The sequence below is a fragment of the Loktanella atrilutea genome (assembly GCF_900128995.1).
Taxonomy (GTDB): Bacteria; Pseudomonadota; Alphaproteobacteria; order Rhodobacterales; family Rhodobacteraceae; genus Loktanella; species Loktanella atrilutea.
The window spans coordinates 113,954-169,023 of record NZ_FQUE01000007.1 but is presented as its reverse complement, the minus strand read 5'-3'; the positions used below and the strand labels follow the sequence as shown (position 1 = coordinate 169,023).

Here is a 55,070-nt window from a genome sequence, read left to right as displayed (position 1 = left end):
GATGATCTTGTGTCGGCCCACGTCCTCCACGCGCTTGATGCTGGCGGGAATGCCCTCCTCGCCGGAGGTCAGGCGGACGAACTCCGGTCGGACCCCAAGCTGCGTGTGCCCGGCTGTGATGAAATGGCCGTCGAGGGGGATGACCGTGTCGCCTACGCGCGCGCTACTGCCGTCAACCTCGGCATCGAAGAGGTTCATGCCGGGCGAGCCAATGAAATAGCCGACAAAGGTATGCGCGGGACGCTCGAACAGTTCCTGCGGGGTGCCGATCTGGACGACGCGGCCGTCGTACATCACCACGACCTTGTCAGCGAAGGTCAACGCCTCGGTCTGGTCGTGGGTCACGTAGATCATCGTGTGACCGAAATCCTGATGCAGCTTCTTCAGCTGCGTCCGCAGCTCCCACTTCATGTGTGGATCGATCACCGTCAGGGGTTCGTCGAACAACAGCGCGTTTACATCCTCCCGCACCATCCCACGGCCGAGGGAAATCTTCTGCTTGGCGTCCGCCGTCAGCCCGCGCGCCTTGTGATCGAGCTGCGCCTCCATGTCGATCATGGCGGCGACCTTCTGCACCCGGCGCTTGATCTCGGCTGCATCCATACCGCGGTTCTTCAGCGGAAAGGCCAGATTCTCGCGTACGCTCATGGTGTCGTAGACCACCGGGAACTGGAACACCTGCGCGATATTGCGCTCTGCCGTCGGCGAGGTCGTCACGTCGCGCCCGTCAAACAGCACGCGGCCCTGACTGGGGATCAGCAGGCCGGAGATGATGTTCAGCAACGTCGACTTGCCGCAGCCCGAGGCGCCCAGCAGGGCATAGGCCTCTCCGTCGACCCAATCATGGTTCAGTTCCTTCAGGGCAAATTCTTCCTCGGACTGCGGGTTGGGCAGGTAGGAATGCGCGAGGTTGTCGAGGGTGATCTTGGCCACGTTACGACGCCTCCGCATAGGGAGCGGTCGCGACAAGGTCTCCGGATTCGCCGAAGAGGTAGACCCGCGAGGGATCGAGATAGACGGGAAGCGCCTGCCCCGGCCTCAGGTCGCGGATGCCGTGGATCAGGCCCACCCAGCGGGCGTCGCCATGCTGCAGGTGGACGAAGGTCTCGGATCCCGTGATTTCCATCACGCTCAGCACTGTGTCGAAGCGGATGCGGCCGTCGCCGGCGTCCAGCGTCAGGTGATTGGGGCGAAAGCCGAGCATGTAGTGGCCGTCCGCCACATCGCGCCCGAGGGCAGGCATGGTCTCAGCCATGCCGAAATGCATCTGGTCACCGCGCTTTTCCACGCGCAGGAAGTTCATCGGCGGGTCGGAGAAGACGCGTGCCGTCGTAGCGTCAGTGGGGTTGCGATAGACTAGCGAAGTGGTGCCGAACTGCGTCACGCGGCCTTCCCACAGTGTTGCGCAGTTGCCACCCAGCAGCAGCGCCTCTTCCGGCTCGGTCGTAGCGTAGACGAAGATCGACCCGCTTTCGGCAAAGATGCGCGGAATTTCGGCGCGCAACTCCTCGCGCAGCTTGTAATCGAGGTTCGCCAGCGGCTCGTCCAGCAGCACAAGTCCCGCGTTCTTGACCAGCGCCCGGGCCAGCGCGCAACGCTGCTGCTGACCGCCCGAGAGTTCCAGCGGCTTTCGCTGCAACATCGGCGTCAGCTTCATCATCTCGGCCGTCTCGCGCACGCGGCGGTCGATCTCGGCCTTGTCCAAGCCCATCAGCTTCATGGGGGACGCGATGTTGTCATAGACGGTCATCGCCGGGTAATTGATGAACTGCTGGTAGACCATGGCGATCCGCCGGTCCTGCACCCTCATGCCGGTCACGTCCTCGCCGTTCCAGCGGATACGCCCTTGCGTCGGCACATCCAGCCCAGCCATCAGCCGCATCAGCGTCGTCTTGCCGGACGACGTCGGCCCCAGCAGGACGTTCATCGTGCCTTTATCCAGCGTCAGGTCGGTCGGATGAATATAGGTCTGCGCGCCCACGACGTAGCCGACGCCGTCGAGTTCCAGTGTCATGCGATGTCCTTTAATTGCGGGCGGCGGGCGACCATGTAGGCATCGAGCGCCGCGCTGTCGGCGCCGTGCAGGCCCAGCTTACTGCGCCGCCACAACACATCCTCGGCGGTGCACGCGAATTCGTGCGTCATCAGCCAGTCGACCTCTGCCGCCGTCAACGTCGCGCCAAAGTCCTGCCCCAGATCGGCAGCAGTCCCGGCATCGCCAAGGATCAGCGCCGCATCTGTGCCATAGGCCCGGATCAGACGGCGGGCCCAGCGGTCAGTCAGAAAGGGAAAAGCGCGCACAAGATCGCTGATCAACTGGTCGACATCGCCTACGGAAAAGTCGCCACCAGGCATCGGGGCACCGGCCGTCCACGGTCCTTGCGACACATCCAGTCTCTGGCCGATCTTTTCCAACGCGCTTTCTGCCAGTCTCCGATAGGTCGTGATCTTGCCGCCGAAAATATTGAGCGCCGGCGCACCGGCGCTGTCATCCAGTTTCAGCGTGTAGTCGCGGGTTGCGGCAGTGGCGGAACTTGCACCATCGTCATACAGCGGGCGCACGCCTGAATAGGTCCAGACGATGTCGTCCGGGCCGATCTTGTCCTTCAGGTAGGCATTCACGAAATCAATCATGTAGGCCTGTTCTTCCGGGGTGCACACCGGTTTTTCCGACGCGTCGTGATGTTCCTGATCCGTGGTGCCGATCAGGGTGAAATCCGTCTCGTAGGGAATCGCGAACATGATGCGCCCGTCGGTGCCCTGAAAGAAGTAGCATTTGTCGTGATCGAACAGTCGCCGGGTGACGATGTGACTGCCACGGACGAGGCGCACGTCGTCATGGCTGTTCGACCCCATCTGCTGACGCAGGATCTGCCCGACCCACGGTCCGCCGGCATTGACGACCATGCGTGCCCGCACCTGCCGCGATGCACTGGTACCGGCATCCTCCAACGTTACGGTCCAGATACCGTCATCCGTTCTGGCGGAAACCGCCTTCGTACGGGTCAGAACGGTCGCCCCCCGGTCGGCGGCGTCGCGGGCGTTCAGGGCCACAAGGCGCGAATCCTCGACCCAGCAATCGCTGTATTCATAGGCTTTCGTGAAACTGTCGATCAGCGGGGCTCCCTCCGGACCGTGGGTCAGGTCCAGCGTCCGGGTGCCGGGCAGGATCTTGCGCCCGCCGAGGGTATCATACATCAGCAGCCCCAGCCGGATCAGCCAAGACGGACGTCGTCCGCGCGTCCATGGCATGACCGTCGACATCAGCTTCGATGTCGGCGTGTCGTTCTCGAACCGCATGTCTTCAGAATAGGGCAGCACGAAACGCATCGGCCAGCTGATGTGCGGCATCGCCCGCAGCAATGTCTCGCGTTCGATCAGTGCCTCGCGCACGAGGCGGAACTCGAAATATTCCAGATAGCGCAGACCACCGTGAAAGAGCTTGGTGGAAGCGGAGGATGTGGCAGAGGCGAGGTCGGACATCTCGACCAGCGTCACCGACAGGCCACGACCGGCAGCATCGCGCGCGATGCCGCAGCCGTTAATGCCACCGCCGATGACCAACAGGTCACGGATATCCGTGTCATCGCTCACACTGGATCCTCCCAAATCCTTACCGGATCATCGCAACCCCGCGCATAAAAGAAAACCCCCATTTTCGGTTCTCTTCGCTTTTCGGGGAATAGATAAGCGAGGCAATACGGAACGGCGTCGCGCAGAGGGTTATCGCCACTTTTCGCGCATATGCGAACAGGCGCGAACAAATGCCATATCAATCTTCCCGCAAATCCTGCCATATTAGAGCCACACCAACCGGAACACGTTCATGTCGCAAACCATCAGACACCCGGAAATTCTCGACATCGCCCGACGTGACGGCAAGGTCACGGTCGAGCATCTGGCAGAGCGGCTGGGCGTCACGCTGCAAACAATCCGCAGGGACCTGAGTGAGCTTGCCGATGCGGGCAAACTGGAACGGGTACATGGCGGGGCGGTCCTGCCCTCGGGCACCGTGAACATCGCCTACGAGGAACGCCGCCGTCTGAATGCCGAAGGCAAGACCGCGATGGCCAAGGCCTGCGCCGCCTGCATTCCCGAGGATTGTGCAATCTTCCTAAATATCGGGACCAGCACAGAGGCCGTGGCGACGGAACTGCTGCACCACCGCAACCTGCTGGTTGTCACCAACAACATGAACGTTGCCAATATCCTGACGCGCAACCCGGACTGCGAGGTGATCGTCACGGGCGGCGCACTGCGGCAATCTGACGGCGGGCTGACCGGCGACATTACCACTGCCGCGATCCGCCAGTTCAAGTTCGATATCGGTGTCATCGGTTGTTCGGCCATCGACGCAGATGGTGACATCCTTGATTTCGACCTGCGCGAAGTCGGCGTCAGTCAGACGATCCTGAACCAGTCGCGTCGCAAAATGCTGATGGCCGACCATACGAAGTTCAAACGCAAGGCCCCGGCACGCATCGGATCCCTGTCGGACATCGACGTCTTTTTCACGGATGCTGCTGTTTCTGAAGGACTGCATGACCTGTGCGCAGGTTGGCGGACCGACATCCGCGTCAGCCGTCCTGCCGACGATGCGGACTGATCCATGCCGGACGAGTCCCGGCGCCTACTGCCCCGCAACGATGCCACGGTCCATAAGGTCGCCGATCTGACCTGCTGACAATCCCAGATGATCTGCCAGAACCTGTTCCGTATCCTGCCCAAGCCTGGGCGCCGCCCGTGCCGGTCGACCTGCGTCGCCGCCGAACCGTGCAAGCCCTTTGGCCGTGGGGTAGGTCGACCCGCCCGGATGTAAGACGGGATCGAACAGAGGATTTTCGGCGATGCAGCGCGGATCATTCTCCACCGCGTCCTTCAGCGTCCTGTAACGCTCCCAGCAGACACTGTTGCGGTCCAAAGCCTTCGTCAACGGGGCTAAATCCCGCGCGGCGATCGCCGGAGAGATCAGGTCGTAAAGACGATCCGCATGGGCATAGCGCACCCCCTCGTCGATGGCGAAGGACAGGCCAAGCGCGGCCTCCACCTTGGCCACGGCGCGGTCCAGATCGAGCGCCGCGACCAGTCCGCTCCATTGCTTGGGCGTGATCGCCACGATCATCACAGCATGCCCGTCCCGTGTCCGGAAATCCCGCCCGAACGCACCGAAAAGCGCATTCCCGCTCCGGGGGCGGTCGGCCCCCAGCGACACTTCGGCCACTTGGCCCAGGTTCGACAGCGATCCCATCGCCACATCGGAGAGGGCCAGCCTGATCTCTCCACCCTGCCCGGTCGTTGCCCGCCTGCGCACCGCCGCCAGCACCGCGAAAGCGCCGTAGGCGCCGGTCATCAGATCCCAGGCAGGTAATACGCTGTTGACCGGTTGATCCGGAGGAATGTCCGTCGGCCCGGTCATGTAGGGCACGCCAACGGCAGCATTGACGGTGTAGTCGACGCCGTTTCGCCCATCGCCCCAGCCTTGCACCCGCAAGGTGATCAGATCGGCCCGTTGTGTCGCAAGGGCATTGTGAGCCAGAAAACCCGTTTCGGGATAATTCGTGACGAAGATTCCGCTGCCCGGCCCCTGCGCCGTGATGATCGACCGGGCAAGCTCGCGTCCTTCTGGCGACCGCAGGTCAATGGCGATCGACAGCTTGCCCTTGTTCAGCCCTTGCCAGTAAAGGCTTTCGCCCGTGTCCGTGCGCGGCATACGATTGTAGTCCGGCCCGCCGCCGATCATGTCGAAACGGATGACCGTCGCGCCAATTTGCGCCAGATGCAGTGCGCAGGACGGACCGGCGATGAACGACGCCCCCTCGACAACCGTCAGATCCCCAAGCGCGTTGTCCATTCCTCACCCCGATCTGACAGATCCTGCACGCACTTCCGATCCACTCATCGCCCCCGCCGGCAGGCCCAACCAGCCGGTCAACGTTAACGCCAGCCTTGCCCTCCGAATCCTGTCGATCGACGGCACTTCGACCTCAGGCAGGACTACCGTAGCCGTCACTTGCACCTTCAGGCAAGCAAAGCCGAGGGGTCGGGGCGCGAGGGCAAGGGTCCCTCTTTTCAACGCAGGACCGACCCGCTAGAGACGTGGCACTTCGGTCCGGGCGGTCTACCGTCTGGTGAAAAGGGAACGTGGTTCGGCTATCAGGCCAAATCCACGACTGCCCCCGCAACTGTAGGCGGAGAGCGAAGCCGGAATGTGCCACTGTCACGCACCCGCGTGATGGGAAGGACCGGCCCAGCGATGACCCGCAAGTCAGGAGACCTGCCGAGGTGTTCACCCTGTCCGGGCGCGTGGGGCGTCGGGGCTGCGGAGCTTCCGCTTGTGGTGTCGTCACCGTCTGCGGGGGCCAATCCCCCTCTGGCTTAACGCAATTACGTCCCCGAAGGGACGACCCGAGGGATCATCCCATGCTTCGCACCGTTCTAATGGCTTCCGTCTGCCTGACGACCACCCTTTCACAGGCCCGCGCGCAGGACGCCTTCGTCCTTGACGAGATCATCGTCACCGGTGGCCTGTCCCCCATTGCCGCAGGCTCGCTGCCACGCGCGTCCAGCATCGTGACCGGCGACGAGATCGCGGCACGTGGTATCGCTACCGTCCAGGATGCCCTGCGCACTCTTCCGGGCGTGGCGGTCACCGGCTCCGGCCCGACCTACACGCAGGTCCGCATCCGCGGCGCAGAGGCCAGTCACACGCTGGTCTTGATCGACGGTATCGCCGCGGCCGGCGGCGACTGGGAATACATCCTCAGCGGGCTGGAGACCGCGAATATCGAGAAGATCGAGGTGCTGCGCGGCCCGCAGTCCGTCTACTACGGTTCCGACGCGTCTGCCGGGGTCATCAATATCATCACCCGCAAGGGTCAGGTCGGCACCACCCTCAATGGCTCGATTGAGGGTGGTGAAGCGACGACGGTGACCGCGTTTCTCGCGCACCGGACAGATCGCGGAGGGCTCTCGCTGTCCCTGTCGCACGTGCAGGACGACGGTTTCGACCAGTCCGGCGATGGCGGAGAGCGTGACGCCATGACCCGCACGACAGCCATCCTGTCGGGCGATTTTCTGGCCATGGATGCGCTGAAGCTCGGTTTTACCCTTCGCCGGTCGGAACAGGAGTATGATACCGATGCAGTGGATTACGCCGCGCCCGACGCCGCGGGCTCCATCGTCGACGACACCACTCTGTCCAGCACGCGGGACGAAACCACCGGCGGCCTCTTTGCCGAACTCGATACCATGGGCGGACGGCTGACTCACCGGGTGTCCTATGAGCGCACGGACAATACCGCCGCCTATGAAGGGGGTGCCGCGGTCCGCACGGAACGCGATGCGCTGAAATACCGGCTCAGTTACGGCCTCGACGGGCTTGCGGTAACCGAGACGCAGCACCTGTTGAACCTGCTTGTCGAAGATACGAACGACAGCAGCCGGTCGAACCCCCTCTACGCCCGCAAAGCGACATCCGTGGCGCTGGAATACCGCGGCAGCCTCGACAACGGCCTTGATCTGCAGGCGGGCTTGCGTTTCGATAACAACGACACGTTCAAGGATGCGACGACGTGGAACGTCGGGCTGTCCTATCCGGTCGGACAGAACGGCGCGCGGTTGCATGGCTCCGCCGGGGTGGGCATCGTGAATCCGTCCTATTTCGAGCTTTACGCCACCGACTTCGGCTATACCGGCAATCCGTCCCTGACGCCCGAGCGGAACATCGGTTTCGATTTCGGGGTCACCTTGCCGGTCCTCAATGGCCGCGGCACGCTCGATATCACCTATTTCAAAGAGGTGCTGACCGACGAGATCACCGATGTCACGACCGGACCCGGCACCTTCGGCTTCATCAATCAGTCCGGCGACAGCAGTCGGCAGGGGGTCGAGGTAACAGGCAGCCTGCGGGCGACAGACACACTCGCGCTGCGGATGACCTATACCTACCTCGACGCGACGAACCAGGACGGCAGCGTCGAACAACGCCGTCCCCGAAATACGCTGACGCTTGGCGGGACATGGGACACCTTTGACGGTCGGGGCAGCCTGTCGGCGGATATTCGGCACGTCTCGGGCAATGTCGACGCCCAGTTCTTCGGCGCCTACCAGATGGCAGAGCTACCGGCCTTCACGACCGTCGATGTCGCGGCGCAGTATGACCTGACCGATCGCGTCGCCCTTACGGGGCGGGTCGCCAATCTCTTCGACGATCCGGCGGTCGAGGTCTGGGGATATGCTACCCGCGGGCGTGCTGCCTATGTCGGCCTCGATGCACGCTTCTAGTCTCTGGATACCGTGGCTGGTGGCAGCGCTGACCGCTGCACCGGCACTGGCCGATGCGCCACGGCGCGTCGTATCCATGAACCTCTGCACGGATCAGCTTGCAATGCTGGTGGCGGGCGAGGGCCAGCTGATTTCCGTCTCTGCCCTCTCCGCCGATCCGCGCGGGTCCGCCATGGCGGATGTCGCGGCCCGATACCCGCTCAACCACGGGCGTGCAGAGGAGATCTATCTGATGCAGCCCGACCTCGTGATCGCCGGCACCTTCACCCGGCGCGCGACTGTCGACATGCTGGACCGGCTTGGCATCCCTGTCCTCCTGCTCGAACCCGCCTACACGCTGGACGACATTGCCGCCCTCCTGATTCAGACGGGCAAGGCATTGGGACAGGAGGCAAAGGCGGAATCGCTGGTGGCGGACTTTCAAACGCGACTTGGGCTTCTCAACTCAAAAGACGCGGCAAACCCGCGAGCGGCCCTCTATTCCGCCAACGGCTACACGTCCGGCGACCGTACCCTTGCAGGGGAAATCCTGAGCGCTGCCGGTCTGGACAACGTCGCGGCAGAGGCAGGACTTGCCGATGGGGGCTTTCTGCCGCTGGAGGTTCTGGTCATGGCAGCACCGGACACAGTTATAACTGGCGTACCGTACGCGGGCGAATCCCGGGCGGAAGCGGTTACCGATCACCCGGTCATCGCCGCCCTGCGCGACGGTCGGCCCGGGGCCCGGATGATGGACCGCGACTGGGTCTGCGGCACGCCCTTCGTGCTGCAGGCAATCAACGCGATGGCAGATCTGCGCCACACCCTGCAGGACGGGCAGCGATGACCCGGCTGACCCTGATTCTTTCAGGTCTTTTGGTGGCGCTGTTCGTCACGGCCCTGCTTATCGGGCCCGCGCATATCTCCCCCGGTCCCAGCCTGCGGGCGTTGATTATGGGCGGCGAAGGACCAATGACACTCGTGATGCGCGAGATTCGCCTGCCCCGCGCGCTGCTCGGTCTCTTGATCGGCGGCGCGCTTGGATTGGCGGGGGCGGCAATGCAGGGCTACCTGCGCAACCCGCTCGCGGACCCCGGCCTGATCGGTGTCTCGGGCTCGGCCGCCCTCGGCGCGGTGCTGGCGATTCAGACCGGGTTCGCCACGACATGGTCCTTGGGATTGCCGATGGCGGCGCTGAGTGGAGCGGTGCTTGGTGTATGCGCCGTGCTGCTGCTCGCTGGTCCGAGAGGATCGTCACTCAGCCTGATCCTTGCGGGGATCGCCATATCGGCGCTCGCGGGGGCATTGACCGCGCTGGTTCTGAACCTGTCGCCAAACCCCTTTGCCGCGAACGAGATCGTGTTCTGGATGATGGGATCACTGTCCGACCGGTCGATGACGCACGTCTGGATTGCGCTGCCCTTTATCCTGCTGGGATCCGCATTGCTGGCGAGCCTGTCGCGCGGGCTGGACGCCCTGACGCTGGGCGAGGACGCGGCAGAGGCGATGGGGATCGGCCTGCGACGGATGCGTCTGACTTTGATCTTCGGCACCGCCGCCGTCGTCGGCGCATCGACAGCCGTCGCGGGCGCCATCGGCTTCGTCGGGCTGGTCGTGCCGCACCTGCTGCGCCCCTTCGTCGGTGCGCGGCCCGGGCGACTGCTGTTGGCCTCGACACTCGGTGGGGCGGCGATGTTGCTGGCGGCGGATATCGTGGTGCGTGCGATCCTGCCGGACCGCGACCTCAAGCTGGGCGTCGTGACCGCCCTGATCGGCGCACCGCTGTTCCTGCACCTGATCTATCGCACGCGGCAGGACGCGACATGACACTGCTGACCTTGCGTGAACTAGGCGTAACGCGTCGCGGCCGCACCGTTCTTCAAGGCATCAACCTAAGAGTCGGGACCGGTGAAATCGTGGGGCTGATTGGCCCCAACGGCGCCGGCAAGACGACTCTGATGCGCGCCGCACTCGGCCTGATCCCGCCCACGGGACACAGCTCTCTGGCACAACTCGCGCCGCGCGCGCGCGGGCGCGCTGTCGCCTGGCTGCCGCAGGCGAGAGAGATCGCCTGGCAGGTCGATGTGGCTACCCTGATCCTGCTGGGGCGCACGCCACATCTTGCCACCGGCCAGAAGCCCAATGCGACCGACCGCGCCGCCGTTGACCGCGCCATCGCCCGTATGGATCTCTCGGCCTTCAGGGACCGCACGGCCACCAGGCTGTCCGGCGGCGAACAGGCACGGGTATTGATCGCGCGGGCACTGGCGCAGGATGCGCCGCTGCTGATGGCCGACGAGCCGATCGCGGGCCTCGACCTTGCTCATCAGATCGGCACCATGAAACGTTTTGCCGACCTTGCGGCGGAGGGGCGGTCCGTCATCGTGTCCCTGCACGATCTGGGGCTTGCCGCGCGCCACTGCACCCGCCTCGTGGTGATCGACAAGGGCCGGATGGTCGCAGACGGAACACCTCTCGAGACGCTGACCCAAACCCTCGTCCGGGATGTCTTCGGGGTCGACGCGCTGGTGCAGGCCACCCCCGACGGCATCCTCTTCCAGCCACGCGACATCGTCGGCTGACGGCTTCGCAGAGTGGCTGCAACGCTTGCCAGACCGCAAGCGGTATGGTTGGGTTCGGCAACCCTCCAGACAGGACCACGCCCCATGAAACTGCTGATGTCGCCCGCTTCTCCCTTTGCCCGCAAATGCCGCGTCGTGCTGCGCGAGGCGGATTTGCTGGACACCGTCGAAGAGGTCAATGTCTCGACCTCTCCGACCGCGACGGATGCGGCGGTCGCCGCCGCCAACCCGTTGGGAAAGATTCCCGCGCTTCTGCGCGACCACGGGCCGGCGATCTATGATAGCCGCGTGATCACGCGCTTTCTGAACGATCACGCCGGCACCGCCTTCTATCCGCAGACCCGCCTGTGGGAAGTGCTGACCTTGGAGGCCACGGCCGACGGTATCATGGAAGCCGCGCTTGCCATGACCTACGAGGCACGGATGCGCCCCGCCGCGCAGCAATCGTCGGACTGGGTCGAAGCACAGTGGGCCAAGGCCCATCGCGCCATCGGCGCAATCGACGCGCGCTGGATGTCCCACCTTTCAGGGCCGTTGGACATGGGACAGATCGCCGTCGCCTGCGCACTAGCCTATATCGACCTGCGCCATGATGCGCGCGGCTGGCGGGACGGCCACGCAGATCTGGCCGCATGGCACAGGACCTTCATGGCGCGGGACGCGATGCTTGCCACCGTCGTCCCGGCCTGATCGTCAGAAGCTGAAGCTGACGCCAACGTTCAGAGCGTTGGTGATGATATCCGTTTCTAGCGTGCCCCCGCCGTCGAGGTCGGCGGTATTCTGGGAATAGGTGAACTTGTATTCACCGAACACCGAGAAGCGCTCACTGATCGGATAGGTCGCACCGGCGAGCACGGTCGCAGCGGGCCCGGTCACCTGATAGCCGAATGTGCTGGTCGTGCCGTTCGACACTTCGACGTGCGGGATCGCAACGCCAAGGCCGGCCCCGACGTAGGGACGGATGCCATACATCGGCTGGAACCGCCGGTAGGCATTGGCGGTCAGGGTGTTCAGCCCGTCCGTGAACTCCAGCGTGGTAAAGTCGCTGCCGCGCGAATCGGCAGTGGAATAGACTTTGGTATGCGTGAAATCGAGGCCGTAACCAAAGCTGTCGGATGCCCAGTAGGTCGCACGCAGGCCGTAATAGGGGGGTGGATCGAAGGACCGACCCTTCCACTGCACGCGCGTCTTGGCGGGATAGGCTGGATCGCCGCTGATGAAGAGGTCCGAATGTGGCGCACTCTGCGCGCCGCCGTAAAAACTCAGTTCGACCTCGGCGCTGGCAGCGGCAGGCATGACAGCGGCAAGCGACAGGGCGACGAGTGAGGCACGCAGCACGGCATGTCCTTTCAGAATGTGTTCACCCAATGCATCTAAACCGCGAAGGGCGGCGTCTCAAGACCCGGCATCCGCGGACCGAACAGATTGACGTGATCGACGCCGTGGCCAAACCTGCAGGTGTCGCCCGAAAACTGCGTCATTCAAGCCTCATATCGGGCCCCTGCGCCGGAATGTCCGCTGGACTGACCGGGGCGTGCGGGCTACACAACGCCGGATCGGACGGCACCGCGTGCCCTCCCTCCACCTATTCGCAGGGCCCCTGACAGGCGCCCCCCTCAATCGGGAGACATCCTTTTGTCACATGCAGACGAACATCAGGGCACACGCCGCGATTTCCTTTACTATGCGACCGCCGGTGCCGCCGTCGTCGTCGGCGGTGCCGCTGTCTGGCCGCTGGTCAACCAGATGAACCCTTCTGCCGACGTGCAGGCTCTGGCATCGATCCGCGTCGACATCAGCGGCGTTGCCGAAGGCACGCAGCTGACCGTGCTGTGGCAGGGCAAGCCGGTCTTCATCCGCTACCGCACCCCGGCAGAGGTCGAGGCAGCCCAGGCCGTCGAGTTGTCCCAACTGGTCGACACCAACGCAGAGAATGCCAACCTGCCCGACGGGTCGGAAGCGACCGACGCGAACCGCGCGCTGGCCACCTCCACCGGATCGGACGAGGAAGGCGGAGAGGCCTGGCTGGTCATGATGGGCGTCTGCACCCATCTCGGCTGCGTGCCGCTGGGTGAACAGGGCGACTTCGGTGGCTGGTTCTGCCCGTGCCACGGGTCGCACTACGATACCGCCGGCCGCATCCGCAAAGGTCCGGCGCCGCGCAACCTGCCCGTGCCCGTCGCGTCCTTCGTCGACGCCACCACCATTCAACTCGGTTAAGAGGAACGACACCCATGTCTGGTATTCCCCACGACCACTACGAACCGAACTCTGGCGGTGAAAAGTGGCTTTACAAGCGGTTGCCGATCGTCGGCCTTGTCCATGACGCGCTGTTCATTCCAACGCCGAAGAACCTGAACTGGATGTGGATCTGGGGCATCGTCCTGACCTTCACGCTGGTCCTGCAGATCGCCACCGGCATCGTGCTCGTGATGCACTATACTCCACACGTCGATATGGCCTTCTCCTCGGTCGAGCATATCATGCGCGACGTCAACGGTGGCCACATGATCCGCTACTTCCATTCCAACGGTGCGTCGCTCTTCTTCGTCGCCGTTTACCTGCACATCTTCCGCAGCCTCTACTATGGATCATACAAGGCCCCGCGTGAGGTGACGTGGATCATCGGCATGCTGATGTATCTGCTGATGATGGGCACCGCCTTCATGGGTTACGTGCTGCCCTGGGGCCAGATGTCGTTCCACGGTACGGCCGTCATCACCGGCCTGTTCGGCGCGATTCCCTTCATCGGTGAATCGATCCAGACCTGGCTGCTGGGGGCCTCCGCCGTCGGCCAGCCTGCGCTGAACCGCTTCTTCTCGCTGCACTACCTGATGCCCTTCATCCTGCTGGGCCTGACGATGGTGCACATCTGGGCTTTCCACACGACCGGCAACAACAACCCCACCGGGGTCGAGGTGCGCCGCACGTCGAAAGAGGATGCAGAGAAGGATACCCTGCCGTTCTGGCCATACTTCGTGATCAAGGACCTCTTCGCTCTGGCCGTGATTTTGGCCGTGTTCATGGCGATCGTCGGCTTCATGCCGAACTACCTCGGTCACCCGGACAACTACGTCCCCGCGAACCCGCTGGCCACACCAAGCCACATCGTGCCGGAATGGTACTTCCTGCCGTTCTACGCGATCCTGCGCGCCTTCACCGGCGACGTCTGGGTGGTGCAGCTGGTGAACTGGATCAGCTTCGGGATCATCGACGCCAAGTTCTTCGGCGTGCTTGCGATGTTCGGTGCGATCGCGGTCATGGCGCTGGCGCCCTGGCTCGACACCTCCTCCGTTCGGTCGGGCCGCTTCCGGCCGACCTTCAAGTGGTGGTTCTCGCTGCTGGCGGTCGACTTCGTGGTACTGATGTGGGCCGGTGCGCAGCCTGCGGAATTCCCCTACGACTGGATTTCGCTGATCGCCGCGACCTATTGGTTTGCCTACTTCCTGATCATCCTGCCGCTGCTGGGTGTCATGGAAAAGCCATTGGCGCAGCCTGCCACCATCGAAGACGACTTCAAATCGCACTACGCTCCGACCGGCGGCACGACGACCGTCGTCAACCCGGCAGAGTGAGAAAGGACCACGTGACCATGTTTCGCACATTCACCCTGACGGCCCTGACGGCGCTTGCGCTGTCCACCGGTGTCGCCACCGCCGAGACGGAAGTCGAGATCCACGATTTCGACTTCCCGTTCGAGGGTCCTTTCGGCAGCTACGACACCATGCAGCTGCAGCGCGGCCTGAAAATCTATACCGAGGTCTGCGCTGCCTGTCACGGCATGACCCGCGTCGCATTCCGGACGCTGTCTGACGAAACCGGCCCGGCGATCCCCGAAGACCAGATGCGCGCCTATGCAGCGAACTTCGAGGTCTTCGACCAGTCGCTGGCCGACGGTGCCGGCGACTACCGCGCGGCGACCCCAGCGGACTACTATCCCGCTTCGTCGCTGGCCAACGCACCTGATCTATCCCTGATGGCAAAGGCCCGCGCAGGCTTTCATGGTCCCTACGGCACCGGTATCAGCCAGTTTGTGAACGGCATGGGCGGCCCGGAATACATCGCGTCCCTGCTGGAGGGCTATCGTGACGAGCCGGAATGCGCTGCTGCGATGGAAACGCCGATGGAAGGCTATTACAACATTGCCTTCGCCAACGGCGGTTTCCCCGATGCCTGCAAGGACGAGCATGGACACCACACAGTGCCCGGCAGCTGGATTGCCATGCCGCAGCCCCTCTATGGCGAGGACGTGACCTTCGACGACGAAAGCGCCAACAGTCTTGAGGACGAGGTGCAGGACGTCGCTGCCTTCCTGATGTGGACGGCAGAGCCCAAACTGGTGGCGCGCAAGCAGGCGGGCTTGACCGGCGTGATCTTCCTCAGCGTGCTGTCCGTACTGCTTTACCTGACGAACAAGCGCATCTGGGCGCCGCACAAGAACAAGATCAAGCACTAGGCCCTGTCCTAGGTTACCTGAAAGGCCCGCCCTCATCGGCGGGCCTTTTGCATGTCAGCCGCCCAGATAGTCGCGCAGTGCCTGCGGCGGGTCTTCGAAGATGACCGCGGTATCGCGCGGCGGGTGTGCGACCCCGTCGGCCACGAGCACGACCTGATCTGCAAAGTCGCGGGCGTCCTGCGGATCGTGTGTCACGACGATCACCGTGCGGCCCTGCCCCACCAGCCGGTCACGCACCAGCGTCAGCATCTCGTGCCGCAGCGACGGGCCAAGGGCGGCAAACGCCTCGTCCAGCAGGACGACCGGACGGTCCGCGAGCAGCGCGCGCGCCAGCGCGGCCCTGCCCTGTTGGCCACCGGACAGGGCGCGCGGCTTGCGATCACCCATCCCCTCCAGCCCGACAGCGGCAAGCGCAACGGCAACCTGTTCCTGCTGGGCGACGGTCAGCCGCAACCGCGGAGCAAGGGCCAGTCCGACGTTCTGCGCGATCGTCAGGTGGGGGAACAAGTTGTTATCCTGAAACAGCATGGTGACCGGGCGGTCGCCCGGCTGGCGCACGGTGATGTCGTCCCCGTCCCACCGGATGCGCCCGGCGCGGGGCGTCAGAAATCCCGCAACCGCCGCCAAAAGGGTCGATTTGCCGCCGCCCGACGGCCCAATGACCGCCGTCAGCCCCGGCGGAATTCGCAGATCGGCGGTCAGGCGAAAGTCGCCCTGCGCAAGGGTCACACCGTCAAGCGTCAACATGCATACGCCCTCCCCTGTCGCAGACCCAGAAGGCACCAAGCGCCAGCGCCAGCAACAGCAAGGCAGCCCCGGCCGCCGCGTCCATGCGATAGGCGCCCATCAAGCGATACATCGCAAGCGGCAGCGTTTCCTGTGCGTCGGTCGCGAACAGGGCAATGACTCCGAGGTCGCCAATCGACAGCGCCGCCGTCAGCCCTGCCGCAAATCCCAGCGGTCTTCGAAGGCGCGGCATGATGACGATGCGGAGCAAGTCCACACTTCGCAGGCCCAGCGTCTCCGCCAGCCTGCCGTAATTCGCGCGGATGTCCTTCACCGCGGGCGCAAGGACCCGCAGGACAAACGGCAGCGCCATAACGGCATTCACGCACAGCGTCACCGGCAGGGCGAGCGTCGCCGGGTTCGCGAAAGGGAAAAGCAAGAGGAACAGACCTGTCCCCATGACCAGCGCACTCGCGGCGAGCGGCAGCACCCCGACGATTGAAGTGACGAACCCACCACGCAGCGCCAGCGCAAGGCCCAGCAAGAGGCTCAACGCCGTTGATCCTGCCGCCACGGCCACCGATCGCCCGGCGGCGGCCCAGATGCCCGGCCCCAGATCGCCCAGCCCCGGCACGCCACGCCAGATGACCATTGCCAGCGGCAGGGCAAGGAACACTGTCACCGCCGCCAACCACAGCCAATCCCAAAGGCTTTGGTCCCAGCGGGCGACAACACGGTCCAGACCGCCGCCGAAGCCGTCCACCGGCGTCACCCGCCACGCAACCGCGGCCGCAGTAGCGCAGAGGGCGAACTGGATGCAGGACAGCAGAGCGGCCCGGCCAAGGTCGAAGTCGAAGCGGACTGCCTGCCATATCGCAAGCTCGACCGTCGTAGCGCGTGGGCCACCGCCCAGTGTCAGAGCCACGGCAAAGCTGGTCAGGCAAATCAGGAAGATCACGAGGGTCGCCCCCGGCAGGGCGCGCGCCAACATGGGCGCTTCAAGCAGGCGCCAGACGGAAGCGTTCAACTGCGCCGCAAGCTGAAACCGCTCTGCCGGGATCTGGACCCAACCCTGCAGGATCAGGCGCACCGCCAGTGGCAGGTTGAAGAAGACATGTGCCAAGACGACACCGCCTGCGCCATAGATCGAAACCGGCGCCAGTCCGGCTGCCTCGAGGCCAGCGTTCAACAGCCCGCCCCGCCCAAAGACGGCAAGCAGTCCAAGGACGGCGACGATGACCGGCAGGATGAAGGGCGCGCCCAGCAGCATCACCAGCACCCCCCGCCCCCGGAAACGCCGCCGCGCCAGCGCGCGCGCCACCGGCACCGCCAGCGCCACGCTGACTAGCGCGGACACCGCGGCCTGCCCGAGGGTGAAGCGGATCGCGGCCCAGTCCCCGGCGGACAGGCCGTGGCCGACCTCTGCTCGCAGGGCGACAGCCGCCAGCGTGCCCAGCGTCAGCAGCAGAACGAGTGTCGTCGCCAGCCATGCCGGCAGGCCGCGCATCACTGCGACAGGGCGTTGCGCCACGTATCCACCAGCTCGTCACGCACGTCGGCCGCATCCTGCGACGACAGCAGCAACCCCTTCGGCGGAACCGTCAAGGTATCGAAACCGGCAGGCAGCGCCACCTGCGTGGCGGGATACATCCAGTTGGTTTCGGGAATGACCTGCTGAAACGCCGGCTCCGCAATGAAGGCCATGAACTGACGGGCCAGTTCCGGCTGGTCGGTGCCCGCGACCATGGCCGCGACCTCGACCTGCAGGTAGTTGCCGTCGTCGAACGCCCAGGATGTCTTGGAGTCGTCGTCCTCGGCGATCAAGTGATAGGCGGGTGAGGTCGTGTAGGACAGGACTGCATCTGCCTCTCCCGCAAGAAAGAGGTTGTAGGCTTCGGTCCATCCGGGCGTGACGGTGACGATATTATCCGCGAGGTCGGCCCAGATCCGGCTCGCATCATCGCCGTAGAGTGCATGGACCCACATCAGAAGCCCTAGCCCGGGAGTCGAGGAGCGTGGATCCTCGATCACGATCTTCAGATCGCTGTCGGCCAGTTCCTTGAACGAATGGACGGCCGCAGTGTCCTTGTCCGCCACGAAGGCAAGGTAGCCCCAGTCGAAGGGCAGAAAGGTGTCGTCGCTCCAATCTACCGGCAGCGTCAGCTCGGCAGTCACGCCATGCGGTGTGAAAAGGCCCGTGTCGCTGGCGGCGGCGGTCAGATTGGTATCAAGGCCCAGCACCACGTCCGCATCCGTGCGCGGCCCTTCCAGTTGTAGTCGCGCCAGCAGCGCTGCGCCGTCGCCGGCACCGGTAAACACCAGATCGCAGCTACATTCAGCTTCGAACGCTTTCTCGATCGCGGGTCCCGGGCCCCATTCGCTGGTAAAGCTGTCGTAGGTCAGCACGTTCAGCACTGGCGTCTGAGCCTGCGCCGACGCGGCACAAGTGATGGCGCCGACGCTTGCAAGGCACAGACGAAAAATCGTGGTCTTCATGTCTTCCTCCAAAACGACGGGCGGATTGGGGGACAGCATGAGTGCCGGACCTTCCCTCCGCCGGTCTTAACCGGTTCAGGTTCAACGGGTCCGCTTGCGCATCTCAGCCAGTGAAGGCCCCCCGAGGTGTACCACAGCTAGCGCGCGACAGCGCAAAAGAAAAGGGCCGCAGACGCCTGCGGCCCTTTTCGACTCGGTCAGCCTTTTCAGGCGATGGCATGATCCGGCAGATGCGCGTCACCTTCACCTGTGACACCCGCATTGGGATTGTCGAAGGTCGCAATGTCTATCTTGCCCTCACCCTTGGCAACAATGGTGGTCACGATCGCGTCGCCGGTAATGTTCACCGCCGTGCGGATCATGTCCATCAGGCGGTCGACGCCGAGGATGATCGCAATCCCCTCGATCGGCAGGCCGACCTGCGTCAGCACCATGGTCAGCATGACAAGGCCCACACCCGGCACACCCGCGGTGCCGATGGAGGCGAGCACCGCCATGCCGATCACCGTGAGGTAGCCCATCAGGCCAAGGTCGATGCCGTAGACATTGGCGAGGAACACCGTCGCCACGCCCTGCATGATCGCGGTGCCGTCCATGTTGATCGTGGCGCCGAAGGGGATGCAGAACGACGCGACGCTCTCGTCCACGCCCACGCGCTCCGTCGTGCACTGGTAGGTGACCGGAATGGTCGCGTTGGACGAGGCGGTCGAGAATGCGAATATCTGTGCCGGACGCATCTTCTTCATGAAGGTGATCGGGTTGAGGCCGGTCAACAGCTTGAGCATACCGGGCAAGGTCAGGAACAAGTGGATGAAGAGAGCCCCCACCAGCGTCAGCACGTAGGCGATCACCGGGATGAAGAGGCCGAGACCCTGCTCGGCAAAAGTCTTCGCGATCAAAGCGAAAACGCCGTAGGGCGCCGCCCGCATGACAAGGTCGACGATCTTCATCATCACCTCGTTCATGTAGTCGCAGGCCTCGATGAAGGGCTTCGACCGGTCGCCCAGCATCAGCACCGCTATACCAAGGATCACAGTGTAGAAGATGACCTGAAGCATCTCTCCCGCCGCAAAGGCGGCGATGGGGTTGGTGGGCACGATCGCGGCGAAGACGTTCCAGACGCTCGGTGCCTCGGCGGCAGAAATCCCGCTGGCGTCGATGCCCGTCATGTCGAAGCCCTTGCCCGGGCCGATCAGGGTGGCCAGCACCAGCGCAACGGTGATGGCAAGCGCCGTGGTGAAGATGTAGAGGCCGAAGGACTTCGTGCCCACACGCCCCAGCACGCGCACGTCGCCGATGCCCGCGACTCCACCGATCAGTGAGAAGAACACCAGCGGCACGACCAGCATCTTGAGCGCGTTGACGAACATCTTCCCGATCATGCCAAAGAAACCGGCCACGACGTAGTCGTTGATGAACGGCATGTTCACTTGGTTGAACACGACGCCGACAAGGATCCCAAGCCCCATTGCCAGCATGATCTTCATGGTCAGCGACATCTTTCCGTCACTGCCGGGTCCGGTGGTCGTTGCATCCGCCATTGGACGTCTCCCCATGTTTCAGGCCATTAACCTGACATTAAGGCTCGCACAGAAAGCGTCGTTTGGCGACGAAAACATGTTACAGAATTGTAACGTGCGGATTTTCAACGGCTTGCGGACGCAACCGGCGAGCGAATCGCCCGAATTGAACACGGGCTGCACATGGTTTAAGCCCCGGACAACAACAGCGAGGCGCGTCATGTCGGTCAATTCCTTCGGTCATCTGTTCCGCTTCACCACCTGGGGCGAAAGCCACGGGCCGGCTCTGGGCGCCACCATCGACGGTTGTCCGCCGGGCATCCTGCTGGACCCTGCGATGATCCAGCAATGGCTGGACAAGCGCCGGCCTGGCCAGAACCGCAACACCACCCAGCGCAACGAGCCCGACGCTGTCGAAATCTTGTCCGGCGTCTACGACGGTCGCACGACCGGCACGCCGATCCAGCTGATGATCCGCAACACCGACCAGCGGTCGAAGGATTACGGCGATATCCTGAACACCTTCCGGCCCGGTCATGCGGACATCACCTATCACCAGAAATACGGGCTGCGCGATCCGCGCGGTGGCGGCCGGTCCTCGGCACGTGAAACGGCGGCCCGCGTCGCGGCAGGCGGTGTCGCGCGCGAGGTGATCGCAAGCCTGGTGCAGGACCTGCGGATCACCGGCTACATGGTCCAGATGGGCGAGAAGAAGATCGACCGCGACCGCTTCGACTGGAACGAAATCGACCGCAACGATTTCTGGTGTCCTGATGCAGAGGCAGCGAAAGACTTCGAGGCTTATCTCGACTGGTTGCGCAAGGACGACCACAACTCCGTCGGCGCCGTGATCGAGGTGGTGGCGCGCGGCGTGCCCGCGGGCATCGGCGCGCCGGTCTATGCAAAGCTGGACACGGACCTTGCTGCCGCGATGATGAGCATCAATGCCGTGAAGGGCGTCGAAATTGGCGAAGGCATGGCGGCAGCGGCCCTAACAGGCCGCGACAACGCTGACGAAATCTTCATGGGGAACGACGGAGCGCCCATCTATTCGAGCAATCATGCAGGTGGCATCCTCGGTGGCATCAGCACCGGTCAGGATGTCGTGGTGCGCTTCGCGGTCAAGCCGACGTCGTCGATCCTCAGCCCGCGCAAGTCGATCACGATGGATGGACAGCCGACCGAAGTCATCACCAAGGGGCGTCACGACCCCTGCGTCGGTATCCGCGCCGTACCCGTGGGCGAGGCAATGATGGCCTGCGTCATTCTCGATCACATCCTGCTGGACCGGGGCCAGACCGGTGGTGTCAGGGGCCGGATCGGCTGACCCGGCCCCTGTCTTAATGTTTTGATAATGCGACCGTTCGCCTTCCCCGCGGGGAAGGTTGCCCGTCAGATCCAGTAGGGGGCCAGGCCGTAATAGTCGTGTAGCCGAGTCTCGTAGTCGCGGTTGCGGTCCCAGTCATTGGCTCGTTCCGGCGCACCCGTCAGACGATCCTTCGTCAGGTCGGTAACATAGCCGCCCAGTTCGGTGTCATAGCGCAGGGATTTCCACGGCAACGGCTGATGGTCCTCGCCCATGCCCAGAAAGCCGCCGAAATTCATGACGGCATAGGCAACATTCCCGGACTGCTTGTCGATCATCAGGTGGTCGATATGGCCGATCTGTTGACGATCCGCGCCGTAAACTTCCGTGCCGTTCACGCGGCTCGAATCGATGAGGTTGTGTTCGCTTTGCATGACGTTTCCTCCTCGTGATGCGATACGGACAAACACCCTGTGGACCGGGTGGGTTGCATTCCAGACGCTGCGATCAGGAAAACATTGCGCCAGTTTCAGCCGACACGTGCCGGTCAGCCCGACCAATCGGTCGTATGCGCCTTGAGATAACTCAGGAAGGTCTGGACCTTCACGCTGCGATGCAGGTCGACGTGCGTGACCAGCCACAGTTGCGCCGACCATTCGTCGCGAGACGGCATCACGCGCTGCACCTGCGGATGCAACGGCAGTTCGAGTTCCGACATGAAACCGATACCGGCACCCTTGAGGATCGCATCCGTCATGACCCGCATGTCGGTTGCTCGCAGCACCATGCGCTCCGGCCCCACCTTGTCATGCAACCAGCGGAAGAAAGGCGCCCGGTGCGGCTCCTCCACATGGCTGACGAAGACGTGGTTCTTCAGATCGTCTTCGTCTGCCGGCATCCCGTAATGGGTGATATAATCGTCCGATGCGACCAGCGCCATGCGCTGCGTAACCAGCGACTGCACCACGTTGTCCGGCTCTGACGGTTGCTTGCCCGCCCGGATCGCCACATGGGCCTCGCCGTATTCCAGTCGCAGGACACGGTCTCCGGTCAGGAATTGCAGACGGATTTCTGGGTATTCGCGCTGAAATCCGACCAGCACCGGCATCAGGATCGGCCCCAACGCGGCGAGGGATGTAACGACCAGCGTGCCGCGCACGCCCTCGCCCAGCCCCTTGATCCGACCTGCCAGTTGCGTGAACTGTTCGTCCGTGGCCTGCGCGACGCGCAGCAGGTCGGTGCCCGCCTCGGTCGCCGTGTAGCCCCGTGCATGGCGCTGAAACAGCTTCACACCCAGCCGCCCTTCCAGCGCGTCGATGTGGCGTATCACTGTTGCATGGTGAACGCCCAGTGTCTCGGCCGCACCGCTGACGGTGCCAGCGCGCGCCACCTGAAATGCGGTGCGGATTTCATCCCAACTGTCCATGGCGCCATCCTGTGCGTTAGGGAACATTCGCGCAATGATTTCGCCAATTGCGTTCGGATTTACAATGTCTAAACGCCGCGACACAGCGGCGCGCTTGACCGCCGCGTTCGGCGTGCCGACATAGGGATCATGCCATCCTTACCGCAACGCCTCGCCACGCTGAATGCCCGTCTGGTGCAAAAGCCGCTCCTTGCGCTGATCGGCAATCCGGTCATCCTTCGGCACCTGTTCACCCTGAATGCCGTTCTCGGCATCCGCACGCCCAAGGGACTGACGCTGGATACCCTGCGGCTGGGGCAGCGCACCTGCACCCTGTGCGACATGGGACAGCCGCACACCCACGGCACGCTGCTCTACATTCACGGCGGCGCATTTACGCTTGGCAACCTCCGCGGCTATCGTCATCTGGTCGCACGGCTGGGTCAGGCTGCCGGCATGCGCGCCGTGTTCCTGAACTACCGCCTGGCGCCGGAGCATCCTTTTCCCGCCGGCCTCGATGATGCCGAGGCCGCCTGGCGGGCCCTCGCCGCCGATCCGAACAGCGGGCCGATGACACTTGCAGGCGACAGTGCGGGCGGCAACATCGCGCTGGCCCTGCTGGGACGGATCATCGCGAAAGGGCTGCCGATGCCCGCTGCCGTCGCCGCGCTTTGCCCGGTCACGGACCTGCGGCTGCAGAACCCATCACTGACCAGCAACCGGCGGCACGATCCGCTGGTGTCGACCCGCTGGGGTGCCCGGGGCATTGCGGCCTACCTGAATGGTGCCGACCCCGCGCAGCCGGATGCCTCGCCGATCCTTGGTGATTTCCGTGGCGCGCCGCCGGTGCTGATCCATACGGACACGACAGAGGTCCTCTACGATGACGCACGACTGATGGCAGAGCGTCTGACCGCGCAAGGCGTGGATGTGACACTGACCGAAAGCACAGGCCTGCCCCACGTCTGGCACATGAACGTCGGCCGCACGCCAGAGGCGGACGCGAGCGTCGCCGACGTTGGCGCGTTTCTGGCGGAACACGCTGCGCGGGCGACATCCGGCACGCACCCCACCTCGGCCAGCCCCCGTGCTTGACTCGCACCGCCGCAGCTTCTAAACGCCACTTAACACCCGGAAGCAAAGCCTTCCGGTCCCCCGTTGGCCGGGGGATCGCCCCTCGTCAGCGCGTTGCGCCCACGGGGGCGTTACTGCATTGACCGTCCGGTGCTATATGATGCCCTGGATGTAACGAGATACGGGGCACGCGCCGATGTTCGAGAACCTATCAGACCGCCTGTCAGGCGTCTTCGACAAGCTGACAAAGCAGGGCGCGCTGTCCGAGGACGACGTCAAGACCGCCCTGCGAGAGGTCCGCGTCGCCCTGTTGGAGGCCGACGTCTCGCTACCCGTCGCACGCGACTTCGTCGCCGCGGTGCAGGCCAAGGCGACCGGACAGGCCGTGACGAAATCGATCACCCCCGGCCAGCAGGTCGTGAAGATCGTCCATGACGAACTCGAACACGTCCTGACCGGCGACACCGACCCCGGTGCCCTGAAGATCGACAACCCGCCCGCGCCGATCCTGATGGTCGGCCTGCAGGGCTCTGGCAAGACGACGACGACCGCGAAACTGGCCAAGCGGCTGAAGGAGCGCGAGGGCAAGCGCGTTCTCATGGCTTCCCTCGACACCAATCGCCCCGCGGCGATGGAACAACTCGCGATCCTTGGCACCCAGATCGGCGTCGACACCCTGCCCATCGTCAAGGGTGAAACGCCCGTTCAGATCGCCAAGCGCGCCAAGACCGCCGCGTCCTTGGGCGGCTACGACGTCTACATGCTCGACACCGCCGGCCGCCTGCACATCGATGCAGAGCTCATCGCCCAGGCCGCCGCCGTCCGCGACGTCGCCAACCCGCGCGAAACGCTGCTGGTGGTCGACGGTCTGACCGGTCAGGACGCCGTCAACGTCGCGCAGGAATTCGACGACAAGATCGGCGTGACCGGCGTCGTGCTGACCCGAATGGACGGTGACGGTCGCGGCGGTGCTGCCCTGTCGATGCGTGCGATCACCGGCAAACCGATTCGCTTCGTCGGTCTGGGCGAGAAGATGGACGCGATCGAGACCTTCGAGCCGAGCCGCATCGCGGGCCGCATCCTCGGCATGGGCGACATCGTGGCGCTGGTCGAAAAGGCGCAGGCGACGATCGAGGCCGAACAGGCCGAAAAGATGATGCGGCGGTTCCAGAAGGGCCGCTTCAACATGAACGACCTGAAGATGCAGCTGGACCAGATGCTCAAGATGGGCGGGATGGAGGGCATGATGGGCATGTTGCCCGGCATGGGCAAGATGAAGGGGCAGATGGACGCTGCCGGTATCGACGACAGCATCCTGCGTCGCCAGATTGCGCTCATCAACTCCATGACCAAGGCCGAACGCGCCAACCCCGACCTGCTGGCCGCCAGCCGCAAGAAGCGGATCGCCAAGGGTGCGGGCCTCGAGGTGTCGGAGCTGAACAAGCTGGTGAAACAGCACCGTCAGATGGCCGACATGATGAAGAAGATGGGCAAGGGTGGGATGCTCAAGAACGCGATGAAGCAGATGATGGGCAAGGGCGGCGGCATGCCCGACATGAACGACCCTGCCGCGATGCAAGAGGCCGCGAAGGCCCTGCAGGGCAAGATGCCCGCTGGCGGCATGGGTGGCCTGCCCGGCCTTGGCGGCGGCATGAAATTGCCGGCCGGCCTTTCCGGCTTTGGCAAGAAGAAGTAAATCGTGCCCCTCATGGTCCTCGATCCCGTTGAAACACTTCAGCCGGAGGCATTCCGGCCGCTGCGTCGGGCTGTGCGGTCCGACCAACTGATCACGGCCGCCTCGCCCGACCACCTTTCTCGGACCTACGGCACAAAGGTCTACCCATGACCCCATCCAGCACCATTCTGCAGACCGGGCGGCTGACCCTGCGCCGTCCCGCACCGGGCGACTGGCCTGCGTTCCGCGATTTCATGATGTCGGACCGCGCTACCTTTTTTCATCAGCAGGGCAACCTCGGCACCATCTGGCGCAGCTTCGCTGCCGAACTGGGGCACTGGGACATCTTCGGCTGCGGCATGTGGTCCGTTACCCAGCGCGGCGATGACAGGGCCCTGGGCCTCGTCGGCCCCTGGACCCCGCCGGACTGGCCCGAGACGGAAATCGGCTGGATGATCTTCGACCCGGCGATCGAAGGCACAGGCATCGCGACAGAGGCCGCCCGCGCCGCCCTGACCCATGCCTTCAACGTCCTCGGCTGGACGACGGCCGTCAGCTACATCCACCCGGACAACACCCGTTCCGTTGCCCTGGCCGAGAAGCTGGGCGCCGTCCGCGATCCCAAGGCGGCACGTCCCGCCAACTACGACGACAGCGCCGTCTGGCGGCACCAAGCGCCGAACACCGATCACTGACACCCGCATCATCCGGAGATTCTCCATGACCATCCACCCTTGGGAACAGCCCCCCGCCGGACAGGCCGCCATCGCGGCGGACCGGATCCTGCAGGCCCTGCCGCGCATCGCGTCGGACCGCACCATCCTGCGCGGCCCCTACATGGAGGATTTCGACGTCTTCGCCGACCTCGTCACTTCGGACCGCGGCCGCTACGTCTCTGGCCCGCTGACCCGCGAAGGCGCCTGGGACGACTTCATCCAGCTGACCGCCAGCTGGATCCTGCGCGGCTGCGGCATGTGGACGGTCGAGCATCAGGACGACAAACGCGTGCTGGGCTTCGTCCTGCTGGGGCACGAGACCGGCGACCCCGAGCCGGAGCTGGGTTTCCTCTTCACCGAGGATGCCGAGGGTCATGGATACGCCTTCGAGGCGTCCGAGAAGGCGCGCAACAACGCTTGGAACGCGCTGAGCTTCGAGACGCTGGTCAGCTACATCGACCCCGAGAACGATCGTGCGATCGCGCTGGCCAAGCGCCTCGGCGCGGAAAAGGTCGAGGGCGAGATGCACGACGGCTGCGAGATATGGCGCCACCCCCGGCCGGAGTACGCGCTGTGACCGACGACACCACCCGCGCCGCTGAAGTCCTCAAGGAGCATCGCGCCAGCATCGACCGGCTGGATGCGATCCTCGTCTATACCCTGGGCGAGCGGTTCAAGCACACGCAGGCCGTAGGCCGGCTGAAGGCGGAACACGCCCTGCCGCCCTCGGACCCCGCACGCGAGGCGACACAGATCGCCCGCCTCACCGATCTTGCGAACAAGGCCGATCTGGACCCCGAGTTTGCCAAGAAATTCCTGAACTTCATCATTCAGGAAGTCATCCACCACCACGAACAACACCAATCCTGACGGCACCCGCTGTCATCCATGCCAAAGAAGGAACATTACCAATGGCCATGAAACTTCGTCTCGCCCGCGGCGGCTCCAAGAAGCGCCCCTACTATTCCATCGTCGCTGCCGACAGCCGCATGCCGCGCGATGGCCGCTTCAAGGAAAAGCTGGGCACCTACGCACCGATGCTCGCCAAGGACGACGAGAACCGCGTCAAGATGGACATGGAGCGCGTGCAGTACTGGCTCGATCAGGGCGCCGTCCCGACCGACCGGGTCGCCCGCATGCTGGAAGCTGCCGGCACCCTGCCCAAGAAGGACCGCGCCAACCTCAAGAAGGGCGAACCGGGCAAGCAGGCCGTGAAGCGCGCCGAGGAGAAGGCCGCCAAGCAGAAGGCGATCGACGACGCCGCCAACGCGCCCAAGGAAGCCCCTGTCGAAGAGGCCACGGAAGAAACCGCAGCGCAGGAATAATCCTGTCTGCGCCGGGCCGGATCGTGAAGACGATCCGGCTCACCCGCTTCTTTGCCGGGTGCTGCCCCCAGCGCCCCGCCAAGCAGAGGGTTTGCCATGACCGCCAAAACCGATCCGAAAGTCATCGTGGGCCGCCTGTCGGGGTCCTTTGGCGTGCGCGGCGAGGTCCGGCTGAAATCCTTTTGCGCGGACCCCGAGGCAATTGCCGACTATGCGCCGCTGACCACCGATACGGGCCGCACCTTTGGGCAGGTCGTGTTGACTGGCCAGATCAAAGGTGGCTTCACCGCGCGCCTTGACGGCGTTGTGACGAAAGAGGACGCCGACGCGCTAACCAATATCGACCTTTACGCCCTGCGCAGCGCCCTGCCCGCGCCCGAGGACGAGGAGTATTACTATGCGGACCTCGAAGGACTGACGGTTCTCGACACGGGCGGCGCCATGCTGGGCAGGGTCGTGCGGGTCGTCGATCACGGGGCGGGCGATCTGCTGGATATCGCTGTGCCGGGCCAGACGGAAACGGTGCTCCTGCCCTTCACGCAGGCGCTGGTGCCCACGGTCGACCTGACCGCCGGCCGGATCATCGCAGACCCGCCGGAGGGGTTGTTTCCCGCACCATGACAGAAATCCTGCTGCATCCGGGGTTTCACAAGACGGGCACAAGCTCGATCCAGCATTTCCTGTGGCTGAACCGGACCGCGCTGGCGCCTCATTTCACGAGTGTCATGCTGCGCCACCTGAAGCCCGCGGTGCAGATGGCCTGCCGCTTTTCCCGCAACCGGAATCCCGCTGAGCTGATGGACATGGTCGCCGCGCTGGACGCGGCGCTGGCAGAGGCTGAAGTCAAGCCCGCTCAGAACATCCTCGTCTCCTGCGAAGGGCTGCTCGGTCATCTGCCCGGCTGGCCCGACGTAGACGACTACGGCGCCGCACCGACGCTGGCGGCCTATCTGACGGGCTATTTTCAGGACCGGCACCCCAAGGCGCGTCTGCGCGTAATCCTGACCACCCGCGATGCGGACGGTTGGTTGTTCAGCACCTATCGGCACCACCTGCGCGGCCAGCGTCTGACCCAAACGCCAGAGGGTTTTGCGCGGACCTACGCCGCCGCGGCCGACCTGACCGGTATGGCGGCACAGATTGCCGCTGCGGTGGGCGACGTGCCGGTCTTCACCCTTCCATTGGCAGACCTGGCACACTATCCGCTGGGACCGGGCGGCGCGTTGTGCGACCTCATGCAAGTGCCGTCCACCACACGCGGTGATCTGGTCGCGGTCGGTCATGGAAATACCGGGCCGGAGCAGGTACTTTGGGAACAATTCCTCGCTTTGAACCGCGGTCCGCTGGGCGACCGTGCCGTCAGGGCAGCCAAGGAGCGGCTGGCGGAGGCGGTCGATCTGGGCGGCTGGCGGACCGCCTGATGGTACATGTCGTCGTCCACCCCGGCTTTCACAAGACCGGCACGTCATCCCTGCAAAGCTGGCTGGGCCAGAACCGCCGCGCGCTGAAACCCTACCTTTCGTTTTACGGCAAGGCGGACTTCCTGTCCGCCGGCAGCGCCGCCCGCATCTTCGGGCAAAAGCCTTACCCGTGGCGGTTGCGGGCGTTCAGGCGCAGCTTTGACCGCTTTCTGGTCAAGATTCCCGACGCGCCGGTGATCGTGCTGTCGCGGGAAACCTTCAGCGGGTCGATGCCGGGGCACCGGCGCTTTCCGGGGCGGCTGATCCGCAACAATCGCGATGTGGCCGTGCCTCTGGGCCGGCAGATCATCGCAGCCCTTCAGGCACGCTTCGGCGCGGAGGTGCAGATCACGTTTCTTTATACCCTGCGCGACAGGGAAAGCTGGATCCGCAGCGTCTATGGCCACCTGCTCCGGTCAATCCACCTGCGCGAGGATTACGACACCTTCCGCGCCCGCTTTCCCGACCTGATCGACCCGCGGGCCGAGGCGGAAGCGATCGCCAAAGCGCTGGGCGTCGCGGCGCATTTCGTAAAGCTGGAAGACGTGGGACATCGCCGCGAAGGCCCCGCGAGCGCTGTCCTTGACCTGCTGGGCGTGCCGCAGGATGTGCGCGACCGCCTGCCCGCCGCCACCCGCGCCAACTCCGGCCAGACCTTGGCGCTGGAGGCGGAGTTTCTGGCCATGAACCGCGCCAGCCGCGACAAGGCGGCGCTGAAGGCGGCGAAGGACGCGATGCTGAAGACTGCAAGGATCGCCGACATCGAGGACTGAGGGAACCGGGCCGGCCGCATGGCGTTGGCCCCGGAATACACCCGAAAGGACCGCATCATGCTGGGCTGGATCGTCACCCTCCTCGTCGTCGCCGCCATTGCGACTCTTCTTGGTTTCGGCCGCATCTCGGGGGCTGCGCTGACCGGCGCGAAGATCTTGATCTTTGTCGTGCTGATCCTGTTCCTGCTGGCCCTGTTCGGGATCATTGCCCTCGTCTGACGAAAGACGTTTGCGACCGCGCCGCGATGGCCTAAGACGCGGGGATGACCGATGCACCGCCCCCCCGCGCCCTTGGCCGCAAGACCATCCGACCGACCCTGCGCCCGCAGGAACTGATGACCGACGCGCCGGATCTGGCGGGCGTCTGGACCGCGCAGGTCCTGACCCTGCTTCCGAATGCCTTCCCCGGCATCTTGGGCGAAAGCCTGCTGGGCCGGGCGCTGAAAGACGGGCTGTGGCAGTTGCAGGTCACCGACCTGCGCCGCTTCGGCGAGGGCAAGCACCGCAACGTCGATGACACCCCCGCCGGCGGCGGTGCCGGTATGGTCCTGCGTGCCGACGTGCTGGAAAAGGCGCTGCGCGAGGTACGTAGCGGCGCGCGAGGCAACATGCCGCTGATCTACCTCAGCCCGCGCGGCCGTCCCATGACGCAGGACCTGATGCAGAAGTTATCACAGGCTGACGGCGTCACCCTGCTCTGCGGCCGGTTCGAGGGGATCGACGAGCGCGTGATCGATCATTTCGACATGATTGAAGTGTCGCTTGGCGACTTCGTGATGACTGGCGGAGAGATCGCGGCAATGGCCTTGATTGACGCGACGGTCCGTCTTATACCCCGCGTGCTTGGGAATCAGGAGTCCACGGTCGAAGAGTCATTCTCCGACGGGCTTCTGGAACACCCCCACTATACGAAACCCGCCGACTGGCACGGCCGCACCATTCCCGACGTTCTTCTGTCGGGGCATCATGGACGGATCACCGACTGGCGACGGGCGCAGGCCGAAAGGCTGACAAAGGAACGCAGACCTGACCTCTGGCGGGCTTATTGTGCAAGACACGGTAGGGACCCGGATGAAGACCGAGAGCTCTGAGGTTCGCATCAACGTCGCGGGAAAACCCGTGCTATCATAGGAGCGCATGATATGGATATCATCGCACAGATCGAAGCGGAGCAAGTCGCTGCGCTGGGGAAGTCGATCCCCGACTTCAAGGCGGGTGACACCATCCGCGTCGGTTACAAGGTGACCGAAGGCACCCGCACCCGGGTTCAGAATTACGAAGGCGTCTGCATCGCCCGCAAGAACGGTTCCGGCATCGCCGGTTCCTTCACGGTGCGCAAGATCTCCTTCGGCGAGGGCGTGGAACGCGTGTTCCCGCTGCACTCCACCAACATCGACAGCATCGAGGTCGTGCGTCGCGGCAAGGTCCGTCGTGCCAAGCTGTACTACCTGCGTGCCCGTCGCGGCAAGTCGGCGCGTATCGTCGAAGTCACCAACTACAAGCCCAAGACATAAGGACGGAACCGATGAAAAAAGGTATTCACCCCGACTACCACGACATCGACGTCAAGATGACCGATGGCACAGTGGTCAAGATGCGCTCCACCTGGGGCAAGGAAGGCGACCAGATGTCGCTGGATATCGACCCTTCGGTGCACCCCGCGTGGACCGGCGGTTCGTCTCGCCTGATGGACTCCGGCGGTCGTGTGTCGAAGTTCAAGAACAAGTACGCCGGCCTGGGCTTCTGAGCCAAATCGCAATTGCGTATCGGAACGCCGCCCCTTTCGGGCGGCGTTTTGCATTTGTGCATCGGTGCGGATGCGCTAGCTGTCGTTTCTGACCGAACGGAGGACCCGATGCCCGAGACCGCCCTGATCCTGATCGACATCCAGAACGACTATTTCCCCGGGGGCGCGTGGGAGGTGGACCGGATGGAGGAGGTGGCCGCCAATGCCGCGCGCCTTCTGACCCATGCACGGAAGTCCGCACAGCTTGTCATCCATATCCGTCACGAGGCAGGATCAGACAAGGCGCCCTTCTTCCGACCCAACACACCCGGCGCAGAGATCAACGAAACGGTCCGGCCAACAGACACGGAAGCGGTCGTGCTGAAGCACCGGCCCAACGGCTTTCACGAGACGGACCTGCTTGACCGCTTGCGGGATGCAGGGGTGATCACTTTAACCATCTGCGGCGCGATGACCCAAATGTGCATTGATGCGACCACGCGGGCCGCCGTGGATTATGGCTTCAAGGCAACCGTGGTGTCGGATGCCTGTGGAGCGAAGGCCACCAGTTTCGGTGGTGTCGACATCCCGGCCTCCACTGTGCAGGCCGCTTTTCTGGCCCCCCTCGCGATGAGTTACGCCAAGGTCATCACGACGGACGAAGCCCTATCCTCCGCCACCGGGCCCGACGCATGAGGGCCTCCTGATATGGCCTGGCTGGCACTTGTTGTCGCGGGGTTACTGGAAACCGCATGGGCGGGCCTGCTGAAGACCGTTGCGGCGAAACCGGCACCGGGGCCGGTCTTGCTGACGGCAGCGTTGATCGTGGCCAGCATGGTTGCGCTGGCGTGGGCGATGCGAAGCCTGCCCGTCGGCATCGCCTATCCAGTCTGGACGGGGATCGGATCGGTCGGCACCGTCGTGATCGGTGCCCTGATCTATGGCGAAGCGCTGACATCGATGACGCTGGCAGGTCTCGCGTTCCTCATCCTCGGGATGGTGTTGCTGGGTCTGGGCGGGTCGCACTGAACGGCCTTCTGCCATGAAAAAGGGCGCGCCGTCGCCGGAACGCCCCAGTCCGTCCGTCATAGCACTCAGGCGGCGGACCGCCCGCGACCGCCACCGCCGCCAGAGCGCCGACGCTGACCTTGCGGTTTTCCGCCCGCAGGCTTGCCCGCGGCTTGGGCTGGCTTGCCGCGGCCGCCACCACCACCACCGTTGCCGCGGCCACGACCACCGCCGCCGCCACCATTCGGACGCTTCTTCTGGCCCGGCATGATTTCCCATGGACGCCCGGACGCGACCGGGATTTCGGCCTTCATGGCCTTCTCGATGTCCTTCAGTTCGATCATCTCATCAGGCGCCACAAGGGCGATGGCGGCACCATCGGCACCTGCGCGGGCCGTGCGGCCGATGCGGTGGACATAGTTTTCGGCCACGTTGGGCAGGTCGTAATTGTAGACGTGGCGCACGCCCGGAATGTCGATGCCGCGGGCGGCAACATCGGTCGCAACCAGCACGCGGATCTTGCCCGCCTTGAAGCCCTCGATCGCACGTTCACGCTGACCTTGGCTTTTGTTGCCGTGGATCGACGCGGCTGCAAAACCCTTGGCCTCGAGCTGCTTGTAAAGCTTCTCGCAGCCATGCTTCGTGCGGCCAAAGACCAGCGCCAGTTCGTCGCGATGCTTGTCCAGTAGCTCGACCAGAAGGTCGGTCTTGGCAGCCTGCGCCACGAAATGGACCGACTGTTCGATCTTGGCGACGGCCTGCCCCGGCGGGTTGACCTGCACGCGCACGGCGTCGGTCAGGTAGGCATCGGCCAGTTCGCTCATCAGCTTCGGCATGGTGGCCGAGAACATCATCGTCTGGCGCGGTGTCGCCAGCAGCGGCGCGATGCGGCGCAGGGCATGGATGAAGCCCATGTCGAGCATCTGGTCCGCTTCGTCCAGCACCAGATACACTGTTTCATCCAGCCGGATCGCGCGGCGGTCCAGCAGGTCGATCAGGCGACCGGGGGTCGCGACCAGCAGGTCGACGCCACCGGCCAGACGCTTGGTCTGCGCAACGATGCCGGCGCCGCCGACCACAAGGGCGACCTTCAGGTGCGAGCCCTTGGTGTAATCGGTCAGGTTGTCGGCGATCTGCTTGGCCAGTTCGCGGGTCGGCGCCAGCACCAGACCGCGGGCGGTCTTGGCATTGGGCTTCACGCCCGCCTTCATCAGCGCGTCGATCATCGGCAGGCCGAAGGCCGCCGTCTTGCCGGTGCCGGTCTGGGCGAGGCCCATCACGTCACGGCCGTTCATGGCGTGCGGGATGGCCTGCGTCTGGATCGGGGTCGGGTCGGTGATGCCTTGCTCTGCCAGTTTGGCCACAAGGCGGGGCGCGAGGCCCAGCATGTCAAAATCCATCAGTATTCTTTCCGGGCCGTTCCGGCCCAAGCGGTTCGGGCGCACGGGGATGTGCGCGCGGCGACAAAAGGTTGCGCCGAAATCCTGACAGTCAAAGCCGCATTGCCCTGACGCCGATCTGGCGCTGGACCCCCTGCGTGATCATGGGAACCGAAGTTGGCGACGGTGATCTTGCGGGGCATCTGCCCGGCCCTGCTCACGCGGCAGGATCAATCGTCTGGGTGGCAGATGACTGCTTGTGACGCTGCTGTCAAGGGGAATGGAAAAGGTGGGCGGTCGCGCTCTTGCGCTTTCATCGTTGCAACACACAAGATAAGGTATGCGGAACGATTAAAGGCTTGGGGACTGGGTGTGGCGCATATCATCGTGGTGGGGAACGAAAAGGGTGGCGCCGGCAAGTCGACCGTCGCGATGCACGTGGCCACCGCTCTCGCCCGCATGGGCCACCGGGTCGGTACACTGGATCTGGACCTGCGGCAGAAATCGCTGGGCCGCTACATGACGAACCGGCAGCAATTCATGGCGACCGAGGGGCTGGACCTGCCGTCGCCGGCCTATGCGGATCTACCGGAGATCGAGCAGGCGCAGATTGGTCCGAATGAAAACATCTTCGACCACCGCCTGTCGATGGCCGTCGCCAAGCTGGAACCGGACAGCGACTTCATCCTGATCGATTGCCCCGGCAGCCACACCCGCCTGAGCCAAGTGGCGCACAGCCTTGCGGATACACTGCTGACCCCGTTGAACGACAGCTTCGTGGATTTCGACCTGCTGGCTCATGTGGACACGGCGGGCGAAAACATTACCGGACCGAGCGTTTATTCCGAAATGGTCTGGAACGCCCGACAGCTTCGGGCGCAGGCCGGCTTGTCGCCCATCGACTGGATCGTTGCACGCAACCGCGTCGGCGCTCAGCAGATGGTCAACAAGGACAAGATGGAGCGGGTGATCAACAAGCTGGCCAAGCGGATCGGCTTTCGCATCGCACCGGGCTTCAACGAGAGAGTCATCTTCCGCGAGCTCTTTCCCCGCGGCCTGACCCTGCTTGACCTGCGCGATATCGGAGTGAAGAACCTCAACATCAGCAACATCGCGGCCCGGCAGGAGTTGCGTGATCTGATCAAATCGCTGAACCTGCCGGGCGTGAACGCCGACTTCTGATCGCTGAGGCTGTCCTCAGCCGGATTGCCCTATGTTAGTGCCCAATGCCTGCCGGATCGCCTCAACCTCGCTGCGGTCGATCTGGTGCCCGCCGTCGTGCCAGTGCAGGTCGACCGCGGCGCCCATGGCCGTCAGCGCGTCAGCCAGTGCTTGCGTCTGCGGCGGGGGACAGATCGGATCGCGGCGACCGGCGGTGATCAGGACCTTCACGCTGTCCAGGGCGGGGTTCGCGTCAGGCGTCCATGGGATCAGCGGGTGCAGCAGTAGTGCCCGATCGAACAGGCGTGGGCCCTTCAGCATTACTGACGTCAGTATGTTGGCGCCGTTCGAATACCCAAGACCGATGACACCCGATGGCTTCACCCGCGCGATCGCCGTTTCGACGAAGTCGCGCATCGCGGCAGTGCGTCGCGCGAGGTCATCCATGTCGTAGACACCTTCCCCCGTGCGGCGAAAGAACCGCGCCGCACCACCTTCGCTGACGTCGCCCTGTGGCGAGATCACGTGGGCGCCGGGGATCAGCTCGGATGCCAGACCGTGGAACTGATCTGCACTGCCGCCGGTGCCGTGAAAGGTAAAGACCAGCGCGGCACCGGTCTGTCCCTTGGTTTCCGCAAAGTGGTACATCCGTCAGTCCCCCAGGGGTTGCAGGTTCTGTTCCAGGAACGGACGCAGCCGTTCGTGCTGGGTCGGCAGTTTCAGTGCCTCGCCCAGGTAGGCGCGGTCCTCATCACGGTCGAAGCCGGGCTCGTTGGTCGCCACCTCGAACAGGATACCGCCGGGCGTGCGGAAGTAGATCGCCCAGAAGTAGTCGCGGTCGATGACCGGCGTCACCTGATAGCCGGTATCCAGCAATGCCTTTCGGACCTCCAACTGCGCGGCGCGGTTTTCTACCGCAAAGGCGATGTGATGAACGGAGCCGGCACCCTGCGAGGCATGGGGCGTTGTCTTCAAGGACTCGAGGTCGATGGTATCGGCGCCCGTCCCGCCTTCGATGATGAAGCGCGTGACGTTGTCGCGGGTCTCGGCTTTCTGATAGCCCATGAATTGCAGCAGTTCGGCCATGGCGCCGGTGTCCTGCAGGCGCATCGTGGCACCGTGGAAACCGCGGATCGCATGGTCGGCGTCGATGCCGTTGCCTGTCCAGGCCCCGCGGGTGTCATCGGCGACCTCCGCCACGGCAAATGATTCACCGTCGAAGGTGCGGAATTTCACCCGGTCCTCGCCGAAGTGGCTGACCTTCTCTACATCCGCCGCAGCCGCACCCAGACGGTGGCCCCAGAAGCCGAGGCTGCCCTTGGGCACGGAAAATACGGTCTCGCCAACCTCGCCCGTGCCGTGCCGGCCGCGGGCGGCGTCGTGGAAGGGAAAGTAGGTCATGACGCTGCCGGGGGTGCCGACCTCGTCGCCGTAATAAAGGTGATAGACGTCGGGGGCGTCGAAATTGACGGTCTTCTTCACCCGGCGCAGACCCAGCGCCTTGGTGAAGAACGCATTGTTTTCTGCCGCGTCGGAGGCGATGGACGTGACGTGGTGCAGGCCCTTGATCTGGTTCAGCATGATGCTCTCCTTTGCTGTTGGACCGAATGTAGCGCTGGACGGCGGTTGCGATAACCGCAACACTTCGGCGGAATAGATTGCAGGAACCGCAATAATGGCAGGACAGCTTGAGCAGATCGCGGCCTTTCTGGCGGTCGCGGACGCGCACAGCTTTACACAGGCGGCTCAGCAACTTGCCGTGGCGCCCTCGTCTGTGACGCGCACGGTCGGAGAGCTGGAAGCGCGGCTGGGCGTGCAATTGCTGGTTCGCACGACCCGACGGGTATCGCTGACGCAGGCGGGGACGGCGTTTCGCGATCAGGTGCTGCCACTGGTCGGCGGGCTGGCGCGTGCGCAGGACGACGTACGGGCGTTCCAGACCAGCCTGAAGGGTCGTCTGCGTGTCTCTGCCCCGCTATCCTTTGGGCTGCATGCGTTGGCGGCACCGCTGGTTAGGTTCAAGCAGCGGACGCCCGACATCGATCTGCAGATCAGCTTGACGGACCGTTTCGTGGACATCCTGACGGACGATCTAGACATGGCATTGCGCATTTCCGGCACGCCGACGGACCTGTCGACGATCTGGCGCAAGATTGCGCCGGTGCCCCGGTCGCTTGTTGCCGCACCAGCGTATCTGGCGCGCCGGGGGACGCCGCTGGTACCCGGCGATCTGCGCGAACACAGCGCCTTGGCCTACGCACATCTTGCAGACGGCGACCAGTGGCAGCTGACCGATCCCGAAAGCGGGCTGACGGAACCGGTGCGCGTGCCAGCCACGTTCACCTGTGACAACGGCGATCTGCTGGCGCAACTTGCCCTCGCCGGAGAGGGAATCACGCTGCTGCCCGACTTTCTGCTGCGAGACGGCATTGCCGCCGGGCGACTGGTGCGCCTGCTGCCAGGATGGCGCACGCCCGACATCTGGCTGACCGCCTATTTCCCGCCATACCGGCGGCTACCGGCGGCCCTCGACCTGTTCACATCCTGCATCGAGGATGCGATGGGCGCCGGGCCGCTCTAGCGTTTACGCAGGCCGCAGTCCCAGGATCTCTCTTGCCTGCTGCCATGTTGCCACGGGCCGCTCGTATGTGTCGCATACCGTGACGGTTTGCTGCACGAGTGCCGCGTTCGACGGCGCAAGGGTGTCACGATTCAGGCGAATATTATCCTCCAGCCCCGTGCGGGCGTGACCGCCGTTCGAGATTGCCCAGTCGTTCAGCACCGCCTGATTGCGACCAATACCCGCCGCGCACCATGGCGCACCCGGGAACAGGCGGTTCACCGTCTTGATATAGAAGTCGAAGACCTCTCTGTCGGCGGGCATCGCATTCTTCACCCCCATGACAAACTGGACATATGGTGTGGCCTTGATCTTTCCCTCGGCATGAAGCCTCGCAGCGCCCAGGATGTGGCTAAGGTCAAAGGCCTCAACCTCCGGCTTCACCTCGTATTTCACCATCTCCTCAGCCAGCCAGTCCACCAGATCAGGTGGGTTTTCGTAGACGCGGGTAGGAAAATTGTTCGATCCGACGGACAGCGAGGCCATGTCTGGCTGCAGGGACAGCATGCCACCCCGTGCCTGACCGGCACCGGACCGGCCACCGGTCGAGAACTGGATGATCATGCCGGGGCAGTGCTTTTTCAACCCCTCTTGCAAGGCGGCGAACTTCTCGGGGTCACTGCTTGGCGTTTCATCTGGATTGCGAACGTGCGCGTGGCAGATTGTGGCCCCGGCCTCGAAGGCCGCCTGAGTGCTTTCGATCTGTTCGCTCACGCTGATCGGCACGGCAGGGTTGTCCGCCTTGGTCGGCAATGAGCCAGTGATGGCGACACAGATGATGCAGGGGGTTGTCATGGAAATCTCCGCTGGGTGCGGGCGAGACTATCGCCCGCGCCAGGGAAAATGGAAAGGAGGCGCGGTTACCGTAGGGTCAACCAGCAAAAGGCGGCGGTGATTAAACCAGTTTATATCGTGCGCCCTCCACCCAACATAAAAGTTGATCCAGATTGATGGACAACAGCACTTGCGGTTTTGCGATCCGCGGGGCCAGTGCCATTTTTGATAAGGAATGGACTTGTGAAACAACTGAACAGTGCCTTTCTGACTCGACTGAACCGTCACGTGACGCTGGATTCGGCAGAGCGTGATGCCATGCACCGCTTGGAGGGTACCGCAGAACCCCGGTCCAAGAGAGATCCGGTGTTTGCTGCGGACCGGCCCGACGACAGGATTGCGATCCTCCGCTCCGGTTGGGCGGCGTCGCGGGTGCGCAGCGCGGGGGACCAGACGACGATCACACAGATCTACATGGCCGGCGACCTGATCGGCCTGTCCGACCTTGGTTTCCGGTTGCCGCAGCACGAGACGACAATGCAGACCGACGGCACGGTCAACCTGCTGAGCAGGGCGGAACTGTGTGATCTGGGTCAATCCCATCCTCGGCTGTTCGCCATGCTGCTGTCGCAAAGCAGCCTGGACGCCACTGCGATGAACGACCGCTTGCATGCGATCACGCGGTTCAGCGCGGAAGACCGGCTGATGCACTTTCTGCTGTCGATAAAGAGCAAGACCGAGCAGACGACGGAGCAGACCTCTGACCGGTTCCCCCTGCCATTCTCGCAGAAAGAGATCGGCGATGCGCTGGGGCTGACGGACATTTACGTGAACCGGCTGCTGCGTGGCTTGCAGAAGGCGGGGCAGCTTGTCCTGAGCCGCCCCTACATCCGCATCACCGATCGTGCGGCGTGGGAAGAGCGGCTGAATTTCAAGGACCGTTACGCATGTCTTGATGTGAACTGGGCCTGCTGAAGTCTAGCAATACATACGAACGGGGGGCCGCAGTTAAGCGCCCCCCCGTTGTCATTGATACGACCTGAAGCTCAGGTATTGGCGGCCTTGCGAGCCTTTTCGGCTGCTGTGTCGGCGGCTTCACGGGCTTTGGATTCGGCTTGTGCGGCCGCATCCTTCAGCGCCGCGCCGGCGGCCTCGGTTGCGTCATGGGCTGCAGTTTCGAATTCCGACCGCGCCGCTTCAAAGGCGCGCGTCGCACGCGACTTTTCCTCGTGAAAGATGCGGTCGGCTTCGTCCATCAGCGCATCGCGACGGGCACCCAGATAGGCATCCTCGGTCCGGGTCTTGGGGAGCAGGGCCGCAACTGCCGCACCCACTGCGAAGGCGAGCGCACCGACAACCAGCGGCTGCCGCTCGTACAGATCGGACGCGGCGTCACGACCGTCCGACATGGCCTTGCTCGCCTGACGGCGGGCGTCGAGCGCGCGGTGGCGCGCGGCAATGACGCGTTCACGCGCGGCCTCCGACAGTCCCTCGGTACCTTCGGCAAGGCGATCGCGAAGACGGCGCGCCTCGGCGCTGACATCGTGACCGACACGGTGCATCGCCTCGTTGGCGCGATGAGCCAGACCCGTCGCGGATTCGCTGGCGTCGTTCGCCATTTCCCGCGTGCTATCCTTGGCGTCGTTCATCATTTCTTTTGCGGACGTATTCATGTTGCTTTCCTTTGTTCTACGGGTGCCGGGCGGGCAGATTTCGCAGCCGGCAGGGTGGGGTCAACGGCGCGACGTGGTCAGTCTGTCATCGTCGCGTGCCCAAGACGGTTCGGGATCGTAGGGCGGGATCGGATTTGACCCGGTGTCGAGGACCGACGCTGCCCAGTCGTCCGCCTCATGCTCCAGCCGCGAGGCGGCCATGTCTGCGGGACTATTGTCGTAATGTGCGGGCTTTGTCGGAACGGTCCGCTTGACCGGCGCCATGCCGATGCGGGGACGCTTTCGTGCGCCACGATCGGGCATGGCCGTGCTGACCGCCAGCCATGCCAGTCCAGCGCCAATGACGGCAAAGGGCCAAGGGTTCTGCGCAGCGACCCGGCTGACCGTGCGGCCGGTCGTCGCGATCTGGTCGCGCATGTTCACCGCGACCTCGTTCGACACCGTGCCGATCTGACTGCGTAACTGCGCAGTCACAGCATCGATCTGGCCGCGAACCTGCAGTCGAACTTCGTCCATCAGGCCGTCCACGGTCAGGCGATCCTGCAGCGCTTCCAGATCGTGACTCAACTTAGCACGTTCCGCGGCGATCTCCGCCTCGATCTCGGTCGGCGAGCGGCGATCATCGGTCATTGTAGGCCTCCTTCATCATGTGCGCATCGGCCTTGAGGCTGCGGGCCGTACGGCTGGGTGCGATGCTGGACAGCTTCAACCGCTTGAGGCCGATGATCACCATGATCACGGCGACCAGAAGCACGACGAGACCGACGAGAAGGGTCGCCCAAAGCTGGCTGATGCCAGCGAGCACCAGAGCAGAGATCGCCGCAGTCGAGAGGACTGAAAGCCCGATGAAGGCGAGGATGATGGCGGCTACCAGCAGGCCCAGAGCCGCGCCGGCCCGCTTGAGGTTTTCGTCGACCTCTGCACGCGCCAGATCGACTTCTTGTCGCAGGAGATTACCGATGCTGCCCAAGACGTCGGTCAGCAACGATCCGGTGCTGCGGGGGTCTTGGCGATCCATGATCAGCCCCGCCCGCCGAAATCGGCATTGCCATGGCGCGGCGGCATGAATTCATCCGAATTGGTGGCAACGGCGTGCCGGTCGGATGCCTTGACGAAGCGGCTGACGGCAAAACCGGCCAGCGCTGCGCCGGCGAGGAACGTCAGCGGGTTGCGACGCGCGAATTCGCCTACATCGCTGATCGCCGTGCCAAGATCCTTATTGCTGATCGCGTCGGAAGCGTCGGCCAGCGAATCGGCGATCTGACCAAAGGTCCGCTCCTGCGCGCTGCCGCTGCGGCTTTCCTGCGCGGCCTTGCGCAGGGCGCTTGCTACATTGCTGACCTCTTGCGCCGCGGCACCCTTGGCGGCGTCGGCCCGCGCGGTCACTTCGGACCGCAGGGTTTCTGATGCATCGTGGGCCACGGAACGGGCCTGCGCCGTCACGTCATCGACAACGGATTTCGCGCGGTCCTTGGCGTCATGCGCGACGTCCTCGGCTTCGTGTTTTGCATCGTGGAGCGTGTCATTGGTATTGGTCATGATCTGTCCTTCGGCTGGGCGGCCGGGTGCGGACAAAAGATCCGGACCGGGTCGCGCTGATGTCATTGGTGACAAAACAGCGCAGCCCGTCATTTAGTTCCAGCGATGCTGTGGCGGCACAGCGGTCAGTCGTTGGCGCTGCGGTATCCGTCCGGATTGGCGGATTGCCACGCCCAGGTACTGGCGGCCATGTCCTCCAAAGTGTGGGTGGCCTGCCAGTCCAGTTCCTGCCGGGCGCGGCTCGCATCGGCCTGCATCGCCGCGATGTCGCCGGCACGGCGCGGCGCGATCACGACCGGAATCGGCCGGCCCGTCGCTGCCTCGAAAGCGGCGACCATACGCTTGACGCTATAGGCCTGCCCCGTGCCCACGTTGAAGGGCCGCGCGCCCGTATGGGTTGCTGCATAGTCCAGCGCTGCGACATGCGCCCGTGCAAGATCGACCACGTGGATATAATCACGCTGTCCAGTGCCGTCCGGCGTGTCGTAGTCATCGCCGAACACGTTCAGATGCGCGCGTTTGCCGATCGCAACCTGCGCGATGTAGGGCATCAGGTTGTTGGGCACATCCGACGGATCTTCGCCCATGATTGCCGAGGCATGGGCCCCGACCGGGTTGAAATAGCGCAGGATCACCGCGCTGCCGCCACCAGCATTCGCCCAGTCCGTCAGAATCTGTTCCGACATCAGCTTGGTCCGGCCATAGACCGACGTCGGATTCAGGGGGTGTGCCTCGTCGTAAGGCAGATAGATCGGCTCGCCATACACCGTGGCGGAGGAGGAGAAGATGATCCGGGTGCAACCCGCGGCATTCATCGCGCGCAACAAACGCAAGGTGCCGTTCACGTTCACGTCGTAGTAGCCGAGCGGATTGGTCATGCTGTCGCCGACCGCCTTGAGGCCCGCGAAATGGATCACCGCATCGGGGCGGAAGTCAGACATGACATCCGACAGGATGACATCGTCGCGCACATCGCCCTCGACCGCCATGACGGCGCCGTTTGTCAGCTTGCGGACCCGATCAAGCACGAGGGGACTGGAATTGTCGTAGTTGTCCAGCACGCAGACCTCATGCGCCTGCCCCAGCAATTCCACCAACGTATGGCTGCCGATATATCCGGCACCGCCCGTCACAAGCACGCGCATTGGGTCTCTCCATCGTGTCGCCGCCAGCGTCTAGCTCGCGGCGATAGAGAGATCAATCGCGCGGAGGCGGAACGGTCACCGCGCCGCCCTGTGCGACCCAGTCGCTAAAACCGTCCCGCAGATGCGATGCAGTGAACCCCATGTCCTGCAATGCCGCCACGCTCAGTGCCGATCGCCAGCCGCTGGCGCAGTGGAACACGAACCGCTTGTCCTCGGCGAAGATCGGCTTGTGATAGGGGCTGGCCGGGTCGACCCAGAACTCCAGCATCCCGCGCGGCGCGTGGAAGCTGCCGGGGATATGTCCCTTCGTCCGCTCGCGCACATCGCGGATATCGACGATGACGACGTCGGGATCCCCGGCCATCGCCATGAGGGTGGGCGTATCGACTTCCGTGATCCGCGCCCGGGCGGCGGCGACGAGATCGGCGACAGGTGTGATCGGCATGGCGATCTCCTTAGGTCAGAATATGGCGTCGGGCGCCGTGGACCGACGCCGCCACGAGGGCCGCTGCGATCACCAGCAGCGCGATGCTGACGCTTATATGCGCGGTCCCCGTCACCGCATAGACGCCCTGCGCCAGATTTCCGAGGCAAAGCACTGCATAACCCACCAGTGCCACCACAAGTACAGGCACGGCAGCCCGGCGGCGACGCGCGATCAGGATGCAGCCCGCGATACCGGCCACCGCGCCCAGCGCGAACCCCGCCTCGGCCCAGATCGGAACCCGCGCCAGCGCCGCCGCTTGCGCCGCCGTGCTGCCCTGGCTGACCAAATCCCCCTCGGTGCGCCCGACGGATCCCACGAACTGGAACAGCACGAGCGCGTTCCACAACAGGCCCGTAATTCCGGCAATGCCGACCCATGTCGGTCTTTTCATCCGCTCGCCCCCCATTTATGGCGCAGTGCGGCTTTCGCTTGCCGCTGTGACGGCTAGGGTAGTGCTTAGATGGTAAGGAGCAACTTGATGCGGGAATGGTGGCGGGATGCGGTGATCTATCAGATCTATCCGCGATCTTTTCAGGACACGACCGGCGACGGAATCGGCGACCTTAACGGAATCACGCAGCGGCTTGACTACGTCGCGCGTCTTGGTGTCGATTGCATCTGGCTGTCGCCGATCTTCACCAGCCCTCAGGCGGACATGGGTTATGACGTGTCCGACTACACCGACATCGATCCGATCTTCGGCAGCCTGGACGATTTCGACCGGATGCTGGCCAAGGCCCACGATCTGGGACTGAAGGTCATTACCGATCAGGTTCTGTCCCATACTTCCGACAAGCACCCGTGGTTCATCGAAAGCCGCAAGGACCGCACAAATCCGAAGGCAGACTGGTACGTCTGGGCTGACCCCAAGCCCGACGGCAGCCCGCCGACCAACTGGCACAGCCATTTCGGCGGGCCGGCATGGGAGTTCGACGCCACACGCGGGCAATACTATCTGCACAACTTCCTGTCGCAGCAGCCTGACCTCAATTTCCACAATCCCGAAGTCGTCGAGGCGATCCTCGAGACGGCAAAGTTCTGGCTGGACCGCGGCCTCGACGGCTTCCGGCTCGACACCGTGAATTACTACTTTCACGACAAGAAGCTGCGGTCCAACCCGGCAGCCAAGGCCACCCATCAGGTCATGGCGACGGACCTCTACGGGATGCAGGACAACATTCACAACAAGAACCAGAAGGAAAACCTCGGTTTCCTCGAGCGGTTGCGCGCACTTTGCGACCAGTACGACGACATCATGATGGTAGGGGAAGTCGGCGATATGGGCCAACGGTCCATCGACATCATGGCCCAATACACCAAGGGCAAGAAACGCCTGCACATGGCCTACAGCTTTGCCATGCTGGGTCCGGATTTCAGTGCTGCCCATTTCCGGTCCTGCATTCAGGGCTTCCAGAAAGGTGCCCCCGATGGCCAGCCGGAGTGGTCTTTCTCGAACCACGACGTGATGCGGCACGTGACGCGCTGGGCCCATCATGCCGTGTCAGAGGATGCGATGGCCCGGCTCGCCTGTGCCATGCTGATGAGCTTCGAGGGCACCATCGGCATCTACCAGGGTGAGGAATTGGGTCAGACCGAAACCGTCATGGAATACAACGAGCTGCAGGACGCGCAGGCAATCCGCTTCTGGCCCGGGGTCAAGGGCCGCGACGGCTGCCGCACGCCGATGGTGTGGCAACATGATGCTAGGAACGGCGGTTTCACCAGCGGCACGCCGTGGCTTCCGGTCAAGGCGCCGCAACTCGAGAACGCCGTTGACCTGCAGGAGGATCAGGCAGGCAGCCTTTTGCGCTTCTATCGGGACGTCATCGCGTTCCGCAAATCGCACCCCTGCATGACCCGCGGCAAGACCGCCTGGATCGGCCTGCCGGAGCCCATCCTCGCCTTTACCCGCAGCACGGCGGACGACAACCTGACCTGCGTTTTCAACCTGTCGACGAAGCCGCTTACGCTGACACTCACCGGGTCGGCGACACTGGCGGGCCTTCACAGCGGCGCCTTGACGAAGGGCAAGCTAACCTTGCCGGGCAACGGTTTCGCATTCCTTGACCACGATGACGCCATCACGCTCGGCACTTGATGGGACGGCGGGCGGGGCGCCTTCGCGGGCCCCGCCCGCGAACAGCGCCGTTCCGCCGTCAGGTCGCCCCTGCACGGGCGTCCAAAACGTGCTAGATTGATGTGATGGCATCGCACACCCTGCATCACGCAGATATCCTGCCCAACGGTACGGTCATTCACCTGACCCGTGCGGTGCTGACCTCTGCCCGCCCGAAGGCCCTGCACGACCACGATTTCGTCGAACTCTTCTGGGTCCAGAACGGCACGGTCCGCCACCACCTGCCCGGTGGCACCGCAACCCTGACGGAAGGCGCGCTGATCCTGCTGCGCCCCGGTCAGACGCACGCACTGCAAGGCAAGGGTGACGCTGCACTCGTTGTCGCCGTCGCGCTACACCCCGAACTGGTGGACGATCTCGACGCCAGACTTCCGCCGCTGACCTTCTGGCAGGCAGCTGACAGCCCGGGTCAAATCCACCGCGACATGCACCAGTTGACTGCGCTGAACCACGCCGCGAATCTGCTCGAACGCGGCCCGCACGATACGCTCGCCGCAGAGGCCTTTCTCTTGCCGCTTCTGGCGGACCTCGCCCGCAATGACACCGGTCTGCCGATCGCTGCGCCGGTCTGGTTGCATCGGGCCTGCGCCGCCGCCCATGATCCCGCCGTCTACCGCGAGGGTGCCGCAGGGCTTGTGGCGCTGACGGGACAAAGCCACCCGCACGTCAGCCGCAGCCTGCAACGCTGGCTGGGGCAGACGCCGACGGCCTATATAAACCGCATCCGCATGACGCGCGCTGCCCGCGCCCTGACCAGCGACAACGAGCCCTTGCCGGTCATCGCCGAGGCGATCGGCCTCAACAATCTGTCGCATTTCCACAAGCTGTTCCGTGCCCATTTCGGTGTCACGCCGCTGCAGTACCGACAGCAGTTCCAACGTGACGTCGTTCAGCCCACCCCGTAATTGACCAATCGGTCAAATCCGTGTCACAAGACCCCATTGTCCGACGGAGCGCCGCCATGACCCAACACGATCATCTGCCGCGCAACCCCGGCATGGCGCTGGATATGGACTGGGTGATGCGTGCACAGGCCAATACCTCGGCCATCGAACGCCGCGCCTCTACGCTGCCGGGCCGTCGCAGCGTGAAGAAGGATCATCAGGCCGCATGGCTGTGCAAGGCGATCAGCCTGATCGACCTTACAACATTGTCCGGCGACGATTCCGCGGGCCGCGTCCGCCGACTGTGTGCAAAGGCACGCCAGCCCGTCGCGCCCGATATCCTCGATGCGCTCGGCATGACCGGCCTGACCACGGGTGCCGTGTGCGTCTATCATGACATGGTCGCCACCGCCGTCGATGCGCTGGAAGGCTCCGGCATCCCCGTCGCCGCCGTTTCGACCGGCTTCCCCGCCGGCCTGTCGCCCTTCCACCTGCGCATCGCAGAGATCGGCGAAAGCGTCGCGGCCGGCGCCGAGGAAATCGACATCGTGATCTCGCGCCGCCATGTCCTGACCGGCAACTGGAAGGCGCTCTATGACGAGATGGCCGAAATGCGCGCGGCCTGCGGTGACGCCCACGTCAAGGCGATCCTTGCGACCGGCGAACTCGGCACCCTGCGCAACGTCGCCCGCGCGAGCCTGGTCTGCATGATGGCGGGGGCCGATTTCATCAAGACCTCCACCGGCAAGGAATCGGTCAATGCGACCCTGCCCGTGACGCTGACGATGATCCGCGCGATCCGCGACTTTCACGACCGCACCGGCATCCATATCGGCTACAAGCCCGCTGGCGGCATCAGCAAGGCGAAGGACGCGCTGGTCTATTTGTCGATGATCAAGGACGAACTGGGCGACCGCTGGCTACAGCCGGACCTGTTCCGCTTCGGCGCATCGTCGCTTCTGGGCGACATCGAGCGCCAGCTGGAACACCACGTGACCGGCAGCTACTCCGCAGGTTGGCGTCACGCGATCGGCTGAGGCCGGTCTTTGAGTATTTGGAAAAAAGCGAGGACAGGCGACATGACCGTCAAGGAGATCTTCGACACCATGGACTACGGCCCCGCACCCGAAAGCAGCAAGGAGGCGCTGGCATGGCTCGCGTCGAAGGGTGACTTCGGCCATTTCATCGATGGCGCCTGGACCACCCCCGGCACCCTTTTCGCCGTGATGAACCCGGCGACCGACGCGTTGCTGGCACAGGTAACCCAAGGCACGCAGGCGGACATCGATGCAGCGGTAACAGCCGCCCGCACCGCGCAGCCCGCCTGGGCCAAGGACGGCAATGCGCGCGCGAAGGTGCTCTATGCGCTGGCGCGCATCCTGCAGAAGCAGTCGCGGCTGTTCGCCGTGCTGGAAACGCTCGACAACGGCAAACCGATCCGCGAATCCCGTGATATCGATGTGCCGCAGGCGATCCGTCACTTCTACTACCACGCCGGCATGGCGCAGATCATGGACGCGGAACTGCCCGACCGGCAGCCGCTTGGCGTCTGCGGGCAGATAATTCCCTGGAATTTCCCCCTTCTGATGCTTGCGTGGAAGATCGCGCCGGCGCTCGCCATGGGCAACACCGTCGTCCTGAAGCCTGCGGAATGGACACCTCTGACGGCGCTTCTGTTTGCCGACATCTGTAACCAAGCCGGCGTTCCGCCGGGCGTCGTCAACATCGTGACCGGCGACGGCGAAGTGGGCGAGATGATCGTCACGTCGGACGTCGACAAGGTCGCCTTCACCGGGTCCACCGCCGTCGGCCGCCGCATTCGGGAATTGACCGCCGGCACCGGCAAGGCGCTGTCGCTCGAACTCGGCGGCAAGGGCCCCTACATCGTATTCGAGGACGCAGACATCGACTCCGCCGTCGAGGGCGTCGTCGACGCGATCTGGTTCAATCAGGGGCAGGTTTGCTGCGCCGGGTCGCGGCTGCTGGTACAGGAAGGCATCGCCGATGCGTTTCACGCCAAGCTGCGCGCCCGCATGGACAAGTTGCGCATCGGTGATCCTCTCGACAAGTGCATCGACATCGGCGCCATCGTCCATCCGCGTCAGCGGGCCCGCATCGCGGACATGCTGGCCGCCCACCCGGAGGGTGAGACCTATCAGACGCAGGCGCCCGATGGCTGCTTCTTTCCACCCACGCTGATCACCGGCCTGTCGCCCGCCTCGCCGCTGATGCAGCAGGAGATCTTCGGCCCCGTGCTGGTCGCCACGACATTCCGCACGCCCGCAGAAGCGGTGGAGATCGCAAATTCCACCCGCTACGGCCTCGCGGCCTCGGTCTGGTCAGAGAACATCAATCTGGCGCTTGACGTCGCGCCCAAACTGGCTGCCGGGATCGTCTGGGTCAACGGCACGAACATGATGGACGCCGCCGCAGGCTTCGGCGGGGTCCGCGAAAGTGGCTTCGGGCGCGAGGGCGGCTGGGAAGGTTTGGAAGGCTACACCAAGCCCCGCGCGACCGCGCCGCAGGCGCAACCGGTCGCGGCCTTCGCTGGCGAAGGTGCGGCAGACGGCCTCGACCGGACTGCCAAGCTATACATCGGCGGCAAGCAGGCGCGGCCGGACGGCGGCTATTCCCGCGCGGTCTTCGGCGCAAACGGCAAGCTGCTGGGCCATGCCGGCCTTGCCAACCGCAAGGACCTGCGCAATGCGGTCGAGGCCTGCAACGCTGCGAAAGGCTGGGGCACGTCGACCGGTCATCTGCGGGCGCAGATCCTGTACTACATGGCTGAAAACCTTTCTGCCCGCGCCGACGAGTTTGCGGATCGTGTGGCCGCACTGACTGGCCAGGATGGTGCGGCAGAGGTCTCTGCCAGTATCAACCGGCTGTTCAGCGCGGCCGCATGGGCCGACAAGTATGACGGGCAGGTCCACGACGTGCCGATTCGCGGCGTGGCGCTGGCGATGAAGGAGCCTGTCGGAACGATCGGGATCCTGTGTCCTGACGATCACCCGCTGCTGGGCCTTGTCAGCCTGATGGCCCCCGCCATCGCGATGGGCAATCGCGTCGTCATGGTAGCATCACGGCCCTTCCCGCTAGCGGCGACAGATTTCTATCAGGTCATCGACACCTCCGATGTGCCGGGAGGCGTGGTGAACATTTTGACGGGAGACCCTGCAGACTTGGCCGATCCGATGGCCCGGCACATGGATATCGATGCGGTCTGGTCCTTTGCCAATCCCGCGTTGACGAGGACGGTCGAAACCGCTGCGGCGGGCAACCTCAAGCGAACGTGGTGCGGCACACTCGACTGGACGCTGGACAACACCAAATCCATCCTGACCCATGCGACTGAGGTGCGGAACATCTGGATCCCTTACGGAGCCTGACACTCGGCACGTCGGTCAGATGTAGCGGGCGGGCTTTTTTATGGCCCCCTCACACGCCTTATCACGGCGCATGGCCCTACTTGCGCTTTAATCCCACCAGCGACAGGCCCATCATCGGCGCCCAGATGATCCCGGCGCTGAGGCCGCGTTTACCGTAATAGGTCAGCAGCCCCGGGGCGCCCCGATCAGGCAGCGCCTGAAGGGTGACCCCCGGCCTGCAAATAGGCGGAGACAAAATAGAGACCTGTCAGACCCGACAAGGTCAGGGCAGGAATAATGGCATTGATCATGCCACCATCCACTGCTCCGCCTGTCAGTTCGAGGCGAGTTGCGACAGATCGGGCGCGCGGTCGTTCGACACCGCTTCCTGGCCCAGCAATTCATCCGGGCTGATGATCGTCGGCGGCAGTTCGCGGCCCCGGTTGTAATATTCCGGGTCGACGCGCAACGATTCCTCGGCCGAACGGATGTTGATCGTCATCGGCAGGGACACGTTGTTATAGAGGTGGATGATGTCCTGATTGAACATGCGGATGCAGCCGGCAGAACCGGAATTGCCGATGCTTTCCAAGTCGTTGGTGCCATGGACACGGTAGTAGGTGTCCTTGCCGTTCCGATAGATATAAAGCGCGCGGGCCCCGAGCGGACTGCGCAGGCCGCCGGGAATCCCGTTGCGGAATCCGCCGTAGACCTCGGGTTCGGTGCGCAGCATGTTGGCGGTCGGTGTCCAGCCCGGCCACGCCTTCTTGTCCTGAATGGTCGCCAGCCCGGACAGGGTCCGACCCTGACGCCCGACACCGACGGGATAGCGCGTCGCGGTCCCGTCATAGCGAACGTGGTAGAGGAACTTTGCATAGGGATCGACGTCGATCGACCCGGCAGGCGCTTCGCCCGTATAGAGGCCTTCCATCCGGCGATTGACGCCGGATGTGTATTCCAGCGGGATCGCCGGCAGGTCGTAGCCGGCGTCCAGCAGTGGGGCGTATTCGGGCAGATAGTTCGGCGCCGCATCCGCGACGCCGGAGTCCGGCACCCGCGGCGCGCAGGCGGCGGCGGTCGAGGCGATCATCATGGCCCCGAAGGACCGGCGGGACAGATTCAAGGTCAGTGTCATGGGGCAGCACCATAAATTAGCTTCAGCGCTACCTAGCAGCCCCGCACGGAATGGCAATGGAACGCCGTGATCTGGTGTCAGATCACGTTGAATTCGATGCCAAACGGGTACTTTGTGACATCTTCGGCACCGTCTTCGGTAATGATGAGGATATCATGCTCCCGGTATCCGCCGGCGCCCGGACGGCCTTCGGGAACCGTCAACATTGGCTCCATGCTGATGACCATTCCTGCCTCCAGAATAGTATCGATATCTTCGCGCAACTCCAGACCGGCTTCTCGCCCATAGTGATGCGACAGGATGCCGAAGGAATGGCCGTAGCCGAAGGTCCGTCCGGTACTGCAACAGGTGACGGTCTTCCAGAAAGGCGTTGATGGCTTGCGTCACTTCTGCGCAGGAGATGCCCGGTTTCAGCAGGCTCATGCCGTAACGATGCGCGGCGACATTGGCCTCCCACACCGCGCGCGAGGCGTTATCGACCTCGCTTAGAAAAAGGGTGCGTTCCAGCGCCGTATAGTAGCCGCTGATCATCGGAAAAGCGTTCAGGGAAAGGATATCGCCGGGTATGAGCTTCCGTGCCGTCACCGGGTTGTGGGCGCCGTCGGTGTTGATGCCGGACTGGAACCAGACCCATGTGTCGCGATACTCTGCCTGAGGAAAGCGCCGGGCAATTTCCAACTCCATCGCATTGCGGCCTGCCATGGCGACGTCGAACTCTCGCACGCCGGGCCGGATCGCTTCGCGCATGGCATATCCGCCGATATCGGCCACCGCGGCGCCGGCGCGAATCAGGTCCCGCTCGGCCGGCGACTTGGTCATCCGCTGCGTCATCGTGTGGCCTGCGATGTCGATGACGCTGGCGGGGGTCAGGAAAGCTGCCAGTTTGTCGCGCTGGGTCAGGGTCAGATGATCGCCCTCGATTCCGATATGGCCACCAACGCCCGTGACCGAGCGGATGGCCCGCCAGTAGTTGTCGCGCGCCCAGTCGGTATAGGTGATGTTTACGCCATGACAGCGCCGCCACGGCTGGCCTGCATCGATGCCGGCGCTGATCGTGACGCTGTCTGTCGCCGTGACGACAAGGCCGTACGGGCGCCCGAAACTGCAGTAGAGGAACCCACTGTAGTAGGCGATATTATGCATCGACGTCAGGACACAGGCGGTCACACCCGTTTGGACCATTATACGACGCAGGCCCCCCAGCCGGGCATCGTATTCGGCTGCGGCGAATGGCAGGACGCGATCGCCCTGATGAAAGCGGTAGAATTCCGGACGGTTCATGGTAGACCCCTGATCCACGGGACCGAAGCAAGACCCCGAAAGGTCCCGGCGTTCAGGACGACAGCGTGAACTGCGTGGCGACGCCATCGCCACACGCGTCTGCCAGCTTACGCCAAAGCCCTTGCAAGGCAAGGCCCCGCGCGTCAGTCTGGCGCATCGACGGATCCTGCGTCTTGCCAGCGGCCTGCGCCGCGTCCGTCGCAAGCCCGGTGCCGGCCATGCCATCGTCGGGTCGGCAACGGTCGACGACGGAGAGCGAAGCGCGATGAACGTCAATACCCTGATGAACCGACTGCTGCGCTACATCGCGCGGCGCGGCCTGCGGGATGCGGTCAAGCTGATCCCGTCGGAAAGCACCCGACTGGAAGAACCGCATCGCCCGGTTCAACTGGACGAGGAGCATCTGCAACTTCACCTTTTCGGCGCGAATTTCCGGGATCAGGCGGCTGCCGATGCCTTCTGCTCTGCACCGCCGGGCACCGATCTTCCCAGTCCGTTGACGCAGGAGTTAAGCGGCGCCTTCATCGACGAGGCAGAGGTCGAGGTGATTCACGGTGACATACAGACCCGCCTGCTGGAATTTTTGACCGCTGAAGAGGCAGACGATGTCCTGTTGCGCCTTGCGGGGGATGACACGCTGATCCTGATCACAGAAAACGCCTTCGGCGGTTTCCCCTATACTCTCGATGACACCCGGCATCTGGCCTATCTTGGCCACATCAACGTCCGGGTCTGAAAATGCACAACCTTGTCACCGATGTGCCGGGCCTGCGGGTCGGCCATGCCCATGACGCGGCTATCAAGTCCGGCGTTACGGTCCTGACAGCGGATACACCATTCATCTGCGGCGTTCACGTCATGGGCGGCGCGCCGGGCACACGGGAAACCGATCTTCTGGCCCCCGACAAGTTGGTGGAACAGGTCGACGCGCTGGTGCTGTCAGGCGGATCGGCACTGGGCCTCGATGCGGCATCGGGGGTTGCCAACGCCCTGCGGGCACAGGGCCGCGGTTTTGCGGTAGGCGACCAGCGCGTGCCCATCGTACCCGCCGCGATCCTGTTCGATCTGATGAACGGTGGCGCCAAGGACTGGACGACGAACCCCTATGCCGCCCTTGGGGCCGCTGCGCTGGCAAGTGCAAACAACGCCCCCGCGCTGGGGACGGTCGGGGCTGGCTACGGCGCCACGACGGCAACGTTGAAGGGGGGCCTTGGCCAAGCCTCCTACGCCTTGCCGAACGGCGTGATCGTCGGCGCGCTAGTGGCCGTCAACGCGCTGGGATCGGCCACCGTCGACGGCGGCCCTCATTTCTGGGCTGCTCCATTCGAGCGGGATGGCGAGTTCGGCGGTCGAGGCCCCGCCGTGGATTACCCACGAGGCCGTCCGGCCATGAAAGGCGATGCGCGTAATACGACCATAGGCATCGTCGCCACGAACGCGCGGTTGACGCAAGCGCAATGCACGCGGCTTGCAACGGCCGCCCATGATGGTCTCGCCCGGGCGCTGGTGCCCAGTCACACGCCTTTCGATGGCGACCTGATCTTTGCCGTCAGCCATGGAAGCGTCGCCTGTGACGACCTCGCCTGGCTCGGCCATGCCGCCGCGAACTGCATGGCCCGGGCCATTGCGCGCGGCATCTATCATGCGACCCCTGATGACACCGATCTGCTGCCGACATATCGCCAGCGCTGCGGATGACAGCATTCTGGTGCTAAGTCCTTCGGAACGATCGAAACGCTGCGCCCTTCGATCACCACAGTCGGTAGTGGCTGCCGTCATTATGCGGCGCAAGCGCCATCCTCATTTCCCTTTCCGCGCGCCATCCTATATGCCCGCAGTAACACGTCCCGGAAAACGGAGAGCACCATGCTTGACCAGACAACCGACCTCGCCAGCCAGCTGAAGCGTCCCGATCTTCTATGCCAGAAGGCCTTTCTCGCCGGCGAATGGGTGGATGCAAAATCCGGCAAGACCATCGACGTCGTGAACCCCGCGCGGGGCGACGTGATCGCCACGGTCCCCGACCTTAGCCGTGAAGAGATCCGTGGCGCGATCGAGACTGCGGACAAGACCCGCAAGGCGTGGGCTGCCCTGACCGGGAAGGCTCGCGCCGCCGTCATGCGCAAGTGGTACGACCTGATGATGGAAAACCAAGAAGATCTGGCGATCATCATGACCGCCGAACAGGGCAAGCCACTGACCGAAAGCCGGGGCGAGATCGCCTATGGCGCCGGCTTCATCGAATGGTTCGGCGAAGAGGCCAAGCGGATCTATGGCGAAACGATTCCCGGTCACGGCCCGGACAAGCGCATCACCGTCATCAAGCAGCCCATCGGCGTCGCCGCCGCAATCACACCATGGAACTTTCCGAACGCCATGATTGCCCGCAAGGTCGCACCCGCTTTGGCTGTCGGCTGCGGCTTCGTCGTGCGCCCGGCGTCGCTGACGCCGCTTTCGGCGCTGGCAATGGGCAAGCTGGCCGAAGAAGCCGGTGTGCCGAAGGGCGTGTTTTCGGTTGTCACTTCGTCCTCGTCCTCCGAGGTCGGAAAGGAGTTCTGCGAGAACCCGATCGTGCGCAAGCTGACCTTTACCGGCAGCACCGAAGTCGGTCGCATCCTGCTGAAGCAAGCGGCAGACCAGGTGATGAAATGCTCGATGGAACTCGGCGGAAACGCGCCCTTCATCGTTTTCGATGATGCCGACATCGATGCTGCCGTCGAAGGCGCAATCGCCTGCAAATTCCGCAACAACGGACAGACCTGCGTTTGCGCCAACCGCATCTATGTCCAGAAGGGCGTCTACGACGAATTTTCACGGAAACTGAAGGTGGCGGTCGAGAAACTGAAGGTCGGCGACGGCCTCGAAGACGGCACCGAACTGGGCCCGCTGATCGAGCCTTCTGCCAAGGAAAAAGTGAAGGAGCATCTGCAGGACGCGCTCGACAAGGGTGGCAAACTGCTGACGGGCGGTGAGGAACACG

General features: G+C 64.0%; 59 protein-coding genes, 1 pseudogene and 2 riboswitches (2 of these 62 running past the window's edge). Of the genes and pseudogenes, 35 read left to right on the top strand and 25 right to left on the bottom strand.

Going from position 1 to position 55,070, the window contains the following annotated elements; all coding sequences use genetic code 11:
• The 3 genes in view from BUA54_RS14810 to glpD are tightly spaced (at most 1 nt apart) and all read right to left on the bottom strand, a layout consistent with a single transcriptional unit that may run on beyond the window.
• Nucleotides 1-933: the 5' portion of an ABC transporter ATP-binding protein gene (locus BUA54_RS14810; RefSeq protein WP_072858031.1), read on the bottom strand. Its footprint begins 150 nt before the window's first position; only the first 933 of its 1,083 coding nucleotides appear in the window; its start codon is at nt 931-933; the stop codon falls past the left edge of the window.
• 1 nt (nt 934) lies between these two features.
• Nucleotides 935-2,014 carry an ABC transporter ATP-binding protein gene (locus BUA54_RS14805; protein WP_072858030.1) on the bottom strand — a complete coding sequence of 360 codons (1,080 nt, stop codon included), beginning with the start codon at nt 2,012-2,014 and terminating at the stop codon, nt 935-937.
• The gene (gene glpD, locus BUA54_RS14800; protein WP_072858029.1) at nt 2,011-3,594 is read right to left on the bottom strand and encodes a glycerol-3-phosphate dehydrogenase; all 1,584 of its coding nucleotides are present in this window, start codon (nt 3,592-3,594) and stop codon (nt 2,011-2,013) included. The genes BUA54_RS14805 and glpD overlap by 4 nt, the downstream gene beginning before the upstream one ends.
• A 232-nt stretch (nt 3,595-3,826) precedes the next feature.
• On the opposite strand from glpD, the gene BUA54_RS14795 reads away from it, so the two are divergent.
• The gene (locus tag BUA54_RS14795) at nt 3,827-4,606 is read left to right on the top strand and encodes a DeoR/GlpR family DNA-binding transcription regulator (RefSeq protein ID WP_072858028.1); all 780 of its coding nucleotides are present in this window, start codon (nt 3,827-3,829) and stop codon (nt 4,604-4,606) included.
• A gap of 24 nt (nt 4,607-4,630) precedes the next feature.
• On the opposite strand, the gene BUA54_RS14790 is transcribed toward BUA54_RS14795, so the two are convergent.
• A complete protein-coding gene (locus BUA54_RS14790; protein WP_072858027.1) occupies nt 4,631-5,851 on the bottom strand; it encodes a CoA transferase in 1,221 nt (406 codons plus the stop codon).
• Between the two features lie 237 nt (nt 5,852-6,088).
• Nucleotides 6,089-6,296, top strand: a riboswitch (cobalamin riboswitch).
• 124 nt (nt 6,297-6,420) lie between these two features.
• On the opposite strand from BUA54_RS14790, the gene BUA54_RS14785 reads away from it, so the two are divergent.
• From BUA54_RS14785 to BUA54_RS14765, 5 genes are all read left to right on the top strand, one after another.
• Nucleotides 6,421-8,283, top strand: coding sequence for a TonB-dependent receptor plug domain-containing protein (locus tag BUA54_RS14785; protein ID WP_072858026.1), 1,863 nt, complete (start codon nt 6,421-6,423; stop codon nt 8,281-8,283).
• Nucleotides 8,234-9,109: an ABC transporter substrate-binding protein gene (locus BUA54_RS14780; RefSeq protein ID WP_245810691.1), complete on the top strand. Its 876-nt coding sequence runs from the start codon at nt 8,234-8,236 to the stop codon at nt 9,107-9,109. The genes BUA54_RS14785 and BUA54_RS14780 overlap by 50 nt, the downstream gene beginning before the upstream one ends.
• Nucleotides 9,106-10,089, top strand: coding sequence for a FecCD family ABC transporter permease (locus tag BUA54_RS14775; RefSeq protein ID WP_072858025.1), 984 nt, complete (start codon nt 9,106-9,108; stop codon nt 10,087-10,089). The genes BUA54_RS14780 and BUA54_RS14775 overlap by 4 nt, the downstream gene beginning before the upstream one ends.
• Nucleotides 10,086-10,844 carry an ABC transporter ATP-binding protein gene (locus BUA54_RS14770; RefSeq protein WP_072858024.1) on the top strand — a complete coding sequence of 253 codons (759 nt, stop codon included), beginning with the start codon at nt 10,086-10,088 and terminating at the stop codon, nt 10,842-10,844. Before BUA54_RS14775 ends, BUA54_RS14770 begins: the two co-directional genes overlap by 4 nt.
• A gap of 84 nt (nt 10,845-10,928) precedes the next feature.
• Nucleotides 10,929-11,534 carry a glutathione S-transferase family protein gene (locus tag BUA54_RS14765; RefSeq protein ID WP_072858023.1) on the top strand — a complete coding sequence of 202 codons (606 nt, stop codon included), beginning with the start codon at nt 10,929-10,931 and terminating at the stop codon, nt 11,532-11,534.
• Between the two features lie 3 nt (nt 11,535-11,537).
• Here the strand turns inward: BUA54_RS14765 and BUA54_RS14760 are convergent, their stop codons facing one another.
• A complete protein-coding gene (locus BUA54_RS14760; protein ID WP_072858022.1) occupies nt 11,538-12,182 on the bottom strand; it encodes an outer membrane protein in 645 nt (214 codons plus the stop codon).
• Nucleotides 12,183-12,479: 297 nt separating this feature from the next.
• Between BUA54_RS14760 and petA the strand changes: the two genes are divergently transcribed.
• Genes petA through BUA54_RS14745 form a run of 3 tightly spaced genes read left to right on the top strand, consistent with a single transcriptional unit; the run spans nt 12,480 to nt 15,300 of the window.
• Nucleotides 12,480-13,064 (top strand): ubiquinol-cytochrome c reductase iron-sulfur subunit, encoded by a 585-nt coding sequence (petA, locus tag BUA54_RS14755; protein ID WP_072858021.1) that lies wholly within the window; start codon nt 12,480-12,482, stop codon nt 13,062-13,064.
• Nucleotides 13,065-13,078: 14 nt separating this feature from the next.
• Entirely contained in the window at nt 13,079-14,419 is a 1,341-nt protein-coding gene (locus BUA54_RS14750) for a cytochrome b (protein WP_072858020.1), read from the top strand.
• Nucleotides 14,420-14,436: 17 nt separating this feature from the next.
• On the top strand, nt 14,437-15,300 hold the full coding sequence (locus tag BUA54_RS14745; protein ID WP_178352762.1) for a cytochrome c1: 864 nt from the start codon (nt 14,437-14,439) through the stop codon (nt 15,298-15,300).
• A gap of 54 nt (nt 15,301-15,354) precedes the next feature.
• Here BUA54_RS14745 and BUA54_RS14740 read toward each other — a convergent pair whose 3' ends face one another.
• The 4 genes from BUA54_RS14740 to BUA54_RS14725 form a co-directional block, all read right to left on the bottom strand.
• The gene (locus BUA54_RS14740; RefSeq protein ID WP_072858052.1) at nt 15,355-16,047 is read right to left on the bottom strand and encodes a thiamine ABC transporter ATP-binding protein; all 693 of its coding nucleotides are present in this window, start codon (nt 16,045-16,047) and stop codon (nt 15,355-15,357) included.
• The gene (locus BUA54_RS14735) at nt 16,034-17,557 is read right to left on the bottom strand and encodes an ABC transporter permease family protein (RefSeq protein ID WP_425434975.1); all 1,524 of its coding nucleotides are present in this window, start codon (nt 17,555-17,557) and stop codon (nt 16,034-16,036) included. Before BUA54_RS14735 ends, BUA54_RS14740 begins: the two co-directional genes overlap by 14 nt.
• Nucleotides 17,533-18,522 (bottom strand): thiamine ABC transporter substrate binding subunit, encoded by a 990-nt coding sequence (thiB, locus tag BUA54_RS14730; protein WP_072858051.1) that lies wholly within the window; start codon nt 18,520-18,522, stop codon nt 17,533-17,535. Before thiB ends, BUA54_RS14735 begins: the two co-directional genes overlap by 25 nt.
• 35 nt (nt 18,523-18,557) lie before the next feature.
• Nucleotides 18,558-18,656: riboswitch (TPP riboswitch) on the bottom strand.
• A gap of 72 nt (nt 18,657-18,728) precedes the next feature.
• On the bottom strand, nt 18,729-20,063 hold the full coding sequence (locus tag BUA54_RS14725) for a dicarboxylate/amino acid:cation symporter (protein ID WP_072858018.1): 1,335 nt from the start codon (nt 20,061-20,063) through the stop codon (nt 18,729-18,731).
• Between the two features lie 199 nt (nt 20,064-20,262).
• Between BUA54_RS14725 and aroC the strand changes: the two genes are divergently transcribed.
• Nucleotides 20,263-21,369 carry a chorismate synthase gene (aroC, locus tag BUA54_RS14715; protein WP_072858016.1) on the top strand — a complete coding sequence of 369 codons (1,107 nt, stop codon included), beginning with the start codon at nt 20,263-20,265 and terminating at the stop codon, nt 21,367-21,369.
• Nucleotides 21,370-21,434: 65 nt separating this feature from the next.
• On the opposite strand, the gene BUA54_RS14710 is transcribed toward aroC, so the two are convergent.
• Both BUA54_RS14710 and BUA54_RS14705 read right to left on the bottom strand, forming a co-directional pair.
• Complete coding sequence (locus BUA54_RS14710) at nt 21,435-21,782, bottom strand: PRC-barrel domain-containing protein (protein WP_072858015.1); 348 nt, start codon at nt 21,780-21,782, stop codon at nt 21,435-21,437.
• 113 nt (nt 21,783-21,895) lie between these two features.
• On the bottom strand, nt 21,896-22,774 hold the full coding sequence (locus BUA54_RS14705; protein ID WP_072858014.1) for a LysR family transcriptional regulator: 879 nt from the start codon (nt 22,772-22,774) through the stop codon (nt 21,896-21,898).
• A 129-nt stretch (nt 22,775-22,903) separates the two neighbouring features.
• Here BUA54_RS14705 and BUA54_RS14700 point away from each other — a divergent pair, with 129 nt between their 5' ends.
• The 15 genes from BUA54_RS14700 (at nt 22,904) to BUA54_RS14630 (ending at nt 32,531) form a co-directional block, all read left to right on the top strand.
• Entirely contained in the window at nt 22,904-23,848 is a 945-nt protein-coding gene (locus tag BUA54_RS14700) for an alpha/beta hydrolase (protein ID WP_084114431.1), read from the top strand.
• A gap of 175 nt (nt 23,849-24,023) precedes the next feature.
• Nucleotides 24,024-25,523, top strand: coding sequence for a signal recognition particle protein (gene ffh, locus BUA54_RS14695; RefSeq protein ID WP_072858012.1), 1,500 nt, complete (start codon nt 24,024-24,026; stop codon nt 25,521-25,523).
• A gap of 146 nt (nt 25,524-25,669) precedes the next feature.
• Complete coding sequence (locus tag BUA54_RS14690) at nt 25,670-26,197, top strand: GNAT family N-acetyltransferase (protein WP_072858011.1); 528 nt, start codon at nt 25,670-25,672, stop codon at nt 26,195-26,197.
• Between the two features lie 25 nt (nt 26,198-26,222).
• Nucleotides 26,223-26,795: a GNAT family N-acetyltransferase gene (locus BUA54_RS14685; protein ID WP_072858010.1), complete on the top strand. Its 573-nt coding sequence runs from the start codon at nt 26,223-26,225 to the stop codon at nt 26,793-26,795.
• On the top strand, nt 26,792-27,088 hold the full coding sequence (locus tag BUA54_RS14680; protein ID WP_072858009.1) for a chorismate mutase: 297 nt from the start codon (nt 26,792-26,794) through the stop codon (nt 27,086-27,088). Before BUA54_RS14685 ends, BUA54_RS14680 begins: the two co-directional genes overlap by 4 nt.
• Nucleotides 27,089-27,129: 41 nt before the next feature.
• Nucleotides 27,130-27,543: a 30S ribosomal protein S16 gene (gene rpsP, locus BUA54_RS14675; RefSeq protein WP_178352761.1), complete on the top strand. Its 414-nt coding sequence runs from the start codon at nt 27,130-27,132 to the stop codon at nt 27,541-27,543.
• A 96-nt stretch (nt 27,544-27,639) separates the two neighbouring features.
• On the top strand, nt 27,640-28,164 hold the full coding sequence (rimM, locus tag BUA54_RS14670) for a ribosome maturation factor RimM (protein WP_072858008.1): 525 nt from the start codon (nt 27,640-27,642) through the stop codon (nt 28,162-28,164).
• The gene (locus BUA54_RS14665) at nt 28,161-28,964 is read left to right on the top strand and encodes a hypothetical protein (RefSeq protein WP_072858007.1); all 804 of its coding nucleotides are present in this window, start codon (nt 28,161-28,163) and stop codon (nt 28,962-28,964) included. Before rimM ends, BUA54_RS14665 begins: the two co-directional genes overlap by 4 nt.
• Complete coding sequence (locus tag BUA54_RS14660) at nt 28,964-29,776, top strand: hypothetical protein (protein ID WP_072858006.1); 813 nt, start codon at nt 28,964-28,966, stop codon at nt 29,774-29,776. The genes BUA54_RS14665 and BUA54_RS14660 overlap by 1 nt, the downstream gene beginning before the upstream one ends.
• An 18-nt stretch (nt 29,777-29,794) precedes the next feature.
• Entirely contained in the window at nt 29,795-29,995 is a 201-nt protein-coding gene (locus tag BUA54_RS14655; protein WP_425434974.1) for a DUF1328 domain-containing protein, read from the top strand.
• A 44-nt stretch (nt 29,996-30,039) separates the two neighbouring features.
• Nucleotides 30,040-30,867: a tRNA (guanosine(37)-N1)-methyltransferase TrmD gene (gene trmD, locus BUA54_RS14650; protein ID WP_072858004.1), complete on the top strand. Its 828-nt coding sequence runs from the start codon at nt 30,040-30,042 to the stop codon at nt 30,865-30,867.
• Nucleotides 30,868-30,918: 51 nt separating this feature from the next.
• Entirely contained in the window at nt 30,919-31,290 is a 372-nt protein-coding gene (rplS, locus tag BUA54_RS14645; protein WP_072858003.1) for a 50S ribosomal protein L19, read from the top strand.
• A gap of 11 nt (nt 31,291-31,301) precedes the next feature.
• Nucleotides 31,302-31,523, top strand: a complete 222-nt coding sequence (rpmE, locus tag BUA54_RS14640) for a 50S ribosomal protein L31 (RefSeq protein WP_072858002.1) — start codon at nt 31,302-31,304, stop codon at nt 31,521-31,523.
• Between the two features lie 108 nt (nt 31,524-31,631).
• A complete protein-coding gene (locus BUA54_RS14635) occupies nt 31,632-32,198 on the top strand; it encodes a cysteine hydrolase family protein (protein ID WP_072858001.1) in 567 nt (188 codons plus the stop codon).
• Nucleotides 32,199-32,210: 12 nt separating this feature from the next.
• Entirely contained in the window at nt 32,211-32,531 is a 321-nt protein-coding gene (locus BUA54_RS14630; RefSeq protein WP_072858000.1) for a DMT family transporter, read from the top strand.
• 65 nt (nt 32,532-32,596) lie between these two features.
• Here the strand turns inward: BUA54_RS14630 and BUA54_RS14625 are convergent, their stop codons facing one another.
• Nucleotides 32,597-33,910: a DEAD/DEAH box helicase gene (locus BUA54_RS14625; RefSeq protein WP_072857999.1), complete on the bottom strand. Its 1,314-nt coding sequence runs from the start codon at nt 33,908-33,910 to the stop codon at nt 32,597-32,599.
• A 351-nt stretch (nt 33,911-34,261) separates the two neighbouring features.
• Between BUA54_RS14625 and BUA54_RS14620 the strand changes: the two genes are divergently transcribed.
• Complete coding sequence (locus tag BUA54_RS14620) at nt 34,262-35,071, top strand: division plane positioning ATPase MipZ (RefSeq protein ID WP_072857998.1); 810 nt, start codon at nt 34,262-34,264, stop codon at nt 35,069-35,071.
• A gap of 15 nt (nt 35,072-35,086) precedes the next feature.
• Here BUA54_RS14620 and BUA54_RS14615 read toward each other — a convergent pair whose 3' ends face one another.
• Nucleotides 35,087-35,698, bottom strand: a complete 612-nt coding sequence (locus BUA54_RS14615; protein WP_072857997.1) for an alpha/beta hydrolase — start codon at nt 35,696-35,698, stop codon at nt 35,087-35,089.
• Between the two features lie 3 nt (nt 35,699-35,701).
• Nucleotides 35,702-36,631, bottom strand: coding sequence for a VOC family protein (locus BUA54_RS14610; protein ID WP_072857996.1), 930 nt, complete (start codon nt 36,629-36,631; stop codon nt 35,702-35,704).
• Between the two features lie 94 nt (nt 36,632-36,725).
• Between BUA54_RS14610 and BUA54_RS14605 the strand changes: the two genes are divergently transcribed.
• Complete coding sequence (locus BUA54_RS14605) at nt 36,726-37,631, top strand: LysR family transcriptional regulator (RefSeq protein WP_072857995.1); 906 nt, start codon at nt 36,726-36,728, stop codon at nt 37,629-37,631.
• A 3-nt stretch (nt 37,632-37,634) separates the two neighbouring features.
• Here the strand turns inward: BUA54_RS14605 and BUA54_RS14600 are convergent, their stop codons facing one another.
• Nucleotides 37,635-38,465, bottom strand: a complete 831-nt coding sequence (locus tag BUA54_RS14600) for a 3-oxoadipate:acetyl-CoA acetyltransferase (protein WP_072857994.1) — start codon at nt 38,463-38,465, stop codon at nt 37,635-37,637.
• Between the two features lie 222 nt (nt 38,466-38,687).
• Here BUA54_RS14600 and BUA54_RS14595 point away from each other — a divergent pair, with 222 nt between their 5' ends.
• Nucleotides 38,688-39,419: a Crp/Fnr family transcriptional regulator gene (locus BUA54_RS14595; RefSeq protein ID WP_072857993.1), complete on the top strand. Its 732-nt coding sequence runs from the start codon at nt 38,688-38,690 to the stop codon at nt 39,417-39,419.
• 71 nt (nt 39,420-39,490) lie between these two features.
• Here BUA54_RS14595 and BUA54_RS14590 read toward each other — a convergent pair whose 3' ends face one another.
• The 7 genes from BUA54_RS14590 to BUA54_RS20870 all read right to left on the bottom strand — a co-directional run bounded on the left by BUA54_RS14590 (nt 39,491) and on the right by BUA54_RS20870 (nt 43,679).
• A complete protein-coding gene (locus BUA54_RS14590; RefSeq protein WP_072857992.1) occupies nt 39,491-40,117 on the bottom strand; it encodes a hypothetical protein in 627 nt (208 codons plus the stop codon).
• Nucleotides 40,118-40,177: 60 nt separating this feature from the next.
• The gene (locus tag BUA54_RS14585) at nt 40,178-40,747 is read right to left on the bottom strand and encodes a DUF3618 domain-containing protein (protein WP_072857991.1); all 570 of its coding nucleotides are present in this window, start codon (nt 40,745-40,747) and stop codon (nt 40,178-40,180) included.
• Nucleotides 40,737-41,135, bottom strand: a complete 399-nt coding sequence (locus BUA54_RS14580) for a phage holin family protein (protein WP_072857990.1) — start codon at nt 41,133-41,135, stop codon at nt 40,737-40,739. The genes BUA54_RS14585 and BUA54_RS14580 overlap by 11 nt, the downstream gene beginning before the upstream one ends.
• A 2-nt stretch (nt 41,136-41,137) precedes the next feature.
• Nucleotides 41,138-41,656 (bottom strand): hypothetical protein, encoded by a 519-nt coding sequence (locus BUA54_RS14575; RefSeq protein ID WP_072857989.1) that lies wholly within the window; start codon nt 41,654-41,656, stop codon nt 41,138-41,140.
• 125 nt (nt 41,657-41,781) lie between these two features.
• On the bottom strand, nt 41,782-42,801 hold the full coding sequence (gene galE, locus BUA54_RS14570; protein ID WP_072857988.1) for a UDP-glucose 4-epimerase GalE: 1,020 nt from the start codon (nt 42,799-42,801) through the stop codon (nt 41,782-41,784).
• 52 nt (nt 42,802-42,853) lie between these two features.
• The gene (locus BUA54_RS14565; protein WP_178352760.1) at nt 42,854-43,246 is read right to left on the bottom strand and encodes a rhodanese-like domain-containing protein; all 393 of its coding nucleotides are present in this window, start codon (nt 43,244-43,246) and stop codon (nt 42,854-42,856) included.
• A 10-nt stretch (nt 43,247-43,256) separates the two neighbouring features.
• Nucleotides 43,257-43,679, bottom strand: a complete 423-nt coding sequence (locus tag BUA54_RS20870) for a hypothetical protein (RefSeq protein WP_072857986.1) — start codon at nt 43,677-43,679, stop codon at nt 43,257-43,259.
• Between the two features lie 87 nt (nt 43,680-43,766).
• Here BUA54_RS20870 and BUA54_RS14555 point away from each other — a divergent pair, with 87 nt between their 5' ends.
• From BUA54_RS14555 to BUA54_RS14540, 4 genes are all read left to right on the top strand, one after another.
• Nucleotides 43,767-45,386: an alpha-glucosidase gene (locus BUA54_RS14555; protein ID WP_072857985.1), complete on the top strand. Its 1,620-nt coding sequence runs from the start codon at nt 43,767-43,769 to the stop codon at nt 45,384-45,386.
• A 104-nt stretch (nt 45,387-45,490) separates the two neighbouring features.
• Nucleotides 45,491-46,330 (top strand): helix-turn-helix transcriptional regulator, encoded by an 840-nt coding sequence (locus BUA54_RS14550; RefSeq protein WP_072857984.1) that lies wholly within the window; start codon nt 45,491-45,493, stop codon nt 46,328-46,330.
• A 56-nt stretch (nt 46,331-46,386) separates the two neighbouring features.
• The gene (gene deoC, locus BUA54_RS14545) at nt 46,387-47,346 is read left to right on the top strand and encodes a deoxyribose-phosphate aldolase (protein WP_072857983.1); all 960 of its coding nucleotides are present in this window, start codon (nt 46,387-46,389) and stop codon (nt 47,344-47,346) included.
• Between the two features lie 42 nt (nt 47,347-47,388).
• A complete protein-coding gene (locus BUA54_RS14540) occupies nt 47,389-49,695 on the top strand; it encodes an aldehyde dehydrogenase family protein (protein WP_072857982.1) in 2,307 nt (768 codons plus the stop codon).
• A 313-nt stretch (nt 49,696-50,008) separates the two neighbouring features.
• Here the strand turns inward: BUA54_RS14540 and BUA54_RS14535 are convergent, their stop codons facing one another.
• From BUA54_RS14535 to BUA54_RS21265, 3 genes and pseudogenes are all read right to left on the bottom strand, one after another.
• Nucleotides 50,009-50,809, bottom strand: a complete 801-nt coding sequence (locus tag BUA54_RS14535) for a L,D-transpeptidase (RefSeq protein ID WP_072857981.1) — start codon at nt 50,807-50,809, stop codon at nt 50,009-50,011.
• Nucleotides 50,810-50,886: 77 nt separating this feature from the next.
• Nucleotides 50,887-52,090: pseudogene (locus tag BUA54_RS14530) on the bottom strand (M24 family metallopeptidase).
• Between the two features lie 52 nt (nt 52,091-52,142).
• Nucleotides 52,143-52,310 (bottom strand): hypothetical protein, encoded by a 168-nt coding sequence (locus BUA54_RS21265; protein WP_178352759.1) that lies wholly within the window; start codon nt 52,308-52,310, stop codon nt 52,143-52,145.
• A gap of 45 nt (nt 52,311-52,355) precedes the next feature.
• Between BUA54_RS21265 and BUA54_RS14525 the strand changes: the two genes are divergently transcribed.
• The 3 genes from BUA54_RS14525 to BUA54_RS14515 all read left to right on the top strand — a co-directional run.
• Nucleotides 52,356-52,826: a hypothetical protein gene (locus tag BUA54_RS14525; protein ID WP_143155442.1), complete on the top strand. Its 471-nt coding sequence runs from the start codon at nt 52,356-52,358 to the stop codon at nt 52,824-52,826.
• 2 nt (nt 52,827-52,828) lie between these two features.
• The gene (locus BUA54_RS14520) at nt 52,829-53,788 is read left to right on the top strand and encodes a P1 family peptidase (protein ID WP_072857979.1); all 960 of its coding nucleotides are present in this window, start codon (nt 52,829-52,831) and stop codon (nt 53,786-53,788) included.
• Nucleotides 53,789-53,956: 168 nt separating this feature from the next.
• On the top strand, nt 53,957-55,070 hold the 5' portion of the coding sequence (locus tag BUA54_RS14515; RefSeq protein WP_072857978.1) for an NAD-dependent succinate-semialdehyde dehydrogenase. The gene runs 365 nt beyond the window's last position; only the first 1,114 of its 1,479 coding nucleotides appear in the window; its start codon is at nt 53,957-53,959; its stop codon lies off the right edge, out of view.

Coding starts and splice junctions, on each gene's coding strand:
- BUA54_RS14805 (WP_072858030.1), bottom strand. CDS start 2,014: ATGACACTGGAACTCGACGGCGTCGGCTACGTCGTGGGCGCGCAGACC.
- BUA54_RS14795 (WP_072858028.1), top strand. CDS start 3,827: ATGTCGCAAACCATCAGACACCCGGAAATTCTCGACATCGCCCGACGT.
- BUA54_RS14790 (WP_072858027.1), bottom strand. CDS start 5,851: ATGGACAACGCGCTTGGGGATCTGACGGTTGTCGAGGGGGCGTCGTTC.
- BUA54_RS14785 (WP_072858026.1), top strand. CDS start 6,421: ATGCTTCGCACCGTTCTAATGGCTTCCGTCTGCCTGACGACCACCCTT.
- BUA54_RS14780 (WP_245810691.1), top strand. CDS start 8,234: ATGCTACCCGCGGGCGTGCTGCCTATGTCGGCCTCGATGCACGCTTCT.
- BUA54_RS14775 (WP_072858025.1), top strand. CDS start 9,106: ATGACCCGGCTGACCCTGATTCTTTCAGGTCTTTTGGTGGCGCTGTTC.
- BUA54_RS14770 (WP_072858024.1), top strand. CDS start 10,086: ATGACACTGCTGACCTTGCGTGAACTAGGCGTAACGCGTCGCGGCCGC.
- BUA54_RS14765 (WP_072858023.1), top strand. CDS start 10,929: ATGAAACTGCTGATGTCGCCCGCTTCTCCCTTTGCCCGCAAATGCCGC.
- BUA54_RS14750 (WP_072858020.1), top strand. CDS start 13,079: ATGTCTGGTATTCCCCACGACCACTACGAACCGAACTCTGGCGGTGAA.
- BUA54_RS14745 (WP_178352762.1), top strand. CDS start 14,437: ATGTTTCGCACATTCACCCTGACGGCCCTGACGGCGCTTGCGCTGTCC.
- BUA54_RS14740 (WP_072858052.1), bottom strand. CDS start 16,047: ATGTTGACGCTTGACGGTGTGACCCTTGCGCAGGGCGACTTTCGCCTG.
- thiB (WP_072858051.1), bottom strand. CDS start 18,522: ATGAAGACCACGATTTTTCGTCTGTGCCTTGCAAGCGTCGGCGCCATC.
- BUA54_RS14725 (WP_072858018.1), bottom strand. CDS start 20,063: ATGGCGGATGCAACGACCACCGGACCCGGCAGTGACGGAAAGATGTCG.
- aroC (WP_072858016.1), top strand. CDS start 20,263: ATGTCGGTCAATTCCTTCGGTCATCTGTTCCGCTTCACCACCTGGGGC.
- BUA54_RS14710 (WP_072858015.1), bottom strand. CDS start 21,782: ATGCAAAGCGAACACAACCTCATCGATTCGAGCCGCGTGAACGGCACG.
- BUA54_RS14705 (WP_072858014.1), bottom strand. CDS start 22,774: ATGGACAGTTGGGATGAAATCCGCACCGCATTTCAGGTGGCGCGCGCT.
- BUA54_RS14700 (WP_084114431.1), top strand. CDS start 22,904: ATGCCATCCTTACCGCAACGCCTCGCCACGCTGAATGCCCGTCTGGTG.
- ffh (WP_072858012.1), top strand. CDS start 24,024: ATGTTCGAGAACCTATCAGACCGCCTGTCAGGCGTCTTCGACAAGCTG.
- BUA54_RS14690 (WP_072858011.1), top strand. CDS start 25,670: ATGACCCCATCCAGCACCATTCTGCAGACCGGGCGGCTGACCCTGCGC.
- BUA54_RS14685 (WP_072858010.1), top strand. CDS start 26,223: ATGACCATCCACCCTTGGGAACAGCCCCCCGCCGGACAGGCCGCCATC.
- rpsP (WP_178352761.1), top strand. CDS start 27,130: ATGGCCATGAAACTTCGTCTCGCCCGCGGCGGCTCCAAGAAGCGCCCC.
- rimM (WP_072858008.1), top strand. CDS start 27,640: ATGACCGCCAAAACCGATCCGAAAGTCATCGTGGGCCGCCTGTCGGGG.
- BUA54_RS14665 (WP_072858007.1), top strand. CDS start 28,161: ATGACAGAAATCCTGCTGCATCCGGGGTTTCACAAGACGGGCACAAGC.
- BUA54_RS14660 (WP_072858006.1), top strand. CDS start 28,964: ATGGTACATGTCGTCGTCCACCCCGGCTTTCACAAGACCGGCACGTCA.
- BUA54_RS14655 (WP_425434974.1), top strand. CDS start 29,795: ATGGCGTTGGCCCCGGAATACACCCGAAAGGACCGCATCATGCTGGGC.
- trmD (WP_072858004.1), top strand. CDS start 30,040: ATGACCGATGCACCGCCCCCCCGCGCCCTTGGCCGCAAGACCATCCGA.
- rplS (WP_072858003.1), top strand. CDS start 30,919: ATGGATATCATCGCACAGATCGAAGCGGAGCAAGTCGCTGCGCTGGGG.
- rpmE (WP_072858002.1), top strand. CDS start 31,302: ATGAAAAAAGGTATTCACCCCGACTACCACGACATCGACGTCAAGATG.
- BUA54_RS14635 (WP_072858001.1), top strand. CDS start 31,632: ATGCCCGAGACCGCCCTGATCCTGATCGACATCCAGAACGACTATTTC.
- BUA54_RS14630 (WP_072858000.1), top strand. CDS start 32,211: ATGGCCTGGCTGGCACTTGTTGTCGCGGGGTTACTGGAAACCGCATGG.
- BUA54_RS14625 (WP_072857999.1), bottom strand. CDS start 33,910: ATGGATTTTGACATGCTGGGCCTCGCGCCCCGCCTTGTGGCCAAACTG.
- BUA54_RS14615 (WP_072857997.1), bottom strand. CDS start 35,698: ATGTACCACTTTGCGGAAACCAAGGGACAGACCGGTGCCGCGCTGGTC.
- BUA54_RS14610 (WP_072857996.1), bottom strand. CDS start 36,631: ATGCTGAACCAGATCAAGGGCCTGCACCACGTCACGTCCATCGCCTCC.
- BUA54_RS14605 (WP_072857995.1), top strand. CDS start 36,726: ATGGCAGGACAGCTTGAGCAGATCGCGGCCTTTCTGGCGGTCGCGGAC.
- BUA54_RS14600 (WP_072857994.1), bottom strand. CDS start 38,465: ATGACAACCCCCTGCATCATCTGTGTCGCCATCACTGGCTCATTGCCG.
- BUA54_RS14590 (WP_072857992.1), bottom strand. CDS start 40,117: ATGAATACGTCCGCAAAAGAAATGATGAACGACGCCAAGGATAGCACG.
- BUA54_RS14585 (WP_072857991.1), bottom strand. CDS start 40,747: ATGACCGATGATCGCCGCTCGCCGACCGAGATCGAGGCGGAGATCGCC.
- BUA54_RS14580 (WP_072857990.1), bottom strand. CDS start 41,135: ATGGATCGCCAAGACCCCCGCAGCACCGGATCGTTGCTGACCGACGTC.
- BUA54_RS14575 (WP_072857989.1), bottom strand. CDS start 41,656: ATGACCAATACCAATGACACGCTCCACGATGCAAAACACGAAGCCGAG.
- galE (WP_072857988.1), bottom strand. CDS start 42,801: ATGCGCGTGCTTGTGACGGGCGGTGCCGGATATATCGGCAGCCATACG.
- BUA54_RS14565 (WP_178352760.1), bottom strand. CDS start 43,246: ATGCCGATCACACCTGTCGCCGATCTCGTCGCCGCCGCCCGGGCGCGG.
- BUA54_RS20870 (WP_072857986.1), bottom strand. CDS start 43,679: ATGAAAAGACCGACATGGGTCGGCATTGCCGGAATTACGGGCCTGTTG.
- BUA54_RS14555 (WP_072857985.1), top strand. CDS start 43,767: ATGCGGGAATGGTGGCGGGATGCGGTGATCTATCAGATCTATCCGCGA.
- BUA54_RS14550 (WP_072857984.1), top strand. CDS start 45,491: ATGGCATCGCACACCCTGCATCACGCAGATATCCTGCCCAACGGTACG.
- deoC (WP_072857983.1), top strand. CDS start 46,387: ATGACCCAACACGATCATCTGCCGCGCAACCCCGGCATGGCGCTGGAT.
- BUA54_RS14540 (WP_072857982.1), top strand. CDS start 47,389: ATGACCGTCAAGGAGATCTTCGACACCATGGACTACGGCCCCGCACCC.
- BUA54_RS14535 (WP_072857981.1), bottom strand. CDS start 50,809: ATGACACTGACCTTGAATCTGTCCCGCCGGTCCTTCGGGGCCATGATG.
- BUA54_RS21265 (WP_178352759.1), bottom strand. CDS start 52,310: ATGGCCGGCACCGGGCTTGCGACGGACGCGGCGCAGGCCGCTGGCAAG.
- BUA54_RS14525 (WP_143155442.1), top strand. CDS start 52,356: ATGAACGTCAATACCCTGATGAACCGACTGCTGCGCTACATCGCGCGG.
- BUA54_RS14520 (WP_072857979.1), top strand. CDS start 52,829: ATGCACAACCTTGTCACCGATGTGCCGGGCCTGCGGGTCGGCCATGCC.